At 69.8% G+C, this 46,549-nt stretch carries 45 protein-coding genes; 29 read left to right on the top strand and 16 right to left on the bottom strand.

The features are described from left to right. Positions 1–375 precede the first annotated feature (375 nt). From QNA08_RS18305 to QNA08_RS18295, 3 genes are read right to left on the bottom strand one after another with little or no spacing between them, the layout of a single operon-like run. Positions 376–1,272, bottom strand: a complete 897-nt coding sequence (locus QNA08_RS18305; protein ID WP_283742170.1) for an SDR family oxidoreductase — start codon at positions 1,270–1,272, stop codon at positions 376–378. Next, on the bottom strand, positions 1,269–2,534 hold the full coding sequence (queG, locus tag QNA08_RS18300; protein WP_283742169.1) for a tRNA epoxyqueuosine(34) reductase QueG: 1,266 nt from the start codon (positions 2,532–2,534) through the stop codon (positions 1,269–1,271). Before queG ends, QNA08_RS18305 begins: the two co-directional genes overlap by 4 nt. Beyond that, entirely contained in the window at positions 2,432–3,124 is a 693-nt protein-coding gene (locus tag QNA08_RS18295) for a glutathione S-transferase family protein (RefSeq protein WP_283742168.1), read from the bottom strand. Before QNA08_RS18295 ends, queG begins: the two co-directional genes overlap by 103 nt. A gap of 222 nt (positions 3,125–3,346) precedes the next feature. On the opposite strand from QNA08_RS18295, the gene QNA08_RS18290 reads away from it, so the two are divergent. The 3 genes from QNA08_RS18290 (at position 3,347) to QNA08_RS18280 (ending at position 6,558) form a co-directional block, all read left to right on the top strand. Further along, entirely contained in the window at positions 3,347–4,150 is an 804-nt protein-coding gene (locus tag QNA08_RS18290; RefSeq protein WP_283742167.1) for an undecaprenyl-diphosphate phosphatase, read from the top strand. Positions 4,151–4,279: 129 nt separating this feature from the next. Next, the gene (locus tag QNA08_RS18285) at positions 4,280–5,911 is read left to right on the top strand and encodes an HAL/PAL/TAL family ammonia-lyase (protein ID WP_283742166.1); all 1,632 of its coding nucleotides are present in this window, start codon (positions 4,280–4,282) and stop codon (positions 5,909–5,911) included. Between the two features lie 194 nt (positions 5,912–6,105). After that, on the top strand, positions 6,106–6,558 hold the full coding sequence (locus QNA08_RS18280; protein WP_283742165.1) for a hypothetical protein: 453 nt from the start codon (positions 6,106–6,108) through the stop codon (positions 6,556–6,558). A gap of 43 nt (positions 6,559–6,601) precedes the next feature. Here QNA08_RS18280 and QNA08_RS18275 read toward each other — a convergent pair whose 3' ends face one another. From QNA08_RS18275 to QNA08_RS18265, 3 genes are all read right to left on the bottom strand, one after another. After that, positions 6,602–7,864, bottom strand: a complete 1,263-nt coding sequence (locus tag QNA08_RS18275) for an allantoate amidohydrolase (RefSeq protein WP_283742164.1) — start codon at positions 7,862–7,864, stop codon at positions 6,602–6,604. A gap of 78 nt (positions 7,865–7,942) precedes the next feature. Continuing rightward, positions 7,943–8,689 carry an SDR family NAD(P)-dependent oxidoreductase gene (locus tag QNA08_RS18270; protein ID WP_283742163.1) on the bottom strand — a complete coding sequence of 249 codons (747 nt, stop codon included), beginning with the start codon at positions 8,687–8,689 and terminating at the stop codon, positions 7,943–7,945. A gap of 281 nt (positions 8,690–8,970) precedes the next feature. Then, complete coding sequence (locus QNA08_RS18265) at positions 8,971–9,324, bottom strand: winged helix-turn-helix domain-containing protein (RefSeq protein ID WP_283742162.1); 354 nt, start codon at positions 9,322–9,324, stop codon at positions 8,971–8,973. Between the two features lie 192 nt (positions 9,325–9,516). On the opposite strand from QNA08_RS18265, the gene modA reads away from it, so the two are divergent. From modA to QNA08_RS18240, 5 genes are all read left to right on the top strand, one after another. Beyond that, positions 9,517–10,332, top strand: coding sequence for a molybdate ABC transporter substrate-binding protein (modA, locus tag QNA08_RS18260; RefSeq protein ID WP_283742161.1), 816 nt, complete (start codon positions 9,517–9,519; stop codon positions 10,330–10,332). A 10-nt stretch (positions 10,333–10,342) separates the two neighbouring features. After that, positions 10,343–11,035 carry a molybdate ABC transporter permease subunit gene (gene modB / locus QNA08_RS18255; RefSeq protein WP_283742160.1) on the top strand — a complete coding sequence of 231 codons (693 nt, stop codon included), beginning with the start codon at positions 10,343–10,345 and terminating at the stop codon, positions 11,033–11,035. A 12-nt stretch (positions 11,036–11,047) separates the two neighbouring features. Then, positions 11,048–12,172, top strand: coding sequence for a molybdenum ABC transporter ATP-binding protein (gene modC, locus QNA08_RS18250; protein WP_283742159.1), 1,125 nt, complete (start codon positions 11,048–11,050; stop codon positions 12,170–12,172). Positions 12,173–12,360: 188 nt separating this feature from the next. Beyond that, positions 12,361–12,714: a hypothetical protein gene (locus tag QNA08_RS18245; RefSeq protein WP_283742158.1), complete on the top strand. Its 354-nt coding sequence runs from the start codon at positions 12,361–12,363 to the stop codon at positions 12,712–12,714. A gap of 262 nt (positions 12,715–12,976) precedes the next feature. Then, the gene (locus QNA08_RS18240) at positions 12,977–14,017 is read left to right on the top strand and encodes an NAD(P)/FAD-dependent oxidoreductase (RefSeq protein WP_283742157.1); all 1,041 of its coding nucleotides are present in this window, start codon (positions 12,977–12,979) and stop codon (positions 14,015–14,017) included. 138 nt (positions 14,018–14,155) lie between these two features. On the opposite strand, the gene QNA08_RS18235 is transcribed toward QNA08_RS18240, so the two are convergent. Then, complete coding sequence (locus tag QNA08_RS18235) at positions 14,156–14,383, bottom strand: DUF1127 domain-containing protein (RefSeq protein ID WP_283742156.1); 228 nt, start codon at positions 14,381–14,383, stop codon at positions 14,156–14,158. A gap of 121 nt (positions 14,384–14,504) precedes the next feature. On the opposite strand from QNA08_RS18235, the gene gcvA reads away from it, so the two are divergent. From gcvA to QNA08_RS18220, 3 genes are all read left to right on the top strand, one after another. Beyond that, on the top strand, positions 14,505–15,449 hold the full coding sequence (gcvA, locus tag QNA08_RS18230; protein WP_283742155.1) for a transcriptional regulator GcvA: 945 nt from the start codon (positions 14,505–14,507) through the stop codon (positions 15,447–15,449). Between the two features lie 492 nt (positions 15,450–15,941). Further along, positions 15,942–16,202, top strand: a complete 261-nt coding sequence (locus QNA08_RS18225) for a hypothetical protein (protein WP_283742154.1) — start codon at positions 15,942–15,944, stop codon at positions 16,200–16,202. Between the two features lie 135 nt (positions 16,203–16,337). Beyond that, the gene (locus tag QNA08_RS18220) at positions 16,338–17,759 is read left to right on the top strand and encodes a sodium:proton antiporter (protein ID WP_283742153.1); all 1,422 of its coding nucleotides are present in this window, start codon (positions 16,338–16,340) and stop codon (positions 17,757–17,759) included. 87 nt (positions 17,760–17,846) lie between these two features. Here QNA08_RS18220 and QNA08_RS18215 read toward each other — a convergent pair whose 3' ends face one another. Both QNA08_RS18215 and QNA08_RS18210 read right to left on the bottom strand, forming a co-directional pair. Next, complete coding sequence (locus tag QNA08_RS18215; protein ID WP_283742152.1) at positions 17,847–19,457, bottom strand: phosphoenolpyruvate carboxykinase; 1,611 nt, start codon at positions 19,455–19,457, stop codon at positions 17,847–17,849. A gap of 320 nt (positions 19,458–19,777) precedes the next feature. After that, a complete protein-coding gene (locus QNA08_RS18210; protein WP_283742151.1) occupies positions 19,778–20,518 on the bottom strand; it encodes a HugZ family pyridoxamine 5'-phosphate oxidase in 741 nt (246 codons plus the stop codon). Positions 20,519–20,678: 160 nt separating this feature from the next. On the opposite strand from QNA08_RS18210, the gene QNA08_RS18205 reads away from it, so the two are divergent. From QNA08_RS18205 to QNA08_RS18185, 5 genes are all read left to right on the top strand, one after another. Next, entirely contained in the window at positions 20,679–21,377 is a 699-nt protein-coding gene (locus QNA08_RS18205) for a response regulator transcription factor (RefSeq protein ID WP_283742150.1), read from the top strand. A 48-nt stretch (positions 21,378–21,425) separates the two neighbouring features. Continuing rightward, positions 21,426–23,243 carry a sensor histidine kinase gene (locus QNA08_RS18200; protein ID WP_283742149.1) on the top strand — a complete coding sequence of 606 codons (1,818 nt, stop codon included), beginning with the start codon at positions 21,426–21,428 and terminating at the stop codon, positions 23,241–23,243. Beyond that, on the top strand, positions 23,240–23,710 hold the full coding sequence (locus tag QNA08_RS18195) for an HPr kinase/phosphorylase (protein ID WP_283742148.1): 471 nt from the start codon (positions 23,240–23,242) through the stop codon (positions 23,708–23,710). Before QNA08_RS18200 ends, QNA08_RS18195 begins: the two co-directional genes overlap by 4 nt. A gap of 89 nt (positions 23,711–23,799) precedes the next feature. Beyond that, on the top strand, positions 23,800–24,201 hold the full coding sequence (locus tag QNA08_RS18190) for a PTS sugar transporter subunit IIA (RefSeq protein ID WP_283742147.1): 402 nt from the start codon (positions 23,800–23,802) through the stop codon (positions 24,199–24,201). Between the two features lie 13 nt (positions 24,202–24,214). Next, complete coding sequence (locus QNA08_RS18185) at positions 24,215–24,550, top strand: HPr family phosphocarrier protein (RefSeq protein WP_283742146.1); 336 nt, start codon at positions 24,215–24,217, stop codon at positions 24,548–24,550. 91 nt (positions 24,551–24,641) lie between these two features. Here the strand turns inward: QNA08_RS18185 and QNA08_RS18180 are convergent, their stop codons facing one another. Beyond that, positions 24,642–25,697: a histone deacetylase family protein gene (locus tag QNA08_RS18180; protein ID WP_283742145.1), complete on the bottom strand. Its 1,056-nt coding sequence runs from the start codon at positions 25,695–25,697 to the stop codon at positions 24,642–24,644. Positions 25,698–25,866: 169 nt separating this feature from the next. On the opposite strand from QNA08_RS18180, the gene QNA08_RS18175 reads away from it, so the two are divergent. From QNA08_RS18175 to QNA08_RS18125, 11 genes are all read left to right on the top strand, one after another. Beyond that, complete coding sequence (locus tag QNA08_RS18175; RefSeq protein ID WP_283742144.1) at positions 25,867–26,679, top strand: LOG family protein; 813 nt, start codon at positions 25,867–25,869, stop codon at positions 26,677–26,679. A 79-nt stretch (positions 26,680–26,758) separates the two neighbouring features. Then, positions 26,759–27,547, top strand: coding sequence for a DeoR/GlpR family DNA-binding transcription regulator (locus tag QNA08_RS18170; RefSeq protein WP_283742143.1), 789 nt, complete (start codon positions 26,759–26,761; stop codon positions 27,545–27,547). A 217-nt stretch (positions 27,548–27,764) separates the two neighbouring features. Continuing rightward, positions 27,765–29,291, top strand: a complete 1,527-nt coding sequence (gene glpD / locus QNA08_RS18165) for a glycerol-3-phosphate dehydrogenase (protein WP_283742142.1) — start codon at positions 27,765–27,767, stop codon at positions 29,289–29,291. Between the two features lie 18 nt (positions 29,292–29,309). Beyond that, the gene (locus QNA08_RS18160; RefSeq protein WP_283742141.1) at positions 29,310–30,410 is read left to right on the top strand and encodes an ABC transporter ATP-binding protein; all 1,101 of its coding nucleotides are present in this window, start codon (positions 29,310–29,312) and stop codon (positions 30,408–30,410) included. Between the two features lie 14 nt (positions 30,411–30,424). Continuing rightward, positions 30,425–31,525, top strand: coding sequence for an ABC transporter ATP-binding protein (locus tag QNA08_RS18155; RefSeq protein WP_283742140.1), 1,101 nt, complete (start codon positions 30,425–30,427; stop codon positions 31,523–31,525). 14 nt (positions 31,526–31,539) lie between these two features. Continuing rightward, positions 31,540–32,436, top strand: a complete 897-nt coding sequence (locus QNA08_RS18150) for a carbohydrate ABC transporter permease (protein WP_283742139.1) — start codon at positions 31,540–31,542, stop codon at positions 32,434–32,436. Next, entirely contained in the window at positions 32,433–33,230 is a 798-nt protein-coding gene (locus tag QNA08_RS18145) for a carbohydrate ABC transporter permease (RefSeq protein ID WP_283742138.1), read from the top strand. The genes QNA08_RS18150 and QNA08_RS18145 overlap by 4 nt, the downstream gene beginning before the upstream one ends. A gap of 10 nt (positions 33,231–33,240) precedes the next feature. Beyond that, on the top strand, positions 33,241–33,519 hold the full coding sequence (locus QNA08_RS18140; RefSeq protein ID WP_283742137.1) for a DUF2160 domain-containing protein: 279 nt from the start codon (positions 33,241–33,243) through the stop codon (positions 33,517–33,519). A gap of 95 nt (positions 33,520–33,614) precedes the next feature. Next, positions 33,615–35,372, top strand: coding sequence for a type 2 periplasmic-binding domain-containing protein (locus tag QNA08_RS18135; protein WP_283742136.1), 1,758 nt, complete (start codon positions 33,615–33,617; stop codon positions 35,370–35,372). A 306-nt stretch (positions 35,373–35,678) separates the two neighbouring features. After that, a complete protein-coding gene (gene glpK, locus QNA08_RS18130; protein ID WP_422679951.1) occupies positions 35,679–37,187 on the top strand; it encodes a glycerol kinase GlpK in 1,509 nt (502 codons plus the stop codon). Between the two features lie 152 nt (positions 37,188–37,339). Beyond that, positions 37,340–38,128, top strand: a complete 789-nt coding sequence (locus tag QNA08_RS18125) for a class II glutamine amidotransferase (RefSeq protein ID WP_283742134.1) — start codon at positions 37,340–37,342, stop codon at positions 38,126–38,128. 43 nt (positions 38,129–38,171) lie between these two features. Here QNA08_RS18125 and QNA08_RS18120 read toward each other — a convergent pair whose 3' ends face one another. Both QNA08_RS18120 and tal read right to left on the bottom strand, forming a co-directional pair. Beyond that, the gene (locus tag QNA08_RS18120; RefSeq protein ID WP_283742133.1) at positions 38,172–38,732 is read right to left on the bottom strand and encodes a cysteine hydrolase family protein; all 561 of its coding nucleotides are present in this window, start codon (positions 38,730–38,732) and stop codon (positions 38,172–38,174) included. Between the two features lie 21 nt (positions 38,733–38,753). Next, entirely contained in the window at positions 38,754–39,725 is a 972-nt protein-coding gene (gene tal, locus QNA08_RS18115) for a transaldolase (RefSeq protein WP_283742132.1), read from the bottom strand. A 262-nt stretch (positions 39,726–39,987) separates the two neighbouring features. Here tal and QNA08_RS18110 point away from each other — a divergent pair, with 262 nt between their 5' ends. Further along, the gene (locus QNA08_RS18110) at positions 39,988–40,968 is read left to right on the top strand and encodes an ABC transporter substrate-binding protein (RefSeq protein ID WP_283742131.1); all 981 of its coding nucleotides are present in this window, start codon (positions 39,988–39,990) and stop codon (positions 40,966–40,968) included. Positions 40,969–40,980: 12 nt separating this feature from the next. Beyond that, positions 40,981–42,828 carry an ABC transporter permease gene (locus tag QNA08_RS18105; RefSeq protein ID WP_283742130.1) on the top strand — a complete coding sequence of 616 codons (1,848 nt, stop codon included), beginning with the start codon at positions 40,981–40,983 and terminating at the stop codon, positions 42,826–42,828. 73 nt (positions 42,829–42,901) lie between these two features. Here the strand turns inward: QNA08_RS18105 and QNA08_RS18100 are convergent, their stop codons facing one another. From QNA08_RS18100 to QNA08_RS18085, 4 genes are all read right to left on the bottom strand, one after another. Continuing rightward, positions 42,902–43,945, bottom strand: a complete 1,044-nt coding sequence (locus tag QNA08_RS18100; RefSeq protein ID WP_283742129.1) for an ABC transporter ATP-binding protein — start codon at positions 43,943–43,945, stop codon at positions 42,902–42,904. A gap of 134 nt (positions 43,946–44,079) precedes the next feature. After that, positions 44,080–44,673, bottom strand: a complete 594-nt coding sequence (locus QNA08_RS18095; protein WP_283742128.1) for a cytochrome b — start codon at positions 44,671–44,673, stop codon at positions 44,080–44,082. 10 nt (positions 44,674–44,683) lie between these two features. Next, on the bottom strand, positions 44,684–45,253 hold the full coding sequence (locus QNA08_RS18090; RefSeq protein ID WP_283742127.1) for a YceI family protein: 570 nt from the start codon (positions 45,251–45,253) through the stop codon (positions 44,684–44,686). 77 nt (positions 45,254–45,330) lie between these two features. Continuing rightward, the gene (locus QNA08_RS18085; protein ID WP_283742126.1) at positions 45,331–46,233 is read right to left on the bottom strand and encodes a LysR family transcriptional regulator; all 903 of its coding nucleotides are present in this window, start codon (positions 46,231–46,233) and stop codon (positions 45,331–45,333) included. Positions 46,234–46,549: the final 316 nt, after the last annotated feature.

Below are 46,549 nucleotides of genomic sequence, written 5' to 3'. Positions count from 1 at the left end.
CTACCGCCGGCGATGGAGATCAGCTACCAAACCCCTGGGCTCTCACAATGAATGAGGGACCGGCGGGGGGCAGGTCACCAGCAGACAATGTCGATCAGCAGGAAGATGCCGACCGCGCCCCACGCGATCGACCGCGCGCGATCCAGGCCTCGCATGCGATCCCCCCATACCCCTCCTCATCATACCGCCATGCGACGTTGATGCAGCCCCGGGGTACCCGGCACGCCCCGATCGGCGCGCACCCTTGCCGCGTCCCTGGCGGCTTCGATGACCGGCGGCATGCCCACATCCGTGCGGATGGCCTGCCTGCGGGACCCTTCCGGCCCGGAAGGCGGCGAGGATGTCGGTCGCCGGCCCCGTCGACCGATCGGCCGGTCAGGCCTCGGCGGGCAGCGCCGTCCGGCCCTCGCCGGCGGCAAGGAGGGCAGCGAGCCCCTCGCGGTAGGTGGGATAGGCGAGCGTCACGCCCAGCTCCTCGCGGATGCGCTGGTTCGAGACGCGCTTGTTGGCGCCCCAGAAACTGCGCGCCATGGGCGAGAGGTCCGCCTCCTCGAAGGGCACTTCCGGCGGCGGCGCGACACCCAGGAGCCGGGCGGCATGGGCCACCACGTCCTGCGGCGGTGCCGGCTCGTCGTCGGCGAGATTGTAGACGGCGCCGGGCGCGGCCCGTTCCAGCGCCGCGGCGAGCACGGCGGCGATGTCGTCCACGTGGATGCGGTTGAACACCTGCCCCGGCTTGACGATGCGGTGCGCCGTGCCGGCCGCGAGATCGACGAGCGCGTTGCGCCCCGGCCCGTAGATGCCGGCGATGCGGAAGATCGCGACGGTCTTGCCCGTGCGCGCGCCGAGGGCGAGCCAAGCGCGCTCGGCCTCCACCCGGCGACGCAGGCGCTCGTTCGTGGGCCTCGGCTCCGCCGTCTCGTCCACCCGGCCGCCGGCCCGATCGCCATAGACCCCGATGGTCGAGAGATAGCCGATCCAGATCAGGCGCGGGGCTGCGGCAATAGCTTCGCCATAGGCCGCGAGCGCAGGATCCCCGGCTTGGCCGGGCGGGGCGGAGAGGATGAGCGCATCCGCGGCCGCGAGATCGGCGAGGAGCGCCTCGTCACCGCCGGACGTGCCGTCGAAAACGTGTGCCGCGATGCCCTCGGCCCGGAGCGCCGCCGCCTTCCCGGCCGTGCGCACCGTGCCGGCGACGCGGGTGAAGCGGTCGCGGTGGCGTCGGACGAGCGTCATCACCGAATAGCCGAGGCCGAAAACGAAGAGGTTCATGCCGGCGCGCCCTCCTGACGGAGCGAAACGATGGGGTCCGGCGGCAGCGCGGCGCGCCATTCCGCCAGGACCTCCGCGTCCGTTTCGCCCGGCGCGTGGGCCGATGCAAGCGGCTCGAGCGCCTCGCGAGGGAGGAGTTGCGCCAGCGCCCAGACGGCGGCGCCGCGCACCACGGGGGCGGGATCGGCGAGGAGGCGCTCGGCCTCGGGGGCGAGGCGGGCGTCCCCGGAATTGCCGATGGCGACGAGGACGTTGCGCAGGAAGCGGTCGCGCCCCGTGCGCTTGATCGGCGAGCCGGCGAAGCGGGCGCGGAAGGCCGCGTCGTCGAGGCGCGCGAGCTCGACGAGGGGTGGGGCGACAAGATCCTCGCGCGCCGCGAGCTTCGCCTCGCGGCCCTCGCGGGCGAACTTGTTCCACGGGCAGACGGCGAGGCAGTCGTCGCAGCCGAAGACGCGGTTACCCATGAGCGGGCGCAGCTCGCGCGGGATCGGCCCCTTGTGCTCGATGGTGAGGTAGGAGATGCAGCGCCGCGAATCGAGCTGATAGGGCGCCGGGAAGGCGTTCGTCGGGCAGGCGGCGAGACAGCGCCGGCAGGAGCCGCAGTGATCGACCTCCGGCGCATCCGCCGGCAGCGCCGCGGTCGTGAAGATCACGCCGAGGAACAGCCAGTTGCCGAAATCACGCGACAGAAGCACGGTGTGCTTGCCCTGCCAGCCGAGGCCCGCGGCCTGGGCGAGCGGCTTTTCCATCACCGGCGCGGTGTCGACGAAGACCTTGACGTCGCCGCCCGCCGTCGAGGCGAGAAAGCCCGCGACCTGCTTGAGCTTGCCCTTGACGACATCGTGATAGTCGCGGTTGCGGGCATAGACCGAGATCGTGGCCCGGTCCTTCATCGAAAGGCTGGCGAGCGGATCGCTCGCCGGGCCGTAGTTCATGCCGAGCACGACGACCGAGCGCACCTCGGACCACAGGGCCCGGGGCGAGGCACGCCGCTCCGCCGTCTCCGCCATCCAGAGCATGGAGGCGTGATGCTCGGCGGCGAGCCAGGCGGCGAGGCGCGGCGAGGCTTCGGGAATGGCGTCCGGCGTCGTGACGCGCACCACGTCGAAGCCTTCCTTCAGCGCGCGGGCGACGAGGGCGCGCTTCAGCGCCTCGCCACTCAGAAGTCCAGATCCGCGTAGTGGGCCGCCGGCGCCATGCCCGCCACCCGGTCCGCCAACAGGGACCGGAAGGACGGCCTCGACTTGATGCGTGCGTACCATGCCTTCGCCTGCTCGTCCTCGTCCCACGGCACGTCGCCGAGATAGTCGGCGCAGGACAGATGCGCGGCCGCGGCGAGGTCCGCATAGGTGAGATCGGCGCCCGCGAGCCAGTTGCGCTTGGCCGCGAGGAAGCCGACATAGCGCAGATGATAGCGCACGTTGGCGCGCGCGGCGCGGATGGCGCTCATGTCCGGCGGGCCGCCGCCGGCCTCGCTGCCCATGAAGCGCTTGTAGATCTTCTCGACGACGAGGTAGTTCGACACGTCGTCGAAGAACTTGATATGGAACCAGTCGAGCAGGCGCCGCACCTCGACGCGGGCCGCCGGGTTCTCCGGCAGGAGCCGGCGGCTGTCGAGGCCGAGGCCGCGCGTCTCATCGAGATATTCGGCGACGACCTGCGGCCCGGGCACGACAAGGCCCTGCTCCTCGACGAAGACCGGCACGGTGCCGGCCGGGTTCATGACGAGAAAGTCGCGACGCCGCTCCCACGGCCGCTCCTCCACGAGGGTCGGCTCCATGCCCATCTCGGCGAGGACGAGGCGGACGAAACGCGAGTGCGGACAGAAGGGGTAATGGAAGAGGGTCGCCATGATACGCGAACAGAAGCCGGGGGGCGGGCGACAATAAGGCGGGGGATGGGAAGACGGAGGTGACGCGCCGCTGGCGCCAAGCCTTGCGGGCAGTCTGGCGCGTCACGGCAGCTCCGTATAAAACCGCGCCCGGCGCCTCACAACTCGAATCGCGCCATCCACACTCATCCACTCCCGGCGACCCGGCGCCGCATCGCCCGGGCGCCACGCGCGCGAGGCCGCATGATCATCGCCGAAGCCGTCAAAGCGGCCCTGCTCGGTCTCGTCGAGGGTCTTACCGAGTTCATCCCGGTGTCCTCGACGGGCCATCTGCTCCTCCTCGGCCACTTCCTCGGCTTCGAATCGACGGGCAAGACCTTCGAGGTGCTGGTGCAGCTCGGCGCCATCCTGGCGATCCTCTCGGTCTATGCGGCGCGGCTCCTCGCCATGGCGCGCGACCTGCCATCGGACCATCAGGTCCAGCGCTTCGTCCTCGGCGTCCTCGTCGCCTTCCTGCCGGCGGCGGCCCTCGGCGCGCTCCTGCACGGCTTCATCAAGGGCGTGCTCTTCAACCCCTGGATCGTTTCGCTCACGCTCATCCTCGGGGGCTTCGTGCTCCTCGTCGTCGACGGCCTCAGGCTGGAGGCGCGCCACCACGACGCCATGCGCTTCACGCTGGCGATGTACGTGAAGATCGGCCTCTTCCAGTGCCTTGCGATGATCCCGGGCGTGTCGCGTTCGGGGGCGACCATCGTCGGCGCCATGCTCATGGGCGCCGACAAGCGCGCCGCGGCGGAATTCTCCTTCTTCCTCGCCATGCCGACCATGGCAGGCGCCTTCGCCTACGATCTCCTCAAGAACTACAGGAATCTTTCCTTCGACGACGGCGCCCTCATCGGCGTCGGCTTCGTCGCCGCCTTCCTTTCCGGCCTCCTCGTCGTGCGCTTCCTGCTCGATTTCGTCTCGCGGCGGGGCTTCGCCCCCTTCGCCTGGTGGCGCATCGGCGTGGGCGCTGCGGGGCTCGCAGGCCTCCTCCTCTTCGGCTGACGGCCGTTTCGGCCACCACTCTTTCGTCAAACCGAAAGGTCTTACGCATGCGCGGCGCATCGACGCCCGGCCGCGCCATGGGCTAGCCTCGGCGCTCCTCTTGCGAACGGTTGGACGAGGGACAAGCCGATGACCGTCACCATCGACGGCGCGACACTGACGATCGAGGATGTGGCGCGCGTCGCCCGGCGCGACGCGCAAGGGCGCTTCGCCCCCGCGGCACTGGCGCAGGAGGCGCGGGCACGCATCGCGGCCACGCGCGCCTATATCGACGCCACCTGGATGCACGACGACGCGCCGCTGATGTACGCCTTCAACACCGGCGTCGGCCTCTTCAAGGACCAGCGTGTGCGCATCGCCGACATGGTGGCCTATCAGCAGAAGACGATCTTCGCGCATGCCACCGGCGTCGGCGAGCCCTTCGCCGAAGACGTCACGCGCGCCACCATGCTGCTGCGCGCCAACGCCTTCGCCTCGAACTACTCCGGCCCGCGCGTCGAGGTGGTGGAGCGGCTCCTCGCCTTCCTCGCCGCGGGGCTCCATCCGGTCATCCCGCAGAAGGGCTCGGTCGGCGCCTCCGGCGACCTCGCCCCGCTCGCACACATGACCGGGGCGCTGTGCGGCTTCGCCGAGGCGGAGATCGTGCACAACGGCAAGCGCATGCCGGCCCGCGTGGCGATCGCCGAGGCCGGCCTCGAACCGGACTTCCCGCTCTTCGCCAAGGACGCCTCGGCCTTCATCAACGGCTCGACGGTGTCGCTCGCGCTCGCCGCGCTCGCGACCCACGACGCCCGCCGCATTCTCAAGACCGCCGATGTGGCCCTCGCGCTGACCCTCGAGGCCATGCGGGGCGAGCTCGCCGCCTTCGACGCGCGCGTGCACCGGGCGCGGCCGCATCCCGGCCAGGCCCGCACGGCGCGCAACGTGCTGCGCCTCACCGCCGGCAGCCGGCGCTGCTCGGAGGAGGCGCGCCACATCGTCTTCCCCGACGAGAACCGCGATCCGGCCAAGCCGCCGCCGCCGCGCGTGCAGGACGTCTATTCCCTGCGCTGCGGACCCCAGGTGCACGGCCCGGTGGCGGACGCCCTCGGCTATATCGAGGGCGTCGTCGGTACGGAGATCAACTCGGCCACCGACAATCCGCTCATCTTCGACGACGGGGCGGGCGGCTACGTGTCCATCTCCGGCGGCCATTTCCACGGGCAGTACATCGCCCAGGCGATGGACCTCCTCGGCATCGCGATCGCCGACCTCGGCTCCATCTCCGAGCGGCGCCTCGCCCGGCTCATCGACCCGACGATGAGCTACGGCCTGCCGCGCAACCTGCTCGCCGGCAAGCGCGGCCTCAATACCGGCTTCGCCACCGTGCAGTGCTCGATGTCCGCCCTCGTCATGGAGAACCGGACGCTGGCGACGCCGGGCTCGGTCGATTCGATCCCCGGCAAGTCCAACGCCGAGGACCATGTGTCGAACTCCACGTGGTGTGCCCGCAAGGCGTGCACCATCGTGGAGAACGTCGAGCAGATCGTCGCGACGGAAATCCTCATGGCGGCTCAAGCCCTGTCGCTCGTCGGGCCGCTCGCCAAGGACCATCCCCTCGGCAGGGGCACGGCCGCCGTACTCGAGGCCGTGCGCGCTGTCATTCCGCCGGCCCTCGACGGCGACCGCTGGTACGCCACCGAGATGGGCCAGATCCTCGAGCTCGCGCGCTCGGGGGCGATCCTTTCGGCAGCGGAGAGCGTAATCGGCGCGCTCGAATGAGGCCGCGCAGCGCCGCCCCCGCGGGCGCGCTGCCTCGGCGCCTGGCCGCCGTCCACCGGCGCCACATGAACGATTTGTAAATTGCCTGTTCAGCAAGCCTTGCGCTCAATGGGCACGGGCAGACGGTGCATGGACACCGCCTGCCCAGTGTCCGTCACGTGGGGGCTTCGATGACGCCGGTGAGGCATTGGCCGTTGCGCTCTGTCTGGGCCCGGATGGTGCTCGCCGCCGTCTTCGGTTTCGGTCTCGCGGGAGCCGGCGAGGCTTTCGCCCAGCCGGGCGAGCCGCCGGCCGCGGTTGTGCGCAGCGTCGCGCCCAGGGAGGTCAAGGTGATCACCGGTGCCATCTTCAAGGTCGGCGACGAGACCTTCGAGATCGCCGGTTTGCGCGCGCCGCGCATCAAGAAGGCCCAGTGCTTCTACGAGCGCATCCGCGGCCGTGAGGCGCGCAAGGCGCTCGGCCAGATCATGGGCCGGGGCCGAATCGAGATCGTCCCGACGGGTCGCACGGCGACAAGCGGCGCCCATCTCGTGCGAGTCGTCGCCAACGGCCAGAGCGTGCGCAAGAGGATGATCGATCTCGGCGTCGCCGTGCCGCGCGCCGGCCATGCGCGCGGCAATCCGTGGTGCGTGAAGGTCGGCACCTGAGCCGGGAGCTTCATCGCCGACGCGGCTCCGGCCCTGGGAGGCTTCAGTGCGGCGCGTGACGCGCCGCAAGATCGCGAACGGCTTGCAGGAGCACGCGTACGGCGGCATCGGCGTCGTCGGCCGTGATCGACTCCGCCGGATTGTGGCTGATGCCGCCCTTGCAGCGCACGAAGAGCATGGCCGCAGGGCACAGGCCGGCCATGGCCATGGCGTCGTGCCCGGCGCCGGAATAGAGCCGGCGCGGCGTCATGCCCTCGGTTTTCGCGGCATGCTCCAGCGTGGCCATGAGCCGCCGGTCCATCGCTGTCGCCGGCGCGTCGAAATAGAGGTCGACCGCGACCTCGACGCCGCGGCGCGCGGCGATGACCTCGAGCGAGGCGACGATCGCCGCCACCATCGGCCGGCGCACCGAATCATCCTGGGCGCGGGCATCGAGGGAGAGATCGACACGGCCGGCGATGACATTGCTCGCCCCGGGCGCCACCTCGAGGGCACCGACCGTCGCCACGGTGTCGGGACGCCGTGCGGCAAGCCGCTCGATCGCGACGATCATTTCGGCCGCCGCCGCGAGCGCGTCGCGGCGCGCATCCATCGGCACCGTGCCGGCATGGCCGGCCTCCCCCTTCACCGTCATGCGCGCCCGCGTGATACCGGCGATGGCCGAAACGATGCCGATGGGCAGGTTCTCGCGTTCGAGCACCGGCCCCTGCTCGATATGCACCTCGAGATAGCCGATGACGCTCTTCGGGTCGCGCGCGAGCGCCGTCGCCTTGTCGGGATCGCCGCCGAAGGACAGGAGCGCCTCGCGCAGGGTGATGCCGTCGCGATCCCTGCCGTCGAGCCAGGCGGGGTCGTAGCGGCCGGCGAGGGCGTGCGAGCTCGACAGATTGGTCGGGAAGCGCACGTTCTCCTCGTCGCCGAAGGCCAGGACCTCGATGGCGAAGGGCAGCCTCTCGCCGCGGCGGTGCAGCTCCTCGACCAGGACGATGCCGCAGGCGACGCCGAGGGGACCATCATAGCGCCCGGCATCGACGACGCTGTCGATGTGCGATCCGATGAGAAGTGCCGGCGCCCCGGGCGCCAGCCCCTCGTAGCGACCGACGACCGTACCGACCGGGTCGATATGGGCCGCCATGCCGGCCGCCTCCATCATGGCGCGCACGGCCTCGGCCGCGGCGCGATGGGCCGGCGACAGATAGAGGCGCGTCAGGCGGCCGGGCTCGTCGCTGTGGCGGGCGAGTTCGTCGACGAGCGCCATGACGCGCTCGCCGAAGGTGTCGAGGACGAGGGGAGGCAGGGCGACCATGGCCCGACGCTACCCGGCGGGAGGCCAGGGCTCAACGGTGAATGCGGGGCACAGCGGTCCGCGACCCGCTCGTCATCCTCAATAGGTCGCCCGACCGCCCGAGAGATCGAAGGCGGCAGCCGTGGTGAAGCTGTTCTCCGCCGAACAGAGCCAGGTCACCATGGAGGCGATCTCGCGCACCTCGACGAAGCGTCCGCGCGGGATCTTGGACAGCATGTAGCCGATGAACTCGTCGCTCACCTGGTCGAGAATGCGCGTCTTCGCCGTCGCCGGCGTGATGCAGTTGACGGCAATGTCGTAGCCGGCGAGCTCCTTGCCGAGCGACTTCGTGAGGCCGATCACCGCGGCCTTGGAGGCGGAATAGGCCGAGGCGTTGGGATTGCCCTCCTTGCCTGCGATGGAGGCGACGAGAACGATACGGCCGTAGTCGCGCGCCATCATGCCCGGCACCAGCGCCCGGCAGCAGTGGAAGGTGCCGTCGACATTGAGGCGCTGCACGCGTGCCCAGTCCTCGAGCGGATAGTCCCAGGTCTTGTAGGTGGGGCCGGCAATCCCCGCCGAGGTCACCAGGATGTCGACGCGCCCGTGTGCAGTCTCCGCCGCCTTCGCCGCGGCCTCGACGGCGGCGTAGTCTGTGACATCCACCCCGCGCGCCGACACCGGCCCGTCGATCTCGCCCGCCGTTTGCGCCCCGAGGCTTCCGTCAAGATCCCAGATCTCGACGGTGGCGCCCGAGGCGACGAAGCGCTCGACGACCGCCCGCCCGATGCCCTGCGCCCCACCCGTCACCACCGCCACGCGGCCATCTAAATCGATTCGATTCATGCGTTTCCTCCGGCGTTGTTCTTGTGGGCGAGCTTAGCGGGCAAGGGAGGCGCTGTGGAAGGGACCAAGCCATGCGCCGCAGGCGGGCGTCCCCGACAGAGAACGCGGGCGGCGGCACGACGCAGCGTCCGCACATGCGGCATCGGCTGTGGCCCATGCAGAGCCGCGCCCCGGCGCCTGCCACTGTCGTCACCGGCGGACAGGTGTCCTGTGAGACGCCGGGATCCGCAACCGATGCCGCACATCCTGAAGGTGTGACGCGGGGTGAGCCTGCTCCTCCGTCAATCGGCTGGCGTCACCGGGGCGGCGGCCGCCTGAATGGCCGCCATGTGCTCGGCGACGGCCGCCGCTGCCTCGGCTTCGAGGGCACGGTAGTGCGCCACGATGGCCTGGCCGAGCGGCGTGAGGGAGGCGCCGCCGCCGCGCCGCCCGCCCATATGCGCCGCGACCAGCGGTTCGCGGAACAGTCCGTTGAGGGCGGCGACGAGTTCCCACGCCCGCTTGTAGGACATGCCCATCGCCCGTCCCGCCGCGGAGATCGAACCGTGCGCGGCCACAGCCTCGAGGAGCGCGATCTTGCCCGGGCCCAGGCGCCCCTGCGGGTCGAGGTCGATGCGGATGCTCAGGGTGGCCATGGCTGCGACGTGAATTCCCGATTCGCCCGGCCGGGATGCGCCGTGAGGACACCTTGCGCCGGCCGCGGCAGGCTGTCCACGGTGGCCGGAGGGGTCGTCGCCGTCATAGTTGATTGAATATAGCGCCCAGCTATGATGCCGGGCGATATGTTCTGGAGAATATGTCGCTGACCTTTGCGTGAAGAGATGGAGATGACCGTGGCGATCAGGCGGCGTTCCTGTCTTGCAGCCCTCGTGGCCCTCGTCCTCGGTGCGGCGCTCTGGCCAGGGCCCCCCGCTCCGCCCGCGGTGGCGCAAGGCAGCAAAGAAGAGAGCGAGCTCGTCATCCTCGCTGCCGCCAGCATGAAGAACGCCCTCGACGAGCTGAACGCCGCCTGGGAGCAGGAGACGGGGCGGCGCGCGCGCATTTCCTATGCCGCGAGTTCGGCGCTCGCCCGGCAGATCGAACAGGGAGCGCCTGCGGATGTCATCATCTCCGCCGATCTCGACTGGATGGACTATCTTGTTCAGCGGGGTCTCATACGGGCGGACACGCGCGCGAATCGCCTCGGCAACCGCCTCGTCCTGATCGCCCCGAAGGAAAGCAAGGCGGCGGTCAGCCTCGCGCCGGGCGTCGATCTTGCGCGGCTCCTCGGCGACGGACGCCTCGCCATGGCGAGCACGGCGGCCGTGCCCGCCGGCAAGTACGGCAAGGCGGCCCTCGAGAAGCTCGGCGCCTGGGAGGGGGTGAAGGCCCGCGTCGCCGAGGCCGAGAATGTGCGCGCCGCGCTCCTCCTCGTCTCGCGCGGCGAGGCGCCGCTCGGTATCGTCTATGCGACCGACGCGGCGGCCGACCCCGCGGTGCGCGTCGTTGCCACCTTCCCGGCGGACACGCATCCCCCGATCATCTACCCCGTCGCCCAGACAACGGCCTCGTCGAGCCTTCAGGCCAAGGCCTTTCTCGCCTTCCTCAACTCGCCCGCCGCACGGCCCGTCTTCGAGCGCCAGGGCTTCACGGTGCTGAAGTAGGACAGTGAGCATGCTTCTTTCGCCCGAGGAGTGGACGGCGTTGGCGCTCAGCCTGCGCGTCTCGCTATGGGCGACGCTCGCGAGCCTGCCGCTGGCTGCGCTCGTGGCGCTCGTGCTGGCGCGCGGCCGCTTCCTCGGCAAGACGCTGGTCAATGGCCTCGTGCATCTGCCGCTCGTCATGCCACCGGTGGTGACGGGCTATCTGCTGCTTCTCGCCTTCGGTCGGCGCGGCCCCATCGGCGCCTTCCTTGCCGAGACCTTCGGCATCGTCTTCGCCTTCCGCTGGACGGGGGCGGCGCTCGCCGCCGGCGTCATGGGCTTTCCGCTCATGGTGCGGGCGATCCGCCTGTCCATCGAGGCGGTGGACCGCAGGCTCGAGGCGGCGGCACGCTCGCTCGGCGCCGGGCCGGTCGCGACCTTCTTCGCCGTCACCCTGCCCCTCGTCCTGCCGGGCATTCTCGCCGGCTGGGTGCTCGCCTTCGCCAAGGCCATGGGCGAGTTCGGCGCCACGATCACCTTCGTCTCGAACATCCCCGGCGAGACGCAGACCCTGCCGCTCGCCATCTACGCCTTCACCCAGGTGCCGGGAGCCGACACCCCGGCGCTGCGCCTGACGCTCGTCTCCATCGCCGTGTCGATGGCGGCGCTCGTCGCCTCCGAGCTGCTGGCCCGCGCCGTCGGCCGGCGCATCGGCATCGTCTGAGGAGGCGCGTCCATGACGCTCGACGTCGACGTGCGGCACAGGCTCGGTGCCTTCACGCTCGCCGCGCGCTTCCGCGCAGAGGCAGGGATCACGGTGCTCTTCGGCCGCTCGGGCGCGGGCAAGACCTCGCTCGTCGATATCCTCGCCGGCCTCGTGCGCCCGCAGGAGGGCAGGGTCATTGTCGACGGCGTGACCTTCGTCGACACCGAGCTGGGCGTCTTCCTGCCGGCGCACAAGCGCCGTGTCGGCTATGTCTTCCAGGAGGGGCGCCTCTTTCCCCACCTCACCGTGCGGCAGAACCTCCTCTTCGGACGCTGGTTCACGCCGCGCGCCGAGCGCTGGGGCGACCTCGGCCACGTCACCGAACTCCTCGGCATCGGCCATCTGCTCGCCCGGCGCCCGGCGGGCCTCTCCGGCGGCGAGAAGCAGCGCGTCGCCATCGGCCGCGCTCTCCTGCGCAGCCCCCGGCTCCTCCTTCTCGACGAGCCGCTCGCCGCCCTCGACGAGGCGCGCAAGGCCGAGATCCTTCCCTATGTCGAGCGCCTGCGCGACGAGATAGGCGTGCCGATCGTCTACGTCAGCCATTCCCTTGCCGAGGTGGCGCGGCTCGCCACCACCGTGGTCGCGCTCAATGCCGGGGAGGTCGCCGCCTGCGGGCCGGCGGCAGAGGTGCTCGCCGGCGTGGCGCTCGCGCCGCTCGGCTACGGGGAGTCCGGCGCCGTCGTCGAAGCGCGCGTGGCGGCACACGAGGCGGAGGCCGGTCTCACCCGCCTCGAATCGCCGGTCGGCCAGTTGCGCGTGCCGCGCCTCGCGCTCGCGCCCGCGACCCCGGTGCGGCTGCGCATCCCGGCGCGCGACGTCATGGTCGCGCTCGCCTCCCCCGCGGACATCAGCGCCCTGAACGTGCTGCCGGGCACCGTCGTCGCGGTGCGGACCGTGAGCGACGCGGTGGCGGACGTGACGCTCGCCTGCGGCCAGGGCCACATCGTCGCACGCATTACCCGCTACTCCGTGGAGCGGCTCAGGCTCGCGCCGGGCGTCGCCGCCCATGCAGTCGTCAAGAGCGTGGTTTTCGAAGGGGGCGCCACGGCCGGGGCGACCCTCGGCTTCGCCGTGACGGCGGTAGAGGCGGGGTGAACCGTTCACCTCTGGGGCGGTTCCGGGGCCGCCGCCGCATTCCCGCCAACAGCCTGAACCCCGGGTGATCGCACCATTCAGGGCCGGGCCACGCCGGGCCCGCTAGTGTCGCGCCAGCTTCGAACGAACGGGGTGCCGCCTCTCGCGGCACCGCTTCGGAGCCAGATGAGCGAACGAAGGAGCTCACCATGCGCAAGACCATTCTCGCCCTGACCGTCGCCGCCGTCGCCGGCCTGCCCGTGCTCGCGAACGCGCAAGGGTCGGTGAGCGTCGGCGCCGACGGAAAGGCTGCAACCGGCGTGCAGGTCGACACCGGCAAGCTGCCGGTCGGCGCCAAGGGGGACGTGAAGGGCGGTGCCGGCACGGCCACCCATGGCACCGCCGGCGCCCCCTCCAAGGCCGGGGGCGATGCCCATGGCGCAGCGAAGGTCGATGCCAAGGGCGAGGTGAAGACCGACGCCAAGGCCGATGCGGTGAAGAAGGACCTGAAGGCCGGCGCCGGCGCGGCGATCGACGCAGCAGGCAAGGCCAAGGTCAACTGATCGGCGCACCAGAACGATACGTTCCGATTGCCGGCTCCTTGAAGCGAGGAGCCGGGACGCGCGGGCCCTCCCACCACGCGCGGGGCGGCCGGGCGAAAGCCCGGCCGCCTTCCCATAGAAAGCCCCAGACCAGGCGACCCTTCCGGCCCCGCTCCGGTCTTCAGCTCGGTCTCCCAAGCGAAACATGCCTGATCCGCCCTCGGCGCATCGCGCGTCCCGTGCTATGCGACCGGCATCGGTTGCTGGGAGGGTGGATGTTGCCATGACGGATCGCATCGAGACCGACGTCGTCATCGTCGGCGCGGGGCCCGTCGGCCTCTTCGCGGTGTTCGAGCTCGGCCTCCTCGACATCCGCTCCCACCTGGTCGACATCCTGCCCAAGGTCGGCGGCCAGTGCGCCGAGCTCTATCCGGAAAAGCCGATCTACGACATTCCGGGCTTCCCGATGATCACGGGCCAGCACCTCGTCGACAATCTCATGGCCCAGATCGAGCCCTTCCATCCGACCTTCCACCTGTCGGAAATGGTGGAGAGTCTCGAGGTTCTGGGCACGCCTGAAACGCCGCTCTTCCGCCTGCGCACGGATTCGGGCACCGAGTTCCTGGTCAAGGCGGTGATCGTCGCTGCCGGCGGCGGCTCTTTCCAGCCCAAGAAGCCCCCGATCGCCGGCATCGACGCCTTCGAGGGGACGAGCGTCTTCTATGCCGTGCGCAAGATGGAACCCTTCCGCGGCAAGAGGATCCTCATCGTCGGCGGCGGCGATTCGGCCCTCGACTGGACGGTGAACCTGCAACCGCTCGCCAAGCGCCTGGCGCTGCTGCACCGCCGCGACGTCTTCCGCGCCGCCCCCGACACGGTGAAGAAGATGCGCACCCTCGTCGCCGAGGGTGCCATGGACCTGGACATCGGCCAGGTTGTGGCTCTCAAGGGCAAGGCACCCGTGCTCGAAGGCGTGGTGGTGCGGCGTGACGACGGCACGACCTACGACATCGCCTGCGACGTGCTGCTGCCCTTCTTCGGCCTGACGATGAAGCTCGGGCCGCTCGCAGAATGGGGCCTCAATCTCCACGAGAATGTCATTCCCGTGGACACCGAGAAGTTCGAGACGAGCGTGCCGGGCATCTTCGCCATCGGCGACATCAACCACTATCCGGGCAAGCTCAAGCTCATCCTCTCCGGCTTCCACGAGGGCGCGCTCTGCGCGCAGCGTGTCTTCCATTACGTCTATCCGGACAGGAAGCTCACCTTTCAGTACACGACCTCCTCCACGAGCCTGCAGAAGAAGCTCGGCGTGCACGCCTGACCGGCGCAGCGATGCGCCCGGGCATTGTCCGCCGAGGCGGGAGCCGGCTCTGCGGAGAAAATGTGCTGTTCTCAAACAGATAGGGGCACTTTCCGATTCGACTGGATCGGAAAGTGCCCTCGTGCATTGCCGGTCGCGTCACGCCCGCCAGAAGGGTTTGCCCGCCTCCCGCTCCACGTCGGCGCGCGAGAGGCCGAGGTCGTGCAGCATGTGGCCATCGAGCCGCTCCAGGGCGCGCCGCTGGGCGACGCGCGTCGCCCAGGTGTCGAGCGTGTCGAGCAGAGACAGCAGGGCGCGCGCAAGGCCGCCGCTCGGCAGAAGGCCGAGATTTTCTCGCCCTGTGGTCGGTGCTAGGATCGCGTGCATGGCATCCTCCTTCGGGAGCCTCGCCGCATTGCGGTGTGCTCAGTGGTAAGGATGTGCTTGGAGGGCCCGGGTTTCAAACCAGAAGTCCTCGGCCTCAGACATAGAAAAACTACTGAATTCCATGCGCCGCCGCCTGCCCCCGCTCAACGCCGTCCGCGCCTTCGAGGCTGCCGCCCGGCACCTCAACTTCCAGAAGGCGGGCGAGGAACTTGGCGTCACCGCCGGCGCCGTCGCGCAGCAGGTGAAGGCGCTTGAAGGGTGGCTGGGGCGCCCGCTCTTCCGCCGCCTGCCGAGCAAGGGCGTTGCCCTGACGGACGCAGGCCAGCGCTATGCGCCCGCCATCGGCGAGCTGCTCGACGGCCTCGCCGATGCCACCGCCCGCTTCACCCGCGACGTCTCGAACGTGCTCACGGTGAGCACCGTGCCCTCGCTCGCGGCGCAGTGGCTCATTCCGCGCCTCGGCGCCTTTCGCCGGCTGCGGCCGGATCTCGACGTGCGCGTGCTCGCCTCCATCGGCCTGACGGATTTCGCCCGCGAGGACGTCGACATCGTCATCCGCCTCGGCCGTGGCGTCTATCCCGGCCTGCACGTCGATTTCCTGATGGATGAGGTGTTCTTCCCCGTATGCAGCCCGGGGCTCGCCGAGGACCCGGCGCGGCCGTTGCGGGAACCGGCGGACCTGCGCCACCACACGCTCCTGCACGAGCCACCCTCGCCGGAAATTCCCGAACATGTCACCTGGCGCCGCTGGCTCGAGGCGGCAGGCGTCGCCGACATCGTCGACGCCGAGCACGGGCCACGCTTCTCGCACACTTTCCTCGCCCTGCAGGCCGCCATCTCCGGCCAGGGCTTGGCACTGGCGACGAGCGCGCTGATCGGCGACAACCTCGCGGCCGGCCGGCTCGTGCGCCCCTTCCCGCAAGAGGTGCGCGGCCCCTACCAGTACTACATCGTCTGCCCCGAGGCGGCCGCCGCCGCACCCAACATCGCCGCTTTTCGGGCCTGGCTGAAGGACGAGGCGGCCGCCTGCACCATCTCGGCATGCGCCCCCTCAGCCGGGGCGTGAGGCAATTCGCACTCACCACGCCGCTTTCTCGCTCCGAAGGCAGCGAAGGAGGAGGCGGGGATGCCGACGCACCGCCGTTAACCGTTCATTAACCATGCCGGCTCAGCATGGCGTCTGGCTGGCAATGCCGATCGCATCGAGGCGACGACAGGATTGGTGGATCGGGCTCGGCGGGTCGCGCATCCGTCGGGCGAAAGGGAACCACAAAGCCGACGAGCCGCGGCCGGGCCGTGAACGACGGATCGCGACCGTCGGGTCCAACCGGGCAACACAGCGCATGCGCCGCAAGACCTGGCGATGCGCCACCTCGCCGCCCTCATCCGGGGCCTTTCCGGCAGTCGCATCAGCGAGGATCGCGACGGCCGCATTGCAATGCGCCGCCTGACGCGGCGATCCGAGCGGTCTTCGGGCCGCAATCGCCCGCACTTCGCCGAACGGTCGGGAGGTGCGGCCACGGGGCATCGTCGCCCCCACCAACATGGAGGACACCCCATGTCGGAGACGACCTTCTATGTCGTGCAACCCTTCAGCCGTTCGGCGGAGGGCCGGCTCGTGCGTGAGGCGCCTACCTGGGCGCGGGACGCCGCCTTCGCCGGGCACCTCGCCAAGCAGCTCTCGCAGTCGAAGGCCGGCGTCGTCGCATTGATGCAGACGGTGAACGAGGCGACGCAGGGCAGCGAGGAGGCGGAGATCATCGCCGCCTACGGGCGCATCCCGACCCTGCTCGTCGCACCCGCTGCCGTCCTCAATTGAGGCGCCGCCGCGCAACAGGGCGACGAAGCCTGGCCGCCGCCTGCGATCGCATCGCCGGGCCTGCGGCGCATTGCCACCCCCCGGCTGTTTCGCTAAGCAGCGTCGAACCGTCGCGCATATCCGGGGAGGAAGCCAGTGAGGATCAGTCGGCCGCTTGCCGCCGTCGCCGCTCTTTGTCTCGTATTCGTGCCGCAAGCGGCGCTGGCGGCGGAGGGGCTCGACGGCGCTTCCTTCGGCTTCATCTGGGCGCTGCCCTTCACCGGCATTCTCCTGTCGATCGCCCTCGGCCCCCTCGCCTTCCATCGGCTGTGGGAGCACCACTACGGCAAGGCCGCCCTCGCATGGGCACTGCTCACGGCGCTGCCGCTGGCGCTCGCGCGCGGCGCAGGTACGGCAGTCGAGGCGCTTCTGCATACGATGCTCCTCGAATACCTGCCCTTCATCATCCTGCTCTTCGCATTGTTCACCTGTGCCGGCGGCATCCTCGTCAAGGGCAACCTGCACGGCAGCCCGGCCGTCAACACGCTGCTCCTCGCCCTCGGCACGGGGCTCGCGAGCCTCATCGGCACGACGGGCGCGTCCATGGTGCTGATCCGGCCGCTGTTGCGCGCCAACGACAACCGGCGCCACAACGTCCACACCGTTGTCTTCTTCATCTTCCTCGTCTCGAACATCGGCGGCTCGCTGACGCCGCTCGGCGACCCGCCCCTCTTCCTCGGCTTCCTGAAGGGCGTCGACTTCTTCTGGACGACGAAGCACCTGCTACCCCAGACAACCTTCATGGTCGTCGCCCTGCTCGCGGTGTTCTTCCTGCTCGACACCGCCCTCTACCGGCGCGAGGAGGGCATGCCGCCGCTGCGCGACCCCACCCCGGACAGCCGGCTCGGCCTCGAGGGGCTCGTCAATCTCCCTCTCATCGGCATCATCATCGCCGCCATCCTGATGAGCGCCAACTGGAAACCGGGCGTCGTCCTCCGCCTGCCGGGCGCGGAGATCGAGCTGCAGAACCTCCTGCGCGACGCCATCATCCTCGGCGTCGCCTTCGCCTCGCTGGCGCTCACCGACAGGAGCATCCGCCACCGCAACGGCTTCACCTGGGGGCCGATCGTGGAGGTGGCGAAGCTCTTTGCCGGCATCTTCACCTGCATGATCCCCGTGCTCGCCATGCTCAAGGCGGGCCCCGACGGCGCCTTCGCGCCGCTCGTCGCGCTGGTGACGGATCCGACAGGCGCCCCCGTCAACGCGGCATATTTCTGGCTCGTCGGCGGCCTCTCCTCCTTCCTCGACAACGCGCCGACCTATCTCGTCTTCTTCCAGCTCGCCGGCGGCGAGGCTCAGACGCTGATGGGGCCGATGGCGCTCACCCTCGCCGCCATCTCGGCCGGGGCCGTGTTCATGGGCGCGAACAGCTACATCGGCAACGCCCCGAACTTCATGGTCTACGCCATCGCCCGCCACCGCGGCGTCAAGATGCCGAGCTTCTTCGGCTACATGCTGTGGTCGGGCGGCATCCTGGTGCCGCTGTTCGTCGTCGCGACCTTCATCTTCTTCCGCTGAAGGGCGCGGTCCCGCGGCCAAACGAAAAGGCCGGCGCCGCGGCGCCGGCCTTCTCTGTTTTCACAGCGGAACCGACCGCCCGCCGGCTCAGGCGGCGATTGAGGTCTCCGGCCCGGCCGAGCGCACGTCGGCATCGACGTGGGCCTCGAACTTGGCGAAGTTCTCGCGGAACATGCCGACGAGCCTCTTCGCCGTCTCGGCGAAGGCGGCCTTATCGGCCCAGGTCTTCACCGGATAGAGGATGTGCGGCTCGACGCCGGGTACCGAGGTCGGCACCGAGAAGCCGAAATAGGGGTCGGTGCGGAAGTCGGCGCGGTTCAACGAGCCGTCGAGGGCGGCGGTCAGCAGGCGGCGCGTGACGCGGATCGGCATGCGCCGGCCGATGCCGTGCTTGCCGCCGGTCCAGCCGGTGTTGACGAGCCAGCAGTCGACCCCGTGCTTGGCGATGAAGTCGCGCAGCAGGTTGCCGTAGACGGAGGGGTGGCGCGGCATGAAGGGGGCGCCGAAGCAGGTGGAGAAGGTGGCCTGCGGATCGGTGACGCCCTTCTCGGTGCCGGCGACCTTGGCGGTGTAGCCGGAGAGGAAGTGGTACATGGCCTGCGCCGGCGTGAGCTTGGCGATGGGCGGCAGCACGCCGAAGGCGTCGCAGGTCAGCATGACGATGTTCTTCGGCATGCCGGCGCGGCCCGTCGGGCTCGCGTTCGGGATGAAGTCGAGGGGATAGGCGCAGCGCGTGTTCTCGGTCTTCGACGCGTCATCGAAGTTCGGCTCGCGCGTGATCGGATCAACGACGACGTTCTCGAGCACGGTGCCGAAGCGCTCGGTGGTGGCGTAGATCTCGGGCTCGGCCTCGCGCGACAGGCGGATGGTCTTGGCGTAGCAGCCGCCCTCGAAATTGAAGACGCCGCTCGCGCTCCAGCCGTGCTCGTCGTCCCCGATGAGGGTGCGGTTCGGATCGGCCGACAGCGTGGTCTTGCCTGTGCCCGAGAGGCCGAAGAACACGGCGACGTCGCCCTCGCGCCCGGCGTTGGCCGAGCAGTGCATGGGCATGGCGCCCTGAGCCGGCAGCACGAAGTTGAGGTAGGTGAAGACCGACTTCTTCATCTCGCCGGCGTAGGACGTCCCGCCGATGAGCACGATCTTGCGCGTGAAGTCGCAGGCGATCACCGTCTCGGAGCGCACGCCGTGCCGGGCGGGGTCGGCCTTGAAGGAGGGCAGGTCGACGATCGTCAGCTCCGGCACGTAGCCGGCGAGCTCCCCACGCTCGGGGCGGATGAGCAGGTTGCGGATGAAGAGCGAGTGCCAGGCGTATTCGGTGAAGACGCGCACCTTGACGCGATAGGCCGGATCGGCGCCGCCGTAGAGGTCCTGGGCGAAGAGCTCCCTGCCCTCGGCATGCTTCAGGAAGTCGGCGAGCAGCGCATCGAACTGGGCCGGCGAGATGGCGCCGTTGTTGTCCCACCACACGACCTCGGCGGTGGTCGAATCCTTGACGATGAACTTGTCCTTGGGGCTGCGGCCGGTGTGGACGCCGGTCTCGGCGACGACGGCACCGCCCTTGGCGAGCTGGGTCTCGCCGCGCCTCAGCGTCTCCTCGTAGAGGCGGGGCGCTTCGAAGTTCCAGTGCACGCGTTTGAGATTGCGGAAGCCGAAAGCCTCGGCGCCGTGCGCGCCGTTGAATACGCCGACGTTGTCCACGAAACGATCCTCCTCGACCGGGGGCGACGGCACGCTCCCTGCCGCCCTCGCCTCCCGCTGCGCAGCTCCGGTGGATCACGATGACCCCGGCCAGGGCCGGGCCGAGGTCGCAAACGTGACCGGTTCCAACACGCCCGGACACGACGGCGACCGAAGACCGGTCGCCGGTCTTCGGCTTCGTGCTCCGGGCACCAGGCTCCTCCCGCGCCCATATGACAGAAATTGGGCGCGGGCGACAGCTACCCTTTCGGGCGGCTGGCCCACAAGGGCGGCGAGTGACATCATCCGGAGTCTGTAACGCGCCACAGCCACGCCGGTGCTCAGGCGGCGTCCCGGGCGCGCGCCTGCCGGGCGAGTTCGACGAGCGTGGCGCGCAGACTGCCGCCCGGGCCGATGCGTTCGGGGAAGATGAGACGGGCGGTGAGGTCGCCTGCCATGAGGTCGATCCCCTCGGGGTCGAGGCCGGTCGTGCGCCAGTCGCCGGCCGGCTCGCCGAGGAGGCGGGTCGCGTAGAGCGCCAGCGCCTCGGAGTGGTCCTCGTTCATGTGATCGACGGCGCTCGCCTCGCCCTCGACGAGCCCTTCCGCCCCGGTCAGGTCGAGGAGAATCTGCGCGGGCGCAAGGTCGACGATGCGGCCGAAGCCGGCGACCAGATGCGCGCCGGTCGGCACCAGGCGATAGAAGGCGAAGTCGGGAAAACCGGCGTAGCCGGCCGAGCCGGGGTGGCGCATGAGGAAGCGCCGCCGCGCACGTTCGTCCGTCGCCTTCTCCGCCCGCGCGGCGATGCTGATGCGCGGATGGGCGGAGGGGTCGCCCGCCCCGACGGTCGCGAGCAGCAGCGAGACGCGGCCGTCGGCCTCGATGTTGCGCGTGTGCAGGGCGAGCCGCGAGATGAGGGTTATCGGCGTGCCGTCGATGTCGGACGCGACATTGACGAGCGAGGCATAGGGCGCCCCGGAGGCGTCGAGCGTCGCCAGTGTTCCGTAGCGGACGGTGCGCATGAGCCTCTTGGCCGCGGCGACTGCGTCAAAACTCTGGGTTGATTCGGGACGCTCGGACATGGATATAACCTCGTGATGAACCTGCTGAATGGCGGCAAGCGCCGGAAAGGACTACAGTTCCTTGCGCCGGCGCGGTCATATTTCGGCCTTGCTCGACCGCGAGGAACTGGCCGACAGCCATATACCCCGTTCTATTGGACTATCGAACGAGCGAAGAAGCATGCCGACCATCGCCCTCGTCGATGACGATCGCAACATCCTGACCTCCGTGTCGATCGCCCTGGAGGCGGAGGGCTATCGCATCCAGACCTACACGGACGGCGCTTCCGCGCTCGACGGCCTGAAGAACAACCCGCCCGACCTCGCCATCCTCGACATCAAGATGCCACGCATGGACGGCATGGAGCTCCTGCGTCGCCTGCGCCAGCGTACCGACATGCCGGTGATCTTCCTCACCTCCAAGGACGAGGAGATCGACGAGCTGTTCGGCCTCAAGATGGGCGCCGACGACTTCATCCGGAAGCCGTTCTCGCAGCGCCTGCTCGTCGAGCGCGTCAAGGCGGTGCTGCGCCGCGCGAGCCCGCGCGACCAGGCGGTGCCCCGCGAGGCCGACGCCAAGGCGCTGGAGCGCGGCCTGCTCAAGATGGATCCGGAGCGCCACACCTGCACGTGGAAGAACGAACCCGTGACGCTCACCGTCACCGAGTTCCTCATCCTGCAGGCGCTCGCCACGCGCCCGGGCGTGGTGAAGAGCCGCAACGCCCTCATGGACGCGGCCTACGACGATCAGGTCTATGTCGACGACCGCACCATCGACAGCCACATCAAGCGCCTGCGCAAGAAATTCAAGGCCGTTGACACGAGCTTCGACATGATCGAGACGCTCTATGGCGTCGGCTATCGCTTCAAGGAGGCGTAAGATCGACGCGGCGTCCATGTCGCGATGAACGATGCGCCGGTCGGGGCCATGTCCGTCGAACCGATCGATCAGAGCTCGTTCCCGGTCGAGGCCGACGGCGAGCACGTGGCGGAACGCTCGCCGGGCATCGGCGAGCGTGTGCGGCGCATTGCCCATGCCGTGTCGGCGCGGGCCTCGTCGAGCCTGACGCGGCGCATCGTCGTCCTCAATCTCGCCGGCCTCGTCGCGCTCCTGGTCGGTTTCCTCTATCTCAACCAGTTCCGCGCCGGCCTCATCGACGCGCGCGTGCAGAGCCTGCTCACCCAGGGCGAGATCATCGCGGGCGCGGTGGCAGCCTCCGCCACCGTCGAGACCGACACGATCACCATCGATCCCGACAAGCTCCTGCAGCTGCAGGCCGGCGAGAGCTCGGGCCTGTCCGACGATCTGTCGCCCCTCGAGTTCTCGATCAACCCCGAGCGCGTGGCGCCGGTGCTCCGCCGCCTCGTGACGCCGACGCGCACGCGCGCCCGCATTTACGACCGCGACGGCCTCCTGCTGCTCGACTCGCGCTCGCTCTATGCGCGTGGCGACATCCTGCGCTTCGACCTGCCGCCCTTGGCCAAGGAGGACAAGACGCTCGGCGAGCGCGTCTGGAACACGCTGAAGGGCCTCTTCTGGCGCTCGGCCCCGCCGCTCGCCGAGGAACTCGCGCCGACGATGGGCAAGGCCCTGCCCGAGGTGCAGCGGGCCCTGTCGGGCACGCCAGGCTCCATCGTACGCGTCAACGCGCGCGGCGAAACCATCGTGTCCGTGGCCGTGCCGATCCAGCGCTTCCGCACCGTGCGCGGCGCGCTCCTCCTGTCCACGCAGGGCGGGGACATCGACTCGATCATCGCCGCCGAGCGCTGGGCCATCATCCGCGTCTTCGCGGTCGCGGCGGCGGTCATGGTGGTGCTCTCCTTCCTGCTTGCGGGCACGATCGCCGGCCCGATGCGCCGGCTTGCCGAGGCCGCCGATCGCGTCCGCCGGGGCATCAAGTCGCGCCAGGAGATCCCGGACTTCACCGAGCGGTCCGATGAGATCGGCCACCTCTCGGGGGCGCTGCGCGACATGACGCGCGCCCTCTACAAGCGCATGGACGCGATCGAGAGCTTCGCCGCCGACGTGGCGCACGAGCTGAAGAACCCGCTCACGTCGCTGCGCAGCGCCGTGGAGACGCTGCCGCTCGCGCGGACCGAGGAGGCGCGCGCGCGGCTGCTCAGCGTCATCCAGCACGACGTGAAGCGCCTCGACCGGCTCATCAGCGATATCTCCGATGCCTCGCGCCTCGACGCCGAGCTCGCCCGCACCGACGCCGAGCCGGTGGAGATGCGCCGTCTCGCAGAGGCCGTGGTGTCCGTCGCGAACGAGGTGCGGCATCCCGATGCGCCGCTGACGCGCCTTGCCGTCGATCCGAGCGCCCTCGGCCGCGACGCCTTCCTCGTCATGGGTCACGACAGCCGTCTCGGGCAGGTGCTCAACAACCTGCTCGACAACGCGCGCTCCTTCTCGCCGCCCGGCGGCGAGGTGCGCGTGCGCCTGCGGCGCCTCAAGACCGACGTGGAGATCGCCGTCGAGGACGATGGGCCCGGCATCCCGGACCACGCACTCGAGCGCGTCTTCGAGCGCTTCTACACCGACCGGCCGGAGCAGGGCTTCGGGCAGAACTCAGGCCTCGGCCTGTCGATCTCGCGCCAGATCGTCGAGGCGCACCGCGGCCGCATCTGGGCGGAGAACCGGCTCGGGCCGGCGGGGGTCGAGGGGGAGCGGCCGGTGCTCGGCGCCCGTTTCGTCGTGCGGTTGCCGGCGGCGATGAATCCGGCGGCCGCGGGCGCAAGAACATGAGCGAGCCGGCAACCATTCACGCGACCTGCGTTCTCGTCGGCGAGGCGGGCATCCTCATCCGCGGCGCCTCCGGCACCGGCAAGTCGGTGCTGGCGCGGCGGCTGGTCGAGGAGGCCAGCCGGCAGGGACGCTTCGCCCGGCTCGTCGCCGACGACCGCGTGCGCCTCTTTCCCGGGGGAAGGCGGATCGTCGCCCGCCCGGTGCCGGCGATCGCCGGCATGTTCGAGCTGCGCGGCGTCGGCATCGTGCGCATGCCCTACGAGGCGGCTGCGGTGCTGCGCCTTGTCGTCGACTGTCTGACGGCGCTGCCCGAACGCATGCCCGAGGAAGAGGACATGGTGACCGACGTGGAAGGAATCGTGCTCCCGAGGCTCGCCGTGAGGGTCGACGAAAACGCGCATGGGCTCGTAATGTCCTACCTGGCGTTGCAAGAACCGTCCGGCGCCGAGGTTTGTATGGCTGAATGATGACCAAATGGTCGCAATGCCCTTGCACTCGGCGCCGCAATGCACAAAATGGCTGCTCCGCAGCAAGGGCAGTGCCCTCAGGTTCCTGAATGATCGGTCTTGTGCTGGTAACGCACGGCTGCCTGGCGACGGAATTCCGCGCCGCGCTGGAGCACGTGGTCGGACCCCAAAAGCAGATCGAGACGGTGACGATCGGTCCCGAGGACGACATGGAAAGTCGTCGGAAGGACATTGTCGATGCCGTCGGTCGTGTGGATAGCGGGGATGGCGTCGTCGTTCTCACCGACATGTTCGGCGGCACGCCATCGAACCTCGCCATCTCGGTGATGAACGGACGCAAGGTCGAGGTCGTCGCCGGCATCAACCTGCCCATGCTCATCAAGCTTGCGAGCGTGCGCGATGATAAGCCTCTCGAGGAGGCGGTCCTGCAGGCCCAGGAGGCCGGCCGCAAGTACATCAACGTCGCGAGCCGGGTGCTCGCGGGCAAGTGACGAACGGCAAGCGATGAACGAAATGCGCGTCTCCGCTCCCGTCGACGAGGACTGCCCGCCGGCGCCGGTCCCGGATGGTGCGCTCGCGCGCGAGCTTGCCATCATCAACCGCAAGGGCCTGCACGCCCGTGCGTCGGCCAAGTTTGTGCAGACGGTCGATCGCTTCGAGGCCGAGGTCCATGTCACCCGGTGCGGCGAGACGGTCGGAGGACGCTCGATCATGGGGCTTCTGACGCTCGCCGCCGCGCAGGGCACGACCATCACGGTCACCGCTCGGGGCGACGATGCCGAAGCCTGCATCGAGGCCATCACGGCGCTGCTCGCCGACCGCTTCGGCGAGGAGGAGTGAGCGACCCTCCCGGCTCCGGGCCCGGCCGCTCTTCGCAGTCCCGCACGCATCAAGGCTGGCGCCGAAGCGCCGCGGAGTGTCCCTCGCCCCGTCAGGCGCCCGCGGCGGCGCGGAAGGCCGCAACGAAGGCCGGCGCAGCCTCGGCCACGGCGGCCAGCGAATAGCCCCCCTCCTGCACGATCAGCGTCGGCAGCCCGAGCTTGCCCCAGATCTCCCCGAGGCGCGGATAGGCATCGGTGGTGACGCCGAGGCGCGACAGCGGGTCCTCCCGATGCGCATCCCAGCCGGCTGAGATCACAAGTGCCTCGGCCCCGTGCGCCTGCACCGCCAGCGCGAGCCGCGTATTGGCGTCGAGGAAGGCGTCGTCACCCGCGCCGGGCGCGAGCGGCAGGTTGAGGTTTGCGCACTCCCCGTCGCCGAAGCCCGTTTCGTCGGCGTAGCCGGCATGATGCGGGTAATAGTCGGACGGGTCGGTGTGCACCGAGCCGTAGAATACATCGGCCCGTCGGTAGAAGATCGCCTGCGTGCCGTCGCCGTGATGGGTGTCGAAATCGACGATCGCCACGCGGCGAAAGGCCTGGCGCAGCACCTCGGCGGCAATCGCGGCGTTGTTCAGGTAGCAGAAGCCGGCGGAGCGGTCGGCATAGGCGTGATGGCCGGGCGGCCGGCAGAGCGCAAAGGCGGCTCGCTCGCCCGCGAGCACGGCCTCCGCCCCGGCTATCCCCGTCTGCGCCGAGGCGTACGCCGACGCCCAGGTGTCGGCCGTCATGGCGCAGGACATGCCGCTCAGGTACCAGCCCGCCCGACCGATGATGCCCTTCGGCCGCGCCGGACCGCGCTCGGCGAAATCGGCGCCGGCGCCGCGGTAGGGGCTGACGTTGGGCAGGACCTCCGGGCCCGCGCCGGGCAGCTCCATGAAGCGGGCATAGGCCTCCTCGAGGAAGGTGACGTAGTGGGCGGCATGGACGGCGAGGATCGGCGCGCGGCCAGCGTCGCGCGGCGTGGCGCGTTCCAGGCCGAGGCGGTCGAGGGCATCGAGGAGCGTCGTGGCGCGATCGGGGTTCTCGAAGGGGTCCACGATGCGTCCGTGCACCATGTATTGCCGCGGCCGATGCGCGAGCTGGGCCTGGTCGAAGAAGAGTTTCATGTCGTCCCCTGTCGAATCGCCTCGCGCCCGAGCCTATCAGGCGCCTGCGCGTGCCGCCGCGCGCCGCGTGCCGGCCGGCCATTCGCCGGCGCCTCTCGACAGGGCGCCCGCGCCCGGCCTATCTGCCCTTCGACGGCGGGCGTCGCCAGCCTGGTGCGGGAGATGCGGAATGGACGATCGGGACAATACCGCCCAGAAGACGTCGCGGTCCTACAGCCTGCCGGCACTCGACCAGGAGTTCCTCCTCGGCGACTCGATGCGCGGTGTGCGCTTCCTCCTCGAATATGCCAAGGCGGAGGAGCATCTGCGGCACTGGGGCATCCGCTCCACCATCGTCGTCTTCGGCTCGGCGCGCGTGCGGCCACTCGGGGCGGGTCCCTACCCGGACGACGCTGCCGACGATCCGCGCGCGGCCGAGCGGCGCGCCCGCGAGGCCCGCTGGTACGAAGAGGCGCGGCGCTTCGCCCGTATCGCCTCCGAGCGCGGCGGCGCGCTCAACCACAACCACGATGGCACGCGCGAGAACGTCATCGCCACCGGCGGCGGACCGGGTATCATGGAGGCGGCCAACCGCGGCGCCTGGGAGGCGGGCGCGCCATCCATCGGCTTCAACATCACCCTGCCGCACGAGCAGGAGCCGAATCCGTACTCGACGCCGGAACTCACCTTCCGCTTCCATTACTTCGCCATGCGCAAGATGCATCTCGCCATGCGCGCGGCGGCCCTCGTGGTCTTCCCTGGCGGCTTCGGCACGCTCGACGAACTCTTCGAACTCCTCACCCTGCAGCAGACCGGCAAGGCACCCGACCTGCCGGTCGTGCTCTTCGACAAGGCCTACTGGACGCGCATCATCGACTTCGAGGCGCTGGCGGAGGCGGGCATGATCGCCCCCCGCGACCTCGCGCTCTTCGCCTTTGCCGACGAGGCGGAGGAGGCCTGGGCAAGCCTGATCGCGCAGGGGCTGCGGATGCCGGCGACATGAGCGGACGGACGGTCTTCGCTTCGCATCGGGCCCGTGGCAAAGTGAAAGTGCGACGCAACGAAAACGAAAGCGAAGGGCGATGAACGAACTCATCTCGGCGCGTCAACAGGAGATCCTGAGCATCGCCCGCGCCCAGGGGCGTGTGAGCGTCGATGACCTTGCCGTCCGCTTCGAGGTCACGCCGCAGACGATCCGCAAGGATCTGAACGACCTGTGCGAGCGCCGACTGATGTCGCGCGTGCACGGCGGCGCCGTGGTCGCCTCGGGTGTCGAGAACGTCGCCTACGAGGCGCGGCGCTTCATCGCCCAGCCCGAGAAGCGCGCCATCGGCGCGGCCGCGGCGCAGCTCATCCCCAACAGCGCCTCGCTCTTCATCAACATCGGCACGACGACGGAGGAGGTGGCGCGCGCGCTCACCGAGCACGAGGGCCTGCTCGTCATCACCAACAACCTCAACGTCGCGACGCTGCTCTACCGCCACCCGCGCATCGACGTCATCGTCGCCGGCGGACCCGTGCGCCGCTCGGACGGCGCGGTGATCGGCTCGGCGGCGGTCGAATTCGTGCGCCAGTTCAAGGTCGACTATGCCGTCATCGGCGCCTCGGCCATCGACGAGGACGGGGCGCTGCTCGACTTCGACTACCGCGAGGTGCGCGTGTCGCGCGCCATCATCGAGAACGCCCGGCGTGTGGTGCTCGTCGCCGACAAGCTCAAGCTTGAGCGCGCCGCGCCCGTGCGCATCGGTCATCTGTCGGAGATCGACGTCTTCGTCACCGACGCGCTCGCCTCCGCCCCCCTGCGCGAGCTGTGCCGCGAGCACGGCGTCGAAGTGGTCGAGGTCGGCACCAGCGAGGACGAATCCGCCTGAGACCTGCACATGGCGCTGGCCCCTTCGCCCGCCGGCATGGGACGCTTTCCCTGCGGCGGCCGTCCACGCGCCCGTCCGCCTTTCGTATGATTTTCGTTTCAACCCACTTGCTTGCGGTTTTTGCTTCGAATAGCGTCTCTCGACAACGAAAACGAAAGCCCGCGCGCCCGCACGGCGTGGACGGCGGCGCTGCCGGGAGTATCGCTCGGGGGTGTGAATGCATCAGGCGACCTACGACCTCGCCATCATCGGCGGCGGCGTCAACGGCTGCGGCATCGCGCGCGATGCCGCCGGGCGGGGCGCGTCGGTCGTGCTGTTCGAGCAGGGGGATTTCGCCAGCGCCACGTCCTCGGCCTCCACCAAGCTCATCCACGGCGGCCTGCGCTATCTCGAACACTACAAGTTCCGCCTGGTGCGCGAGGCGCTCATGGAGCGCGAGGTGCTGTGGAAGCTCGCGCCGCACATCATCCGGCCGCTGCGCTTCGTGCTGCCGCACCACAAAGGCCTGCGGCCGGCCTGGTTCCTGCGCCTCGGCCTTTTCCTGTATGACCACCTCGGCGGCCGCAAGCTCCTGCCGGGCACGAGGACGCTCGACCTCTCCCGCGATGCCGCCGGCCAGCCGCTGAAGCCCCTGTTCACCTGCGCCTTCGAATATTCCGATTGCTGGGTCGAGGACGCGCGGCTCGTCGTGCTCAACGCCCGGGACGCGGCCGAGCGCGGCGCCTCCATCCGCCCGCGCACCAGGGTCGTCGCGGCGGAGCGCGCCGGCGACCATTGGCGCATCACGGCCGAGCGGGCCGACGGGCGGCGCGAGACGGTGACGGCGCGCGTGATCGTCAATGCCGCGGGCCCCTGGGTGGGGCAGGTGCTGAGCGGGGTCGTGCGCGTCAATGCGCCGGCCGCCGTGCGCCTCGTCCAGGGCAGCCACATCGTGGTGCGCCGCATCTACGACCACGACCGCTGCTACATCTTCCAGAACGCCGACGGACGCATCGTCTTCGCCATCCCCTACGAGCGCGACTTCACGCTCATCGGCACGACCGACCGCGACTATTCCGGCGATCCGGCAGCGGTCGCGGCGAGCCCCGGAGAGATCGGCTACCTCTGCGCTGCGGCAAGCGAATATTTCAAGAAGCCGGTGACGCCGGACGACGTCGTCTGGACCTATTCCGGGGTGCGCCCCCTCTACGACGACGGCGCCTCCAAGGCTCAGGAGGCAACACGCGACTACGTTCTCGTGCTCGACTCGGACAACGGCGGCGCGCCGCTCATTTCCGTCTTCGGCGGCAAGATCACGACCTATCGGCGCCTCGCCGCGGCGGTGCTCGCCAAGCTCGAAGCTCATCTGCCGCCGCCGAAGGCGCCGGCCGACTGGACCGGAAAGGCGCCCCTGCCCGGCGGCGACTTCCCGCCGGACGGCATCGCCGCGCTCGTGGACCGGACGCTCGCCGCTCATCCCTATCTCGCGCGCGGCCATGCCGAGCGCCTGGTGCGCGCCTACGGCACGCGCGTGTCGCGCCTCCTCGATGGGGCGCGCGGCCCGCAGGACCTCGGCCGGGTCTTCGGCGCCGATCTCACCGAGCGCGAGGTGCGCTACCTGATGCGTGAGGAATGGGCTGCGACCGCCGCCGACGTCCTGTGGCGGCGCTCCAAGCTTGGCCTGCGCCTGTCGGCGGCCGAAAGCGCCGCGCTCGACGAATTCATGCAGAACGCGACGGCCGACGTCGCGTCGTCCGCAGCCTGACGAAGGGGACGCCACGACGTGAGCCTCGTTCTCGACAACGTGCGCAGGCAAGTCGGCGCGGAAGTGCATCTGCGCGACGTGTCGCTGACCCTCGAGAAGGGCACGCTCAACGTGCTCCTCGGCGCCACTCTCGCCGGCAAGACCTCCCTCATGCGCGTCATGGCCGGCCTCGACGCGCCGAGCGAGGGCCGGGTCGCGGTCGACGGGCGCGACGTCACCGGCCTGCCGGTGATCAAGCGCAATGTCGCCATGGTCTACCAGCAGTTCATCAATTATCCCTCGCTCACCGTCTACGAAAACATCGCCTCGCCGCTGCGCGTCGCCCGCCTGGCGAAGAGCGAGATCGACAAGCGCGTGAAGGAGGCGGCGAAGCTCCTCAAGCTCGAGCCCTATCTCGAGCGCACGCCTCTCGCGCTCTCCGGCGGGCAGCAGCAGCGCACGGCGATCGCCCGTGCCCTGGTGAAGCGGGCCGATCTCGTGCTGCTCGACGAGCCGCTCGCCAATCTCGACTACAAGCTGCGCGAGGAACTGCGCGAGGAGCTGCCGCGCATCTTCGCGGCTTCCGGCGCCATCTTCGTCTATGCCACGACCGAGCCCGCCGAGGCGCTCCTTCTCGGCGGCAACACGGCGACCCTCTTCGAAGGGCGCGTCACCCAGTTCGGCCCCACCCCCCAGGTCTATCGCCGACCGCACGACCTGACGACGGCGCAGGTGTTCTCCGACCCGCCGCTCAATACGCTCGGCGCGACGAAGGCCGATGGTCGGGTGACGCTCGACACGGGGGCCATCGTGCCGGCGGCCGGCGCCTTCGCCGCGGTGCCGGACGGGCGCTACACCGTGGGTTTCCGCGCCCACCACCTGATGCTCGATGCGGTCGAGGGGGCGTCGATCGCGCTCTCCGCCACCGTCTCGGTGGCCGAAATCACCGGCTCGGAGAGCTACGTCCATCTCGACGTCGCCGCCGACGGCGCGGCGCACCGCTTCGTTTCCCTGGTGCCGGGCGTGCGCCGTCTCGATCCCGAGATGCGCATCACGGCCCATCTCGATCCGCACCGCCTCTTCCTGTTCGACGCCGGCGGCAATCTCGCCGCTGCGCCGGACCTCGCCCGCGCCGCCTGAGGAGGGATGAGCCCATGGCCCGCATCGTCCTCGACGAGCTCGCCCATTCCTACAAGCCCGGCCCGAAAGGGCCGCAGGATTACGCGCTGAAGCGCATCGACCACGTGTGGCGACAGGGCGGCGCCTATGCCCTGCTCGGCCCGTCGGGCTGCGGCAAGACCACGCTCCTCAACATCATTTCCGGCCTCGTCGTGCCGACCGAGGGGCGCATCCTCTTCGACGACCGCGATGTGACGCGCCTGCCGACGGAGGCGCGCAACATCGCCCAGGTGTTCCAGTTCCCGGTCGTCTACGACACCATGACGGTGCGCGAGAATCTCGCCTTCCCGCTGAAGAACCGCAGGGTCGAGGCCTCCGTCGTGCGCCGGCGCGTGGAGGAGATCGCGCGCCTCCTCGGCCTGTCCCGCGTGCTCGACCGCCGGGCAAACAACCTGACCGCCGACATGAAGCAGAAGATCTCGCTCGGCCGTGGCCTTGTGCGCCCGGACGTGGCGGCGATCCTCTTCGACGAGCCGCTCACCGTCATCGACCCGCATCTGAAGTGGCAGCTCCGCTCGACGCTCAAGGAGATCCACCGCGAGCTCGACCTGACCATGATCTACGTGACCCACGACCAGACGGAGGCGCTGACCTTCGCCGACGAGGTCGTGGTCATGTACGACGGCGCCGTGGTGCAGACGGGCACGCCGGACGCGCTCTTCGAGCGGCCCGAGCACACCTTCGTCGGCCATTTCATCGGCTCGCCGGGCATGAACGTGCTGCCCTGCACCGTCGAGGGCACGACCGCCCGCGTCGACGGGCAGACGATCCCGCTCGCCGGCGCCTATCCCGACCTGCCGCAGGGACGGCGCATCGAGCTCGGCGTCAGGCCCGAGTTCACCACCCTCGCCGCCAAGGGCGCCGGGCTGCCCGTGCGCGTCAAGCGCATCGATGACCTCGGGCGCGTGCGCATCGCCCGTGTCGACCTCGGCGGACGTCCCTTCGCCGCGACCGTCCCCGAGGGCGTCGCCGTCGACGGCGATGAGGCCTCGGTCATCCTCGATCCGACGCGCGTGCACATCTATGCCGACGGCCACCTTGTCGCCGCCCTGCCGGCCGGCGCGACGGCGGCGTGAGGGAGGGCGGCCCCATGAACAAGACGGTCAATCAGAAGGCCTGGTTCCTCGTCCTGCCGGTCTTTGTCGTCGTCGCCTTCTCGGCCATCGTGCCGCTGATGACGGTGGTGAACTATTCCGTCCAGGATACCTTCGGCAACAACCAGTTCTTCTGGAACGGCGTCGGCTGGTTCCAGGAGCTCCTCGACCCGTCGACCGAGCTCGGCGGCCGCTTCTTCGACGCCCTGTGGCGCAACCTCGCCTTCTCGGCCGTCATTCTCGCCATCGAGATCCCCCTCGGCATCGTCGTGGCCTTGTCAATGCCGCGCCACGGCTGGACGGTGGCCTTCAGCCTCGTCGTCATGGCGCTGCCGCTGCTCATTCCGTGGAACGTCGTCGGCACCATCTGGCAGGTCTTCGCCCGCGGCGACATCGGCCTGCTCGGCTGGGTCGTGAACCACCTGGGCGTCGCCTACAACTACGTGCTCGACCCGGCCTCCGCCTGGATCACCATCGTCGTCATGGACGTGTGGCATTGGACGAGCCTCGTCGCGCTCCTGTGCTACGCCGGGCTGAAGTCGATCCCGGACGCCTATTACCAGGCGGCGCGCATCGACGGTGCCTCGCGGCTCGCCGTCTTCACCACCATCCAGCTTCCCAAGATGCGCCGCGTGCTGCTCATCGCCGTGCTCTTGCGCTTCATGGACTCCTTCATGATCTACACGGAGCCCTTCGTGCTCACGGGCGGCGGTCCGGGCAACGCCACGACCTACGTGTCGATCGACCTGGTCAAGCTGGCGCTCGGCCAGTTCGACCTCGGCAAGGCCGCCGCCATGTCCATCGTCTACAACCTCGTCATCCTCGCCGTGTGCTGGGTCTTCTACACGGTGATGGTCAATGCCGACGCCGAGAAGAAGGAGGTCGAGGCATGAGGGGCCGCGCCGTCGTCATGACGCTCTACCTCCTGTTCCTCCTGTTGCCGATCTACTGGCTCGTCAACATGAGCCTGAAGACGAACACGGAGATCACCTCGGGCCTGACGCTATGGCCCGAGACGATCACCTTCGATAACTACGTGAAGATCTTCACGGACGCGAGCTGGTACTCGGGCTACATCAACTCGCTCACCTACGTCGCCATCAACACCGTGCTGTCGATCTCGCTCGCGCTGCCGGCGGCCTACGCCTTCTCGCGCTACCGCTTTCTCGGCGACAAGCATCTGTTCTTCTGGCTCCTGTCGAACCGCATGGCGCCGCCGGCGGTCTTCGCCCTGCCATTCTTCAACCTCTATTCGGCCGTCGGCCTCTTCGACACGCCGTGGGCGGTGGCGCTCGCCCACTGCCTGTTCAACGTGCCGCTCGCTGTGTGGATCCTCGAGGGCTTCATGTCCGGCGTGCCGCGCGAGATCGACGAGACAGCGGCGATCGACGGCTATTCCTTCCCGCGCTTCTTCATCAAGATCTTCATGCCGCTGATTGCCTCAGGCATCGGGGTCGCAGCCTTCTTCTGCTTCATGTTCTCCTGGGTGGAGCTCCTGCTCGCCCGCACGCTGACGTCCGTCGACGCCAAACCCATCGCGGCGACGATGACGCGCACGGTTTCGGCCGCCGGAATGGACTGGGGCCTGCTCGCCGCCGCCGGGGTGCTGACCATCGTGCCGGGCGCGCTCGTGATCTGGTTCGTGCGCAACTACATCGCCAAGGGCTTTGCCCTCGGCCGGGTTTGAGGAGGGCGCCATGGACATCGCCTGGATGGCCTGGACCTGGCAGACGGCGGTCTTCTTCGCCGCCATCGCCGGCCTGCTCGCGCTCATGACGGTGCTCGCCCTCGTCAAGCCGGAGCGCGAGCGGGTCGGCGTGCTGCGCATCGCCACGACCCGCGGCGACCGCCTGTTCATCGCGCTGCTCGGCGCAGCCTTCATCAATCTCGCCTGGCTCGGCCTCGTTGGACCGAGCCTGTGGTGGGCACTCGGCCTCTCGCTCCTCTACGCCGCGGCGGTGTTCCGCTTCGTCTGAGGGGTGTCGGGAGGCCGGTCGCGAAGCTCTCCGGCGCGGCGCGCCGAAGGGAACGGCCGACGGGTCCCGCCGGGACCCATGAGGGAGGAAGAAGCATGGCACAGCCTATCGCACGCACGAGACTGCTCCTGACCGCGAGCGCGGCGGCGCTCGTCCTCGCCGCCGGCGCCGCCCGCGCCGACATCGAGGCCGCCAAGCGCTGGATCGACACGGAGTTCCAGCCCTCGACGCTCTCCAAGGAAGAGCAGCTCAAGGAGATGGAGTGGTTCATCAAGGCGGCGGAGCCCTTCAAGGGCATGGAGATCAACGTCGTCTCCGAGACGATCACCACGCATGAATACGAGGCGAAGACCCTCGCCAAGGCATTCAGCGAGATCACCGGCATCAAGCTGAAGCACGACCTCATCCAGGAGGGTGACGTCGTCGAGAAGATCCAGACCCAGATGCAGTCGGGCAAGAACATCTACGACGCCTGGGTCAATGATTCGGACCTCATCGGCACGCACTACCGCTACAACCAGGTGGTCAACCTGACGGACTGGATGGCGGGCGAGGGCAAGGCCGTGACGCTGCCGACGCTCGATGTCGATGACTTCATCGGCAAGTCCTTCACCACCGGCCCCGACGGCAAACTCTACCAGCTCCCCGACCAGCAGTTCGCCAATCTCTACTGGTTCCGCTACGACTGGTTCACCAACCCGGACATCAAGGCGAAGTTCAAGGCGAAATACGGCTACGAGCTCGGCGTGCCGGTCAACTGGTCGGCCTACGAGGACATCGCCGAGTTCTTCACGAACGACGTGAAGGAGATCGACGGCGTCAAGGTCTATGGCCACATGGACTACGGCAAGAAGGATCCCTCGCTCGGCTGGCGCTTCACCGATGCCTGGCTGTCAATGGCCGGCAACGGCGACAAGGGCCTGCCGAACGGCAAGCCGGTGGACGAGTGGGGCATCCGCATGGAGGGCTGCCGCCCGGTGGGCTCGTCCGTCGAGCGCGGCGGCGACACCAACGGCCCGGCCTCCGTCTATGCCATCACGAAATACATCGAGTGGCTGAAGAAATATGCCCCGCCGCAGGCGGCCGGCATGACCTTCTCCGAGTCGGGTCCGGTGCCGGCGCAGGGCAACATCGCCCAGCAGATCTTCTGGTACACCGCCTTCACGGCCGACATGGTGAAGGACGGCCTGCCGGTGGTGAACAAGGACGGTACGCCGAAGTGGCGCATGGCCCCCTCGCCGCACGGCTCCTACTGGAAGGACGGCATGAAGCTCGGGTACCAGGACGCCGGTTCTTGGACCCTTCTGAAGTCCACCCCGGTGGATCGGCGCAAGGCGGCCTGGCTCTACGCCCAGTTCGTCGTGTCGAAATCCGTCAGCCTGAAGAAGAGCCACGTCGGCCTCACCTTCATCCGCGAGAGCGACATCTGGCACAAGAGCTTCACCGAGCGGGCGCCCAAGCTCGGCGGCCTCGTCGAGTTCTACCGCTCGCCGGCGCGCGTGCAGTGGACGCCGACCGGCGTCAACGTGCCGGACTATCCGAAGCTCGCCCAGCTCTGGTGGCAGAACATCGGCGACGCCTCCTCGGGCGCCAAGACGCCGCAGCAGGCGATGGATGCGCTCGCCGCCGCGCAGGACTCGGTGCTCGAGCGCCTTGAGCGCGCCGGCGTCCAGGGCGAGTGCGGGCCGAAGCTCAACAAGAAGGAGACGGCCGAGGTCTGGTTCGAGCGGGTGAAGAAGGACGGCACGGTGGCGCCGCAGCCGAAGCTCGCCAACGAGAAGCCGAAGGGCGAGACCGTCGACTACGACACGCTCATCAAGAGCTGGCCGGCGAACCCGCCCAAGAAGAGCTGAGACGAAGGGGCAGCCGAGAGCCGGAGCGGCGCCGCCGGCGCCGCTTCCCGCGCAAGCCGGAAGGCATGAGGCTTGCGCAGGCCAGCAGACGGAACCCGGGCAGGCCCGGGTTCCCAGGACAGAGCGGGCCGTCGAAGTCGGAAGTTTCCGGCTTCGGTGCTCGACAGGGGCCGAACTCGGATGACCCGCGTTCGGCGGGCCCGCGCGAGGGGGCCTCTTCCGGCGCCGCCCCCTCACCCTTACCCTCTCCCCGCGCGGGGAGAGGGGCCTTACTTGCGCAGCATCCTGCTTCGACCTCCGAAGGACATGTCCGTGGCTTCCTTCCTCCTCGCCATCGACCAGGGCACCACCTCCTCGCGTGCCATCCTGTTCCGGCCCGACACGACGATCGCGGCCGTGGCGCAGCAGGAGTTCCCGCAGCATTTCCCGGCCTCGGGCTGGGTTGAGCACGAGCCCGAGGATCTGTGGCTGACGACGCTCGCCACCTGCCGCGACGCGCTGTCGCGGGCGGATGCGACGGCTGGCGACGTCGCCGCGATCGGCATCACCAACCAGCGCGAGACGACGATCGTTTGGGACCGGAAGACGGGCGAGGCGGTGCATCGCGCCATCGTCTGGCAGGACCGGCGCACGGCCGACCTGTGTGCCCGCCTCAAGGCCGAGGGCCGCGAGCCGATGGTCACGGCGCGCACCGGCCTTATCCTCGATCCCTATTTCTCCGGCACCAAGGTCGCCTGGATTCTCGACAACGTGCCAGGCGCGCGCGAGCGGGCCGAGCGCGGCGAGCTCGCCTTCGGCACGGTCGACAGCTACCTTCTGTGGCGTCTCACCGGCGGGCGGGTGCACGCCACCGACGCCACCAACGCCTCGCGTACACTGCTCTTCAACATCCACACCGGCGCCTGGGACGACGACCTCCTCAGCCTTCTCGGCGTGCCGCGAGCCCTCCTGCCGGAGGTGCGCGATTCCTCGGCGGATTTCGGCGAGACCGAGCCGGGCCTCTTCGGCGGCGCCATCGCCGTGCGCGGCATCGCCGGCGACCAGCAGGCGGCGACCGTCGGCCAGGCCTGCTTCGAGCCGGGCATGATGAAGTCGACCTACGGCACGGGCTGCTTCGCGCTCCTCAACACGGGCGACACCCCGGTCGCCTCCAGGAACAAGCTCCTCACCACCGTCGCCTATCAGCTCGGCGGCCGCCGCACCTATGCGCTCGAGGGCTCGATCTTCGTGGCGGGAGCGGCGGTGCAGTGGCTGCGCGACGGGCTCGGGGTCATCGAGAACGCCGCCGATACCGGCGCCTTCGCCGATGGCGCCGATCCGGCGCAGGAGGTCTATCTGGTGCCCGCCTTCGTCGGCCTCGGCGCCCCCCACTGGAACCCGGACGTGCGCGGTGCCCTCTTCGGCCTCACGCGCGGCACGGGGCCGAAGGAGCTGGCGCGCGCCGCGCTCGAGAGCGTCTGCTACCAGACGGCGGACCTTCTCGCCGCCATGCAGGCCGACTGGCCGCAGGGCTCGGAGACGGCGACGGTGCTGCGCGTCGATGGCGGCATGGTCGCCTCGGACTGGACCATGCAGCGGCTCGCGGATCTCCTCGCCGCCCCCGTCGACCGCCCGGTGGTGAAGGAGACGACGGCGCTGGGCGCCGCCTATCTCGCCGGGCTTGCGGCCGGCATCTTCCCGCCGCCCGAACAGTTCGCCGACCGCTGGCGGCTCGAGCGGCGTTTCACGCCGACCATGAGTGCCGCCACCCGCAACCGCAAGCTCGCGGGCTGGAACGATGCCGTGCGCCGCCTCCTTGCCCCGGTCTCCGCCTGACGGGCCGCCAGCCGACCCTTCTCGCCGGCGCGCGTTAACGGCTTGTTCAGCATGCCGGCGTGACTGTAGGAAGAGCATCGTGCGGCGGCCTCCGGGAGGTTCGCCGCGGTTCTCTCGCCGGCGTAGCCGAAGGCTCGGGCAAAGGCTCTGGCATGTGCCGCTTTCTCGCCTATCGGGGCGACCCGATCTTTCTTGAGGAGCTCGTCGCGGCTCCCTGCCATTCGCTCATCCACCAGTCGCTGCACGCCGTGGAGGCGAAGACCGAGACCAACGGCGACGGCTTCGGCATCGGCTGGTACGGCGAGCGCCCCGAGCCCGGCCTCTACCGCGAACTGCGGCCGGCCTGGTCGGACGAGAACCTGCGCTCCATCTGCGCCCAGGTGCGCTCGCATCTCTTCTTCGCGCATGTGCGCGCGGCGACCGGCACCGCGACGAGCCGGGCCAACTGCCATCCCTTCGCGCAGGGGCGCTTTCTCTTCATGCACAACGGCCAGGTGGGCGGCTATGCCGGCATCCGGCGGCGCATCGAGGCCATGATTCCCGACGCGCTCTATGCGACGCGCGCCGGCACGACGGATTCGGAGGCGATCTTCCTCGCAGCCCTCGCCAACGGCCTCGCCGATGAGCCGGTGGCCGCCATGGCCTGCACCCTCGGCGCCGTGAAGCGGCACATGCAGGAGACGGGCACCGACGAGCCCCTGCGCTTCACGGCGGCACTGACCGACGGCGAGCACCTGTGGGCCTTCCGCTGGGCCTGCGACGCCAAGCCCCCGACCCTCTACTTTCGCGAGACGCGCGACGCGCTTGTCGTCGTGTCGGAGCCGATCGACGGCAAGCGTGACGGCTGGCAGGAGGTGCCGAAGGGCTGCACGCTGGTGGCGCGCCGCGGCCGCGGCCTCTCCCTCGAATGCCTCAACGAGGCCATGGCGAGGGCCGCCTGATACCCGCTCCCGGGCTTTCGACGGTCCGTGCCGTCCGCTTCACTCAGGCGAAGCCGATGTCGGCGGCCGGGCGCACCGCGATTGTCGCCGCGCCCGCATCGAAACCGTCGAGCAGGGCGTTGTGGTGCGCGACGATCTGCTCGACGGTGAGCAAATCCGTGTCTGCCGTCGTGTGGCCGTCAGCGGCCAGGATGACGTCATAGCCGAGGCCGACGGCGCGCCGGCAGGTGGTGTCGACGCAGTACTGCGTCATGAGCCCGGCGACGACGAGCCGGCTGACGCCCAGCCGGCCAAGCTCCACCTGCAGCGTCGTGGCATGAAAGGCGTCGCAGGCCGTCTTGCGCACGACGACATCGTCCTCCCGGCGCGGCAGGTCGGGATGCAGCTCCCAGCCCGGCGTTCCGGCCGCGAGCCGATGACCGGGCGGGCCGGCGTGCTGCACGAAGACAATCGGCGCGCCGGATGTGCGCGCCCGCTCGACAAGGCCGCCGATGCGACCGCGCACCGCGGTGAACCGCTCCCCCACCGCCGGGCGTGCCGCCGCCGGAAGGGCGAGGATGTCCCGCTGCACGTCGATGACGAGCAATGCCGGCCGAGCCGCCATGTCCTGCCTCCGGCGCGGCGCTCAGGCCGCCTTCGCTTCCGCGAGACGTTGCCCGACGAGCGAGCGCAGGGCGCGCAGATCCTTGACGAAGAGGCGGATGCCCTCGGCAAGTTTCTCGGTCGCCATCGCGTCCTCGTTGAGGAGGAAGCGGAAGGACTTCTCGTCGAGCGCGAGTTTCGCCGGTGCGTCGCCGACCTTCGCCGGATCGAGCCGGCGCGGCAGGGCGCCCTCGTCCTTCGCCAGTTCATCGAGCAGGGCCGGACCGATCGTCAGCCGGTCGCAGCCGGCGAGCGCCTCGATCTCGCCCGTGTTGCGGAAGGAGGCCCCCATCACCACCGTCTGCACCCCGTGCGCCTTGTAATAGGCGTAGATGCTGCGCACGGAGAGGACGCCGGGGTCGGTCTCGGGCGTGTAGGGGCCGCCGCCGGCCTTGACGTGCCAGTCGAGGATGCGGCCGACGAAGGGCGAGATGAGGAAGGCCCCCGCATCGGCGCAGGCCGCCGCCTGGACGAGCGAGAAGAGCAGCGTCAGGTTGCAGTCGATGCCCTCGCGCTGCAGCACCTCCGCCGCGCGGATGCCCTCCCAGGTCGAGGCGACCTTGATGAGGATGCGCTCGCGCGGAACGCCACGCGCCTCATAGGCGGCGATCAGCGCCCGCGCCTTGGCGACCGTCGCCGCGGTGTCGAATGAGAGGTCGGCGTCCACTTCGGTGGAGACGCGACCTGGCACGATCCTGGCGAGTTCCGCCCCGAACGAGACGGCGAGGCGGTCGCACACCGCAGCCGCCACCGCCGCCGGCGTGCCGCCCTGGGCGCGGCCCCAGCGCACCGCCTCGTCGAGCAGATGCGCATAGGCCGGGTTCTCGACCGCCTTCAGGAGCAGTGTCGGATTCGTCGTGCAGTCCTGCGGCCCGAGACGGCGCACGGCCTCGATGTCGCCGGTGTCGGCAACGACGACGGTCATGGCGCGCAGTTGTTCGAGCTTCGAGGCCATCGGTGTTCTCCCGGGCGCAGGCGGTCTGGTCCCCGAGGGTTGGACCACGAAACGGCCGCCCCCATCAAGTGCCCCGGCTGCCGCAGGCCCTCCACGGGTGCTTGAGGAAATGTCACAGCCCCGTCACGCTGGCGCTCTAACCCCTCGCTCGGCTAGACCGTAGCCAAGCCGGAGCCAAGGCCGCTTCCCACCCCGCGGGCACACCTTGCGCCGGCGCGACGCCCCGCCCGGACCACCCTCCGCAAAGGCCAGGACCATCCGCATGAAGCGCCTGATCGCCGCCCTCGTCCTTTCGGCCGCATTGCCGACCGCCACGCTCGCCGAGGACGTTTCCGGCAAGCTCGTCGTCTACACGAGCCAGCCGAACACCGACGCCCAGCAGACGATCGACGCCTTCAAGGCAAAGCATCCGAAGGTGGAGGTGAGCTTCGTGCGCGACGGCACGCCGCGCGTCCTGGCGAAGCTTCGCGCCGAGTTCGAGGCCGGCCAGCCGCAGGCGGACGTGCTCCTCATCGCCGACAGCGTCACCATGGAGGGGCTGAAGAAGGAGGGCCGCCTCCTCGCGCACGGGGCCGCCGACGTCTCGGCCTATCCGGCCGGGACGCACGACCCCGAGAAGTTCTGGTTCGCGACGAAGCTCATCACCACGGGCATCGTCTACAATGCCAAGGCGTCCTTCCAGCCGACCTCCTGGCGCGACCTCACGAAACCGGAGGCCAGGGGTCAGGTGGTGATGCCGAGCCCGCTCAACTCGGGCGCGGCGCTCATCCACGCCGCGACGCTCACCGCCAATCTGCAGGAGGGCTGGGGCTATTACGAGAAGCTCAGGGACAACGGCGCGATGGCTGGTGGTGGCAACGGCGACGTGCTGAAGAGCGTCGCTGGCGGCGAAAAGCTCTACGGCGTCATCGTCGACTACATGCCCATCCGCGAGAAGGCGAAGGGTGCGCCAGTCGCTTTCGTCTTTCCCAAGGAGGGCGTGTCGGCCGTGACCGAACCCGTCGCCATCCTCACGTCGACGCGCAATCCGGCCGCCGCCCGGGCGTTCGTCGACTTCCTCCTGTCGCGGGAGGGCCAGGAGCTCGCGCTGAAGCAGGGCTACATCGCCGCCCATCCCGCCGTGGCGCTGCCGCCCGGCTATCCGGCGCGCGCCGAGATCAGGGTCCTCGCCTTCGACGCGGCCAGGGCGCTCGCCGACGAGACGAAGAACAAGAAGACCTTCGCCGACATCTTCGGCCAGTAATCCGCTCGCCCCATGCTGTCGCGCCGCCCTGCCGATTTCCCCCTGCCGGCCGAGCCCGTGCAGGCGCGGCGGACGCGGCGGCCCACGCCCACCGACCTGGGGACGCTCGCCGCCGCAGCCGCCGCGCGGGTCGAGGAGAGGCCGGCGGCGATCGCCGGGCCCCCGCGGCTGCGGCGGCCGCGCGACGGCGGAACCATCGGCCTCGCCCTGATCGCGACCGCTGTCGTCCTGTTCTCGGCGCTGCCCTTCGGCCGGCTGGCGCTGACGGCGCTTGCCCCCGGCGCCGCCTTCGATGCCGCCCCGGCAATCGCCGAGATCACGAGCCGCGCGGCGCTTGTCGCCACACGCCACAGCATCGAGACGAGCCTCCTTTCGGCCCTCGGCTCCCTGGTGCTCGGCACCGCGGTCGCGCTCGCCCTCGTGCTGACCGACATGCGGGGCAAGCGGGCCATCGCGTTCCTCTTCGTGCTCTCCATGATGATCGCGCCGCAGGTCACGGCACTCGCCTTCCTGACGCTGACCGGTCCCGCCTCACCGCTCGCCCAGGCGCTCGGCCTCGCGCCCGCACCCGGCTCGCCCAATCCGCTCCTCGGCCCGGCCGGCATCGTCGCCGTCATGGCGCTGCATCACGCCCCGCTCGTCTTCGTGACGCTCAGAGCGGGCTTGCGCGCGGTGCCGCGCGACTTCCTGGAGGCGGCGGCCACCGCCGGCGCGCCACCGCGGCGCGTACTGGCCACGGTGCTCCTGCCGCTCGCTGCGCCGCATCTCGTCGCAGCCGGCGGCCTCGCCTTCGTCGCCTCGGTCGGCAATTTCGGCATCCCGGCGCTCCTCGGCATGCCGGCCAACTATCTCACCCTGCCAACGCTCATCTACCGCCGCCTGTCGAGCTTCGGCCCCTCCGTCATCGCCGACGTCGCCGCGCTGTCGCTCGTCGTGGCGCTCGTCGCCGCGCTCGGCGTCGCGGTCAGCACCGTCGCGTTGCGCCGCCGTCCGGCCCGCTACGCCGCCGCCGTGTCTATCGACGGCTTCTTCCGCCTCGGCCGGCGGCGCCTTCTCGTCGAGGCGGGGCTGTGGCTCGTCGTGGCCACCGCGCTCCTGCTGCCGCTCTCGGCTCTCGCCGCAGCCGCGCTCGTGCCGACCTACGGCGTACCGCTGTCGCTCAAGAGCCTGACCCTCGCCAATTTCGGCGAGGTGCTCCTCCGCCAGGACGTGACGGTGCGGGCGTTCCGCAATTCCTTCCTCCTTGCCGGCGCCGCCGCCCTTCTCCTCGCGCTCGCCGCCGTCCCCCTCGCCCACGCGCTCGACCGCGCGGCGGGGCGGCTGCGGCGGCCCCTGGAGGCGATGCTCGAGATCCCCTATGCCCTGCCGGGTGTCGTGCTCGCCATCGCGCTCATTCTCGTCTTCCTGAAGCCGCTGCCCCTCGCCGGCATCAGCCTCTACGGCACACCCTTCCTCATCCTCTTCGCCTATTGCGCGCGCTTCCTGCCCATGGCGCTCAAGGCGCCGGCGGCGGCCGTGGCGCAGATGCCGGCCGAACTCGAGGAGGCCGCGCGCGTCTGCGGCGCGCGCTTTGCGCGCCGGCTCACCACGATCGTGGCGCCGGCGGCGGCACCCGCCGCCGTGGCGGGCGGGCTCCTCGTCTTCCTCACCGCCTTCAACGAACTCACCGTCTCGGCGCTCCTGTGGTCGTCGGGCACGGAGACGCTGGGGGTCGCCCTCTACAGCCTGGAAGAGGCAGGGCTCGCGAGCCAGGCCGCGGCCATCGCGCTCACGGCGGTCGCCGTGGTGGCGGCAATCATGCTCGGGCTCGACCGGGCGGCCCGGCACATGCCGCGCGGCGTGCTGCCCTGGCGGGCCTAGATCACGGTGAGCTGGAGCGGGACGGGACCGAAGACCGGTTCCGGCGCTTCCTCATCCCGGTCAGGGCCTCCGTTCAGATCGCCGGAACCACCCAGGCGTCGGTGACGGCAAGGTCGAGCCGGTCCCCCTCGCGCGGCGCGGCGGGCAGGGCGAGCATGAGGCTCTGCCCGTCGTGCAAGGTGGCTTCGACCGCCCATGCGGGGCCGCGGTAGGTGGCGCCCCTCACCACGGCCGCGAGCGGTCCGCCGAGCATGACGTTCTCCGGACGCACCAGCAGCTTGACGGCGCCGGGACGGGTGCCGGCGGGGGCGCGCACCATGAGTTCCGCGCCGGCGAGGCGCACGGGCAGGCGCCCGGCTTCGACCGGACTGCGCGTCACGGCGTCGAGGATGCGTCCCTCGCCGACGAAGCGGGCGACGGCCTCGGTGGCCGGGGCGGCATAGATCGCCTGCGGTGCGCCGAGCTGGGCGAGCCGCCCCCCGTCGAGCACGGCGATGTGGGTCGCCAGCGCCAGCGCCTCGGCCTGGTCGTGCGTGACGTAGACGAAGGTGCGCCCGGTATCGCGGTGCAGGCGGCGGAAGCTCGCGAGCATGGCCGCGCGCAGATGCACGTCGAGATTGGCGAGCGGCTCGTCGCAGAGGACAAGGGGGGCCTCCTGTACCAGTGCCCGGGCGAGGGCCACGCGCTGGCGCTGCCCGCCGGACAGCGCCTCCGGCCGCCGCTCTCCGTAGCCTGCGAGCCCGACCACGTGCAGTGCCTCGGCCACCCGCCCGGCCACCTCCGACTTCGGCCGGCGCGCGGTGGCGAGCGGATAGGCGACGTTCTCCGCGACCGTCATGTGCGGCCACAGGGCATAGGACTGGAAGACCATGGCCACCTGCCGCTCCTCCGGCGGCACCTGCGCCTCGGCCGTCGCCACGGTGCGGGCGCCGAAGCGGACGACGCCGCGCGTCGGTGCCTCGAAGCCGGCGATGAGGCGCAGGATCGTCGTCTTGCCGCAGCCCGACGGCCCAAGGAGGGCGAGGAAGGCGCCCTCCGGCACCGCGAGGCTCACGTCGTCGAGGGCGATCGACGTCCCGAAATGTTTCGACACCCCGTCGAGGGCGATGGCGGTCATGGGGTTTCCCACGGCGTTGGGAGGTTCGGGCAGGAGGCGTGGACCGGGGTCCGCCGACGATCGCGGCATCCCGATCGTGCGGTTCCCTTGAGCATTCTTCGGTGACGCCCTCATGACAGGAGATCCGCCGGCGCTCAATCCCGGCTGTGTCGGGCAGGCAGCATGCGCCGGAGCACGTCGTCGCGGTCCCGGAAATGGTGCTTGAGCGCGCCCGCGACGTGCAGCGCCAGCGCGGCGACGAGGAGGTCCGACAGGATCACGTGCAGAAGCCGCAGGCGCGCGAAGAGCACGGGGCCGGGCGGCACCAGGTCCGGCATGGCGAAGAGGTTGAACGGACGCGTCGGCAGCCTGAGCGGCGAGGCCGAGGCCATGAGCCAGCCGCTGACCGGCAGGGCGACGAGCAGGACGTAGAGGGCGGCGTGCACGATGCGCGCCAGCCGTCGCTCGAGGGGACGCATCGAGGCCGGCGGCGCCGGCACCTGGTCGAAGCCCCGCCAGGCGAGGCGCGCGAGCACGAGCATGAGCGCAAGCAGGCCGTAGGACTTGTGCGCCTGATAGAGCTCGAATGTCGTGGCGAGATCGAAGCGCCATCGAGTCATGACGAAGCCGACGACGAGAAGGCCGACGACGAGAAGGGCCGAGATCCAGTGGAAGGCCTGGGCGATCGGCCCCCAGCGACTGCCCGATCCGCGCAACCGCTCCCCGATCGGCCTCACCCGGGCGTGCATCGGCCCCTCCTCATTCCGCCTGCGCTTCGGTCGCGACCCAGATCGCCACCACGTCGGAGACGAGGGGCTGGCCGGAGATCATGCCGAACTCCGAGCGGTGGATGGTCCCCTTGGCGAGAAAGCCGAGAATCTGACGCCCGCCGCGCCCGCGCCGCTCCACCGTGACGGTGAAGGTGGCGGGCCGCGTCACGCCGAGGAGCGTCATGTCCCCGGTGACACGCACCGTGCGCTCGTCGAGCTTCTCCACGGCCGTGGAGCTGAAGGAGATCGTCGGGTACTTGGCCGCGTCGAGGAAGACGGGACTCTTGATGTAGTCGTCGAGGCTGCGTGACTGGGTATCGAGCGAGGCGGCGGCCACCTTGAAGGCGACGCGGCTGCGTGCCGGCACATCGAAGTCGACAGTGAGCCGTCCCTCGAAGGAGCGGAACTCCCCGCGCGTGACGGGAAAGCCTGTCGCCGCGATCTCGAAACCGACATGCGTGCGCGACGGGTCGATGACGAATACCGTCCGCGCGCCGGCGGCGGCTGCGAAACCGAGAAGTGAGACGAGCAAAGCAAGACATCCGACGAGACGCGGCATCGTCCCTGTCTCCACCTGCCCAGCCCCTGCGTCTGTCCGTCAATCCAAGACACCCAGGGGAACCCGATTATTCCCTTTCACCCGCCGGGCATGAGGATATGGCGCGCGCTCTTCGCCTCGCGCACCAGGAAATCGACGGTGGCGCGCACGCGGGCGACGTCCCGCAGGTCGGCATGGACGATGAGCCAGAAGGAGCGCACGAGCGACACCTGCTCGCGCAGCACCGGCATCAGCCGCGCGTCGCCCGCGGCCATGAAGTCCGGCAGCACGCAGATGCCCGCGCCCGCGACCGCGGCGTTCATCTGGGCGACGATGTTCGAGCTCTGCACGCGGGCGCGCAGGCCCTTGGCGACCTCGTCGAGGTAGTCGAGCTCGGGGGCGAAGATGAGATCGTCGATGTAGCCGATGACCTGATGGTCGAAGAGGTCGTCCGCCGTCTCGAGCCGGGGTGCGTGGGCGAGATAGCCCTCGGTGGCATAGAGGCTCAGCCGATAGTCGCAAAGCTTGCGCGCGACGATCTTGCCCTCCTTCGGCGGATTGAGGGAAATGGCGATGTCGGCCTCGCGCTTCGACAGCGACAGGAGGCGCGGCATGGCGACGAGCTGGATCTCGAGGTCGGGATAGCGCTCGGCCAGGAGGCCGATGCGTGGCGCCAGGAAGAAGGTGCCGAAGCCGTCGGGTGCACCGATGCGCACCGTGCCCGAGAGCGCGAGGTCCGCCCCGCCGATCTCGCTCTGGGCAGCGAGCGCCTCGCTCTCGATGGTCTCGGCCTTGGTCAGGAGCCGCTCGCCGTGCTCGGTGAGGGCATAGCCCTGCGGCCGGCGCTCGAAGAGCTTGGCCTTCAGCGCGTCCTCGAGCGCGGTGATGCGGCGCGAGACCGTGGCATGGTCAGCGCCGAGCCGGCGCGCCGCGACCGTGAGCCTGCCCGCGCGGGCGACGGCGAGGAAGAAACGAAGGTCGTCCCAGTCGAAGCGGTTCATGCTACGCTCACTCGTCGGTTTGGCATATGCGCACGGCTCAGCCTCGAAATGTCCTATAGTCGTGCACTTATGGCAATGATACCTGAGACGAAGACGCGATCGCGGCCTTGCGGTGACAGGACACCGCTTCACCATGGGTCGGATCGCGACCTGTTGACTTGGGAACCTCCCGCCAACCGGCATTGAGTTGGCGAAACGGTCCCCCAAGACGACCCGGCGGAGGAGACGTCATGCGCACTATTGGTCATTTCATTGGCGGTCGTGAGGTTCCCGGATCGTCCGGCCGCTACGGCGACGTCTTCGAGCCCATGACGGG

Origin of the sequence: Chelatococcus albus (assembly GCF_030067675.1) — a bacterium.
Classification (GTDB): Bacteria; Pseudomonadota; Alphaproteobacteria; order Rhizobiales; family Beijerinckiaceae; genus Chelatococcus_A; species Chelatococcus_A albus.
The sequence above is the reverse complement of the archived record's forward strand: the minus strand, read 5'-3'. Positions and strand labels throughout refer to the sequence as shown.

Coding starts and splice junctions, on each gene's coding strand:
- QNA08_RS18305 (WP_283742170.1), bottom strand. CDS start 1,272: ATGAACCTCTTCGTTTTCGGCCTCGGCTATTCGGTGATGACGCTCGTC.
- queG (WP_283742169.1), bottom strand. CDS start 2,534: ATGGTACGCACGCATCAAGTCGAGGCCGTCCTTCCGGTCCCTGTTGGC.
- QNA08_RS18295 (WP_283742168.1), bottom strand. CDS start 3,124: ATGGCGACCCTCTTCCATTACCCCTTCTGTCCGCACTCGCGTTTCGTC.
- QNA08_RS18290 (WP_283742167.1), top strand. CDS start 3,347: ATGATCATCGCCGAAGCCGTCAAAGCGGCCCTGCTCGGTCTCGTCGAG.
- QNA08_RS18285 (WP_283742166.1), top strand. CDS start 4,280: ATGACCGTCACCATCGACGGCGCGACACTGACGATCGAGGATGTGGCG.
- QNA08_RS18275 (WP_283742164.1), bottom strand. CDS start 7,864: ATGGTCGCCCTGCCTCCCCTCGTCCTCGACACCTTCGGCGAGCGCGTC.
- QNA08_RS18270 (WP_283742163.1), bottom strand. CDS start 8,689: ATGAATCGAATCGATTTAGATGGCCGCGTGGCGGTGGTGACGGGTGGG.
- QNA08_RS18265 (WP_283742162.1), bottom strand. CDS start 9,324: ATGGCCACCCTGAGCATCCGCATCGACCTCGACCCGCAGGGGCGCCTG.
- modA (WP_283742161.1), top strand. CDS start 9,517: ATGACCGTGGCGATCAGGCGGCGTTCCTGTCTTGCAGCCCTCGTGGCC.
- modB (WP_283742160.1), top strand. CDS start 10,343: ATGCTTCTTTCGCCCGAGGAGTGGACGGCGTTGGCGCTCAGCCTGCGC.
- modC (WP_283742159.1), top strand. CDS start 11,048: ATGACGCTCGACGTCGACGTGCGGCACAGGCTCGGTGCCTTCACGCTC.
- QNA08_RS18245 (WP_283742158.1), top strand. CDS start 12,361: ATGCGCAAGACCATTCTCGCCCTGACCGTCGCCGCCGTCGCCGGCCTG.
- QNA08_RS18240 (WP_283742157.1), top strand. CDS start 12,977: ATGACGGATCGCATCGAGACCGACGTCGTCATCGTCGGCGCGGGGCCC.
- QNA08_RS18235 (WP_283742156.1), bottom strand. CDS start 14,383: ATGCACGCGATCCTAGCACCGACCACAGGGCGAGAAAATCTCGGCCTT.
- gcvA (WP_283742155.1), top strand. CDS start 14,505: ATGCGCCGCCGCCTGCCCCCGCTCAACGCCGTCCGCGCCTTCGAGGCT.
- QNA08_RS18225 (WP_283742154.1), top strand. CDS start 15,942: ATGTCGGAGACGACCTTCTATGTCGTGCAACCCTTCAGCCGTTCGGCG.
- QNA08_RS18210 (WP_283742151.1), bottom strand. CDS start 20,518: ATGTCCGAGCGTCCCGAATCAACCCAGAGTTTTGACGCAGTCGCCGCG.
- QNA08_RS18205 (WP_283742150.1), top strand. CDS start 20,679: ATGCCGACCATCGCCCTCGTCGATGACGATCGCAACATCCTGACCTCC.
- QNA08_RS18200 (WP_283742149.1), top strand. CDS start 21,426: ATGTCCGTCGAACCGATCGATCAGAGCTCGTTCCCGGTCGAGGCCGAC.
- QNA08_RS18195 (WP_283742148.1), top strand. CDS start 23,240: ATGAGCGAGCCGGCAACCATTCACGCGACCTGCGTTCTCGTCGGCGAG.
- QNA08_RS18190 (WP_283742147.1), top strand. CDS start 23,800: ATGATCGGTCTTGTGCTGGTAACGCACGGCTGCCTGGCGACGGAATTC.
- QNA08_RS18185 (WP_283742146.1), top strand. CDS start 24,215: ATGAACGAAATGCGCGTCTCCGCTCCCGTCGACGAGGACTGCCCGCCG.
- QNA08_RS18180 (WP_283742145.1), bottom strand. CDS start 25,697: ATGAAACTCTTCTTCGACCAGGCCCAGCTCGCGCATCGGCCGCGGCAA.
- QNA08_RS18175 (WP_283742144.1), top strand. CDS start 25,867: ATGGACGATCGGGACAATACCGCCCAGAAGACGTCGCGGTCCTACAGC.
- QNA08_RS18170 (WP_283742143.1), top strand. CDS start 26,759: ATGAACGAACTCATCTCGGCGCGTCAACAGGAGATCCTGAGCATCGCC.
- glpD (WP_283742142.1), top strand. CDS start 27,765: ATGCATCAGGCGACCTACGACCTCGCCATCATCGGCGGCGGCGTCAAC.
- QNA08_RS18155 (WP_283742140.1), top strand. CDS start 30,425: ATGGCCCGCATCGTCCTCGACGAGCTCGCCCATTCCTACAAGCCCGGC.
- QNA08_RS18150 (WP_283742139.1), top strand. CDS start 31,540: ATGAACAAGACGGTCAATCAGAAGGCCTGGTTCCTCGTCCTGCCGGTC.
- QNA08_RS18145 (WP_283742138.1), top strand. CDS start 32,433: ATGAGGGGCCGCGCCGTCGTCATGACGCTCTACCTCCTGTTCCTCCTG.
- QNA08_RS18140 (WP_283742137.1), top strand. CDS start 33,241: ATGGACATCGCCTGGATGGCCTGGACCTGGCAGACGGCGGTCTTCTTC.
- QNA08_RS18135 (WP_283742136.1), top strand. CDS start 33,615: ATGGCACAGCCTATCGCACGCACGAGACTGCTCCTGACCGCGAGCGCG.
- glpK (WP_422679951.1), top strand. CDS start 35,679: ATGTCCGTGGCTTCCTTCCTCCTCGCCATCGACCAGGGCACCACCTCC.
- QNA08_RS18125 (WP_283742134.1), top strand. CDS start 37,340: ATGTGCCGCTTTCTCGCCTATCGGGGCGACCCGATCTTTCTTGAGGAG.
- QNA08_RS18120 (WP_283742133.1), bottom strand. CDS start 38,732: ATGGCGGCTCGGCCGGCATTGCTCGTCATCGACGTGCAGCGGGACATC.
- tal (WP_283742132.1), bottom strand. CDS start 39,725: ATGGCCTCGAAGCTCGAACAACTGCGCGCCATGACCGTCGTCGTTGCC.
- QNA08_RS18110 (WP_283742131.1), top strand. CDS start 39,988: ATGAAGCGCCTGATCGCCGCCCTCGTCCTTTCGGCCGCATTGCCGACC.
- QNA08_RS18105 (WP_283742130.1), top strand. CDS start 40,981: ATGCTGTCGCGCCGCCCTGCCGATTTCCCCCTGCCGGCCGAGCCCGTG.
- QNA08_RS18100 (WP_283742129.1), bottom strand. CDS start 43,945: ATGACCGCCATCGCCCTCGACGGGGTGTCGAAACATTTCGGGACGTCG.
- QNA08_RS18095 (WP_283742128.1), bottom strand. CDS start 44,673: ATGCACGCCCGGGTGAGGCCGATCGGGGAGCGGTTGCGCGGATCGGGC.
- QNA08_RS18090 (WP_283742127.1), bottom strand. CDS start 45,253: ATGCCGCGTCTCGTCGGATGTCTTGCTTTGCTCGTCTCACTTCTCGGT.
- QNA08_RS18085 (WP_283742126.1), bottom strand. CDS start 46,233: ATGAACCGCTTCGACTGGGACGACCTTCGTTTCTTCCTCGCCGTCGCC.